The 56,817-nt window shown below is 70.7% G+C and carries 53 protein-coding genes (2 of these 53 cut by a window edge); 17 read left to right on the forward strand and 36 right to left on the reverse strand.

The annotated features are described in order from the left end of the window. The 3 genes from H9I49_RS09895 to H9I49_RS09905 form a co-directional block, all read left to right on the forward strand. Positions 1–1,137, forward strand: partial view of a S8 family serine peptidase gene (locus H9I49_RS09895; protein ID WP_255523806.1) — the 3' portion only. Its footprint begins 384 nt before the window's first position; the window shows 1,137 of its 1,521 coding nt (coding positions 385–1,521); its start codon lies off the left edge, out of view; the stop codon is at positions 1,135–1,137. 54 nt (positions 1,138–1,191) lie between these two features. Continuing rightward, positions 1,192–1,665 carry a hypothetical protein gene (locus tag H9I49_RS09900; RefSeq protein WP_188030170.1) on the forward strand — a complete coding sequence of 158 codons (474 nt, stop codon included), beginning with the start codon at positions 1,192–1,194 and terminating at the stop codon, positions 1,663–1,665. Positions 1,666–1,741: 76 nt separating this feature from the next. Beyond that, the gene (locus tag H9I49_RS09905; protein WP_188030171.1) at positions 1,742–2,779 is read left to right on the forward strand and encodes an alcohol dehydrogenase catalytic domain-containing protein; all 1,038 of its coding nucleotides are present in this window, start codon (positions 1,742–1,744) and stop codon (positions 2,777–2,779) included. 75 nt (positions 2,780–2,854) lie between these two features. Here H9I49_RS09905 and H9I49_RS09910 read toward each other — a convergent pair whose 3' ends face one another. From H9I49_RS09910 to H9I49_RS09930, 5 genes are all read right to left on the reverse strand, one after another. Continuing rightward, entirely contained in the window at positions 2,855–3,814 is a 960-nt protein-coding gene (locus tag H9I49_RS09910; RefSeq protein ID WP_188030172.1) for an electron transfer flavoprotein subunit alpha/FixB family protein, read from the reverse strand. Between the two features lie 38 nt (positions 3,815–3,852). Further along, complete coding sequence (locus H9I49_RS09915) at positions 3,853–4,653, reverse strand: electron transfer flavoprotein subunit beta/FixA family protein (RefSeq protein WP_188030173.1); 801 nt, start codon at positions 4,651–4,653, stop codon at positions 3,853–3,855. A gap of 225 nt (positions 4,654–4,878) precedes the next feature. Further along, the gene (locus H9I49_RS09920; RefSeq protein ID WP_188030174.1) at positions 4,879–5,211 is read right to left on the reverse strand and encodes a hypothetical protein; all 333 of its coding nucleotides are present in this window, start codon (positions 5,209–5,211) and stop codon (positions 4,879–4,881) included. After that, the gene (locus H9I49_RS09925; protein ID WP_188030175.1) at positions 5,208–5,987 is read right to left on the reverse strand and encodes an enoyl-CoA hydratase/isomerase family protein; all 780 of its coding nucleotides are present in this window, start codon (positions 5,985–5,987) and stop codon (positions 5,208–5,210) included. The genes H9I49_RS09920 and H9I49_RS09925 overlap by 4 nt, the downstream gene beginning before the upstream one ends. Then, entirely contained in the window at positions 5,987–6,499 is a 513-nt protein-coding gene (locus H9I49_RS09930) for a YbjN domain-containing protein (RefSeq protein WP_188030176.1), read from the reverse strand. Before H9I49_RS09930 ends, H9I49_RS09925 begins: the two co-directional genes overlap by 1 nt. Before the next feature lie 103 nt (positions 6,500–6,602). Between H9I49_RS09930 and glgX the strand changes: the two genes are divergently transcribed. Beyond that, positions 6,603–8,747, forward strand: a complete 2,145-nt coding sequence (glgX, locus tag H9I49_RS09935; RefSeq protein WP_188030177.1) for a glycogen debranching protein GlgX — start codon at positions 6,603–6,605, stop codon at positions 8,745–8,747. A gap of 95 nt (positions 8,748–8,842) precedes the next feature. Here the strand turns inward: glgX and glgP are convergent, their stop codons facing one another. Next, the gene (glgP, locus tag H9I49_RS09940) at positions 8,843–11,431 is read right to left on the reverse strand and encodes an alpha-glucan family phosphorylase (protein ID WP_188030178.1); all 2,589 of its coding nucleotides are present in this window, start codon (positions 11,429–11,431) and stop codon (positions 8,843–8,845) included. A 122-nt stretch (positions 11,432–11,553) separates the two neighbouring features. On the opposite strand from glgP, the gene H9I49_RS09945 reads away from it, so the two are divergent. The 6 genes from H9I49_RS09945 to H9I49_RS09970 are packed head-to-tail and all read left to right on the forward strand — an operon-like array spanning position 11,554 to position 21,315. After that, complete coding sequence (locus tag H9I49_RS09945) at positions 11,554–13,758, forward strand: alpha-1,4-glucan--maltose-1-phosphate maltosyltransferase (RefSeq protein ID WP_370587513.1); 2,205 nt, start codon at positions 11,554–11,556, stop codon at positions 13,756–13,758. Between the two features lie 4 nt (positions 13,759–13,762). Then, the gene (gene treS, locus H9I49_RS09950; protein ID WP_188030179.1) at positions 13,763–15,472 is read left to right on the forward strand and encodes a maltose alpha-D-glucosyltransferase; all 1,710 of its coding nucleotides are present in this window, start codon (positions 13,763–13,765) and stop codon (positions 15,470–15,472) included. Then, positions 15,472–16,899, forward strand: a complete 1,428-nt coding sequence (locus tag H9I49_RS09955) for an aminoglycoside phosphotransferase (protein WP_188030180.1) — start codon at positions 15,472–15,474, stop codon at positions 16,897–16,899. The genes treS and H9I49_RS09955 overlap by 1 nt, the downstream gene beginning before the upstream one ends. Continuing rightward, positions 16,896–19,175: a 1,4-alpha-glucan branching protein GlgB gene (glgB, locus tag H9I49_RS09960; RefSeq protein ID WP_188030181.1), complete on the forward strand. Its 2,280-nt coding sequence runs from the start codon at positions 16,896–16,898 to the stop codon at positions 19,173–19,175. Before H9I49_RS09955 ends, glgB begins: the two co-directional genes overlap by 4 nt. After that, on the forward strand, positions 19,172–20,818 hold the full coding sequence (gene pgm / locus H9I49_RS09965; protein WP_188030182.1) for a phosphoglucomutase (alpha-D-glucose-1,6-bisphosphate-dependent): 1,647 nt from the start codon (positions 19,172–19,174) through the stop codon (positions 20,816–20,818). The genes glgB and pgm overlap by 4 nt, the downstream gene beginning before the upstream one ends. Continuing rightward, on the forward strand, positions 20,815–21,315 hold the full coding sequence (locus H9I49_RS09970) for a hypothetical protein (protein ID WP_188030183.1): 501 nt from the start codon (positions 20,815–20,817) through the stop codon (positions 21,313–21,315). Before pgm ends, H9I49_RS09970 begins: the two co-directional genes overlap by 4 nt. A gap of 128 nt (positions 21,316–21,443) precedes the next feature. Here the strand turns inward: H9I49_RS09970 and H9I49_RS09975 are convergent, their stop codons facing one another. From H9I49_RS09975 to H9I49_RS10010, 8 genes are all read right to left on the reverse strand, one after another. Then, positions 21,444–21,884, reverse strand: coding sequence for a hypothetical protein (locus H9I49_RS09975; RefSeq protein WP_188030184.1), 441 nt, complete (start codon positions 21,882–21,884; stop codon positions 21,444–21,446). A 234-nt stretch (positions 21,885–22,118) separates the two neighbouring features. Further along, positions 22,119–23,063: a tetratricopeptide repeat protein gene (locus H9I49_RS09980; protein ID WP_188030185.1), complete on the reverse strand. Its 945-nt coding sequence runs from the start codon at positions 23,061–23,063 to the stop codon at positions 22,119–22,121. Between the two features lie 14 nt (positions 23,064–23,077). Then, positions 23,078–24,064, reverse strand: a complete 987-nt coding sequence (locus H9I49_RS09985) for a hypothetical protein (protein WP_255523807.1) — start codon at positions 24,062–24,064, stop codon at positions 23,078–23,080. Between the two features lie 251 nt (positions 24,065–24,315). Beyond that, on the reverse strand, positions 24,316–24,837 hold the full coding sequence (locus tag H9I49_RS09990; RefSeq protein ID WP_188030186.1) for a GNAT family N-acetyltransferase: 522 nt from the start codon (positions 24,835–24,837) through the stop codon (positions 24,316–24,318). Further along, positions 24,830–25,144: a thiamine-binding protein gene (locus H9I49_RS09995; protein WP_188030187.1), complete on the reverse strand. Its 315-nt coding sequence runs from the start codon at positions 25,142–25,144 to the stop codon at positions 24,830–24,832. The genes H9I49_RS09990 and H9I49_RS09995 overlap by 8 nt, the downstream gene beginning before the upstream one ends. 61 nt (positions 25,145–25,205) lie before the next feature. Then, the gene (locus H9I49_RS10000) at positions 25,206–26,213 is read right to left on the reverse strand and encodes a GNAT family N-acetyltransferase (RefSeq protein WP_188030188.1); all 1,008 of its coding nucleotides are present in this window, start codon (positions 26,211–26,213) and stop codon (positions 25,206–25,208) included. A 178-nt stretch (positions 26,214–26,391) separates the two neighbouring features. Continuing rightward, a complete protein-coding gene (gene meaB / locus H9I49_RS10005; RefSeq protein WP_188030189.1) occupies positions 26,392–27,357 on the reverse strand; it encodes a methylmalonyl Co-A mutase-associated GTPase MeaB in 966 nt (321 codons plus the stop codon). 21 nt (positions 27,358–27,378) lie between these two features. Beyond that, positions 27,379–28,584, reverse strand: a complete 1,206-nt coding sequence (locus H9I49_RS10010) for an acetyl-CoA C-acetyltransferase (RefSeq protein WP_188030190.1) — start codon at positions 28,582–28,584, stop codon at positions 27,379–27,381. Positions 28,585–28,721: 137 nt separating this feature from the next. Between H9I49_RS10010 and mce the strand changes: the two genes are divergently transcribed. Further along, positions 28,722–29,162 (forward strand): methylmalonyl-CoA epimerase, encoded by a 441-nt coding sequence (gene mce, locus H9I49_RS10015; protein ID WP_188030191.1) that lies wholly within the window; start codon positions 28,722–28,724, stop codon positions 29,160–29,162. A gap of 8 nt (positions 29,163–29,170) precedes the next feature. On the opposite strand, the gene H9I49_RS10020 is transcribed toward mce, so the two are convergent. Beyond that, positions 29,171–29,974 carry a polysaccharide deacetylase family protein gene (locus H9I49_RS10020; RefSeq protein ID WP_188030192.1) on the reverse strand — a complete coding sequence of 268 codons (804 nt, stop codon included), beginning with the start codon at positions 29,972–29,974 and terminating at the stop codon, positions 29,171–29,173. Positions 29,975–30,167: 193 nt separating this feature from the next. Between H9I49_RS10020 and ccrA the strand changes: the two genes are divergently transcribed. Further along, on the forward strand, positions 30,168–31,508 hold the full coding sequence (ccrA, locus tag H9I49_RS10025) for a crotonyl-CoA carboxylase/reductase (RefSeq protein ID WP_188030193.1): 1,341 nt from the start codon (positions 30,168–30,170) through the stop codon (positions 31,506–31,508). Between the two features lie 135 nt (positions 31,509–31,643). Beyond that, the gene (locus H9I49_RS10030) at positions 31,644–32,984 is read left to right on the forward strand and encodes an AI-2E family transporter (RefSeq protein WP_370587514.1); all 1,341 of its coding nucleotides are present in this window, start codon (positions 31,644–31,646) and stop codon (positions 32,982–32,984) included. On the opposite strand, the gene H9I49_RS10035 is transcribed toward H9I49_RS10030, so the two are convergent. Beyond that, positions 32,981–33,925 (reverse strand): NAD(P)-dependent oxidoreductase, encoded by a 945-nt coding sequence (locus H9I49_RS10035; protein WP_188030194.1) that lies wholly within the window; start codon positions 33,923–33,925, stop codon positions 32,981–32,983. The two genes, H9I49_RS10030 and H9I49_RS10035, sit on opposite strands and share 4 nt — an antisense overlap. A gap of 98 nt (positions 33,926–34,023) precedes the next feature. Between H9I49_RS10035 and H9I49_RS10040 the strand changes: the two genes are divergently transcribed. Beyond that, positions 34,024–34,602 (forward strand): TetR/AcrR family transcriptional regulator, encoded by a 579-nt coding sequence (locus H9I49_RS10040; RefSeq protein WP_188030195.1) that lies wholly within the window; start codon positions 34,024–34,026, stop codon positions 34,600–34,602. 24 nt (positions 34,603–34,626) lie between these two features. Here H9I49_RS10040 and H9I49_RS10045 read toward each other — a convergent pair whose 3' ends face one another. After that, entirely contained in the window at positions 34,627–34,935 is a 309-nt protein-coding gene (locus tag H9I49_RS10045) for a hypothetical protein (RefSeq protein WP_188030196.1), read from the reverse strand. Positions 34,936–34,951: 16 nt separating this feature from the next. Further along, positions 34,952–36,730 (reverse strand): 3-hydroxyacyl-CoA dehydrogenase family protein, encoded by a 1,779-nt coding sequence (locus tag H9I49_RS10050; protein ID WP_188030197.1) that lies wholly within the window; start codon positions 36,728–36,730, stop codon positions 34,952–34,954. 94 nt (positions 36,731–36,824) lie between these two features. Here H9I49_RS10050 and nucS point away from each other — a divergent pair, with 94 nt between their 5' ends. Continuing rightward, positions 36,825–37,520, forward strand: coding sequence for an endonuclease NucS (nucS, locus tag H9I49_RS10055; RefSeq protein WP_188030198.1), 696 nt, complete (start codon positions 36,825–36,827; stop codon positions 37,518–37,520). Positions 37,521–37,582: 62 nt separating this feature from the next. On the opposite strand, the gene H9I49_RS10060 is transcribed toward nucS, so the two are convergent. The 4 genes from H9I49_RS10060 to murA form a co-directional block, all read right to left on the reverse strand. Next, positions 37,583–37,930 carry a hypothetical protein gene (locus H9I49_RS10060; protein WP_188030199.1) on the reverse strand — a complete coding sequence of 116 codons (348 nt, stop codon included), beginning with the start codon at positions 37,928–37,930 and terminating at the stop codon, positions 37,583–37,585. An 18-nt stretch (positions 37,931–37,948) separates the two neighbouring features. After that, on the reverse strand, positions 37,949–39,967 hold the full coding sequence (locus tag H9I49_RS10065; protein ID WP_255523881.1) for a protein meaA: 2,019 nt from the start codon (positions 39,965–39,967) through the stop codon (positions 37,949–37,951). 103 nt (positions 39,968–40,070) lie between these two features. Continuing rightward, the gene (locus H9I49_RS10070; RefSeq protein ID WP_188030201.1) at positions 40,071–40,430 is read right to left on the reverse strand and encodes an STAS domain-containing protein; all 360 of its coding nucleotides are present in this window, start codon (positions 40,428–40,430) and stop codon (positions 40,071–40,073) included. A 188-nt stretch (positions 40,431–40,618) separates the two neighbouring features. Next, complete coding sequence (gene murA, locus H9I49_RS10075; protein ID WP_370587515.1) at positions 40,619–41,905, reverse strand: UDP-N-acetylglucosamine 1-carboxyvinyltransferase; 1,287 nt, start codon at positions 41,903–41,905, stop codon at positions 40,619–40,621. Positions 41,906–41,970: 65 nt separating this feature from the next. Here murA and H9I49_RS10080 point away from each other — a divergent pair, with 65 nt between their 5' ends. Further along, a complete protein-coding gene (locus tag H9I49_RS10080) occupies positions 41,971–42,609 on the forward strand; it encodes a cob(I)yrinic acid a,c-diamide adenosyltransferase (protein ID WP_188030203.1) in 639 nt (212 codons plus the stop codon). Positions 42,610–43,077: 468 nt separating this feature from the next. Here the strand turns inward: H9I49_RS10080 and H9I49_RS10085 are convergent, their stop codons facing one another. Next, complete coding sequence (locus H9I49_RS10085; RefSeq protein WP_188030204.1) at positions 43,078–43,515, reverse strand: DUF2550 domain-containing protein; 438 nt, start codon at positions 43,513–43,515, stop codon at positions 43,078–43,080. Positions 43,516–43,524: 9 nt separating this feature from the next. Further along, positions 43,525–43,803, reverse strand: coding sequence for a F0F1 ATP synthase subunit epsilon (locus H9I49_RS10090; protein WP_188030205.1), 279 nt, complete (start codon positions 43,801–43,803; stop codon positions 43,525–43,527). Between the two features lie 118 nt (positions 43,804–43,921). On the opposite strand from H9I49_RS10090, the gene H9I49_RS10095 reads away from it, so the two are divergent. Beyond that, positions 43,922–44,359 carry a hypothetical protein gene (locus H9I49_RS10095; RefSeq protein WP_188030206.1) on the forward strand — a complete coding sequence of 146 codons (438 nt, stop codon included), beginning with the start codon at positions 43,922–43,924 and terminating at the stop codon, positions 44,357–44,359. A 105-nt stretch (positions 44,360–44,464) separates the two neighbouring features. Here H9I49_RS10095 and H9I49_RS10100 read toward each other — a convergent pair whose 3' ends face one another. The 12 genes from H9I49_RS10100 to H9I49_RS10155 form a co-directional block, all read right to left on the reverse strand. Further along, positions 44,465–45,892 (reverse strand): NAD(P)/FAD-dependent oxidoreductase, encoded by a 1,428-nt coding sequence (locus H9I49_RS10100; RefSeq protein ID WP_188030207.1) that lies wholly within the window; start codon positions 45,890–45,892, stop codon positions 44,465–44,467. Between the two features lie 133 nt (positions 45,893–46,025). After that, complete coding sequence (locus H9I49_RS10105) at positions 46,026–47,735, reverse strand: hypothetical protein (protein WP_188030208.1); 1,710 nt, start codon at positions 47,733–47,735, stop codon at positions 46,026–46,028. 78 nt (positions 47,736–47,813) lie between these two features. Then, positions 47,814–49,274 carry a F0F1 ATP synthase subunit beta gene (gene atpD / locus H9I49_RS10110; protein WP_188030209.1) on the reverse strand — a complete coding sequence of 487 codons (1,461 nt, stop codon included), beginning with the start codon at positions 49,272–49,274 and terminating at the stop codon, positions 47,814–47,816. 30 nt (positions 49,275–49,304) lie between these two features. After that, complete coding sequence (locus H9I49_RS10115) at positions 49,305–50,240, reverse strand: F0F1 ATP synthase subunit gamma (RefSeq protein WP_188030210.1); 936 nt, start codon at positions 50,238–50,240, stop codon at positions 49,305–49,307. A gap of 88 nt (positions 50,241–50,328) precedes the next feature. Continuing rightward, positions 50,329–51,960 carry a F0F1 ATP synthase subunit alpha gene (gene atpA, locus H9I49_RS10120; protein WP_188030211.1) on the reverse strand — a complete coding sequence of 544 codons (1,632 nt, stop codon included), beginning with the start codon at positions 51,958–51,960 and terminating at the stop codon, positions 50,329–50,331. A 69-nt stretch (positions 51,961–52,029) separates the two neighbouring features. Then, positions 52,030–52,842 carry a F0F1 ATP synthase subunit delta gene (locus H9I49_RS10125; RefSeq protein ID WP_188030212.1) on the reverse strand — a complete coding sequence of 271 codons (813 nt, stop codon included), beginning with the start codon at positions 52,840–52,842 and terminating at the stop codon, positions 52,030–52,032. Beyond that, entirely contained in the window at positions 52,842–53,420 is a 579-nt protein-coding gene (locus H9I49_RS10130; protein WP_188030213.1) for a F0F1 ATP synthase subunit B, read from the reverse strand. Before H9I49_RS10130 ends, H9I49_RS10125 begins: the two co-directional genes overlap by 1 nt. A gap of 71 nt (positions 53,421–53,491) precedes the next feature. Continuing rightward, positions 53,492–53,701 (reverse strand): ATP synthase F0 subunit C, encoded by a 210-nt coding sequence (gene atpE, locus H9I49_RS10135; RefSeq protein WP_188030461.1) that lies wholly within the window; start codon positions 53,699–53,701, stop codon positions 53,492–53,494. A 98-nt stretch (positions 53,702–53,799) separates the two neighbouring features. Further along, the gene (atpB, locus tag H9I49_RS10140; protein WP_188030214.1) at positions 53,800–54,579 is read right to left on the reverse strand and encodes a F0F1 ATP synthase subunit A; all 780 of its coding nucleotides are present in this window, start codon (positions 54,577–54,579) and stop codon (positions 53,800–53,802) included. A gap of 148 nt (positions 54,580–54,727) precedes the next feature. After that, entirely contained in the window at positions 54,728–55,021 is a 294-nt protein-coding gene (locus H9I49_RS10145) for an AtpZ/AtpI family protein (protein ID WP_223128479.1), read from the reverse strand. A 14-nt stretch (positions 55,022–55,035) separates the two neighbouring features. After that, a complete protein-coding gene (locus H9I49_RS10150) occupies positions 55,036–55,602 on the reverse strand; it encodes a PT domain-containing protein (RefSeq protein WP_188030215.1) in 567 nt (188 codons plus the stop codon). 145 nt (positions 55,603–55,747) lie between these two features. Further along, a protein-coding gene (locus H9I49_RS10155) for an MraY family glycosyltransferase (protein ID WP_188030216.1) crosses the window boundary here: on the reverse strand, positions 55,748–56,817 show its 3' portion. Its footprint extends 28 nt past the window's final position; only the last 1,070 of its 1,098 coding nucleotides appear in the window; its start codon lies beyond the right edge, outside the window; the stop codon is at positions 55,748–55,750.

Consider the following 56,817-nt stretch of genomic DNA (forward strand, 5'->3'; position numbering starts at 1 on the left):
TACGTCGAGGGCAACGAGCCGATCGACCTGTTCCTCTCGACGTCCAACACGGCCACCCGCGGGTCGGAGGCGCGGGCGACGCTGACCGGGGCGAACGGCAAGGCGCTCGACGGCTCCGGTGTGAGCGTCGCGGTCATCGACTCCGGCGTCGACCCGACTCACCCGTTCCTGAAGAACGCCAACGGCACCTCGGCCGTGGTCAAGAACCTCAAGATGGTCTGCGACCCGCTCGAGGTGCTGCCGTGCCAGCCCGTCGACGCCGGCAGCCTCGACACCGACCTGCTCGCCGCGGGCGGCCACGGCATGCACGTGTCGGGCATCGTGGCCGGCCGTGACGTGACGCTGTCCGACGGCACGAAGATGCACGGCGCCGCCCCCGGCGCGAGCATCGTGAGCCTCGGCACCGGCGCGGTCCTGCTCATCGTCGGGGCCGACTCGGCCCTGAACTGGGTCCTGGAGAACCACGCGGCTCCCTGCGGCGCCGGCGTCCCGGTGAGCACCTGCCCGCCGATCAAGGTGACGAGCAACAGCTACGGCCCGTCCGGCGGCGGCGCGTTCGACCCGAACTCAGCCACGGTCAAGCTCCAGCGCGCCCTCGTCAAGGAGGGCGTGGTCACGGTCTGGGCCAACGGCAACGACGGCGGCGACGGCTCGGCCAACCTCTCCAACCCGCCCGGCCAGGACCCGACCGGCGGCATCATCTCGGTCGCGTCGTACTTCGACCAGAACACCGGCACGCGCAACGGGACCGTGAGCGACTTCAGCTCGCGCGGCAAGGCCGGCCAGTTCTCGACCTACCCCGACATCTCCGCTCCGGGTGAGGACATCACCTCGTCGTGCCGGGCGTACCTGCCGATCTGCTCGACGGGCGGCGACCCCAAGGAGGCCGGTGACTACAACACGATCAGCGGCACGTCGATGGCGACACCGCACATCTCAGGCATCGTCGCGCAGCTCTTCCAGGCGAACCCGAACGCCACCCCCGCCCAGGTCGAGGCCGCGATCAAGGCCACGGCGTACAAGTTCGCCAACGGCGCCGCCTACGTGACGGATCCGGCCGGCAACGGGACGACGTCGTTCGACAAGGGCCACGGCCTCGTCGACGTCGTGGCCGCCGCGGCCGCCATCCGACCCTGACGACGACACGCACCGTGCCCCACGCACGGGGCCGATCGACCTATGATCGGCCCCATGCGTGGCACGCACGAGGGCACCGGCCGTAGCCGCCTGCGTGCGCCCGCCGGCCACCGGGCCGTGTCGGCGCTCGCGTGCCCGGTCATCGGCTACTTCGTCGCACGCCTGCTCGTCCGCCTGGTGCCCGCCCTCCCGGCGGGCATCACCTATGCCGTGTGCCTGGCCCTCGCGCTCGCGCTGGGCTGGCGGGCGTGGTCGGCCCGCGTCGACCTGGGGACCTCGAGCCTGCGCGTGCACAACACCCTCGCGACGACGACGATCGAGCGGCGCGACGTCCGGCGCGTGTCGTCCTCGGGCCGCGTCGAGTGGCGCCGTGGCAACGGACGGCCGGTGCGCCTGCCGTCCGAGGCCCTCCGCGGGGGGTGGTGGACGCTCGGCACCGGTAAGGCCGCGTACGCCTTCAACCGCGAGCGGCTCGAGAGCTGGACGCGGCTCGCGCCACGGCACGACCTCGACTCCGAGGCCGCCTGACCGACGTCGGACGAGCCGCGGGCGCGGCTCGCCCCGAGGTGTCGACCCTCTCGAGGCGTCCTGACAAGATGCACCGATGCGCGCCGTGGTCCTTGATGCCGTTCGAGCCCAGCCCGAAGTTCGGGAGGTGCCCGAGCCGACGGCCCCCGAAGACGGGGTGGTCGTCCGAGTGATGGCCACCGGGATGTGCCGCAGCGACTGGCACGCCTGGGCCGGACATGACGACATCGCGTTCCCGCACGTTCCGGGTCACGAGCTTGCCGGTGTGGTGGTCGAGGTCGGCGAGGGGGTCGATCGGTGGGTGGCCGGTGACCGCGTGACTGTCCCGTTCGTCTGCGGCTGCGGTCGCTGCGAGTGGTGCCGCGCCGGTGAGGCGCAGGTCTGTCCTGACCAGCAGCAGCCAGGCTTCACGCATTGGGGGTCGTTCGCCGAGTACGTGGCGTTGCACGCGGCGGACAGCAATCTCGTGGCCATCCCCGAGAACGTGGACTTCGCGACCGCGGCAAGCCTCGGATGCCGGTTCGCCACCGCGTACCGCGCCCTCGTCGGCCGCGCACGGGTCACCGCAGGAGAGTGGGTGACGGTGGTGGGAGCCGGCGGCGTGGGGCTCAGCACGGTCATGATCGCTCGTGCCCTGGGTGGGCGGGTGGTTGCGGTGGACCGGAACCACGAGGCCCTCACGGTGGCCTCGAGCCTTGGCGCGGAACACACGCTGCTCGCCGACGGCAGGGACATCCCGGCCGCTGTCGCCGAGCTCACCGGCGGCGGGAGCCAGGTCTGCGTCGACGCGGTCGGCAGCGAGCAGACCTGTGCCGATGCGATCCTCAGCCTTCGCCGTCGGGGGCGCCACGTCCAGGTGGGGCTGCTGCCGCCGGTCGACGGTCACCCACGGGTGCCGATGGCGCGGGTGATCGGCTGGGAGCTCGATCTGCTGGGCAGTCACGGGATGGCAGCTGCGGACTACCCAGGCATGATGGCGCTCATCGAGCGCGGCTCCGTACGACCGCAGCGGTTGATCGAACGCACGATCGGGCTCGAGGAGGCGGCGGCGATGCTGCCCGGCTTCGACCGGGCCACCGTCGCCGGCATGACCATGGTCGACCCTGCCCGCTGACACCGACCACGGGGCGCGGCCCCCGACCACGTGCTCGGTGGTCGGGGGCCGCCGTCGTCGCCGGAAGGCGCGACGTCAGTCCTTGGCGGCCTTGATCGCCTCGGTCGCCTGGGGCAGCACCGTGAACAGGTCGCCCACGACCCCGAAGTCGACGAGCTCGAAGATCGGGGCCTCGTTGTCCTTGTTGACCGCCACGATGGTCTTGGAGGTCTGCATGCCCGCACGGTGCTGGATCGCGCCGGAGATGCCGCACGCGACGTACAGCTGCGGGCTGACCTGCTTGCCGGTCTGCCCGACCTGGCTGGTGTGCGGGTACCAGCCGGCGTCGACCGCCGCCCGGCTCGCGCCGACCGCCGCGCCGAGGCTGTCGGCGAAGTCCTCGACCTTCGAGAAGTCACCGCCGGTGCCACGGCCACCGGAGACGACGATCGCGGCCTCGGTCAGCTCCGGGCGCCCGGTGGCCGCCTTGGGCTTGGACTCGATGATCTGCGCGCCCTTGGCGGCCTCGGACGCGGTGAAGTCAAGAATCTCGTCGGCGGCCGCACCCGCAACCTCCTGCGGCGCGGCAGAGTTCGGCTTGACGGCGACGATGGGCGTGCCCTTCGTGACCGTGGCCGAGACGGTGTACGAGCCGGCGAAGACCGACTGCGTGGTGGCGACGCCACCGCCCTCACCGGCCTGGACGTCGACGGCATCGGTGATCAGGCCGGACTCGGTCTTGACGGCCAGGCGGGCGGCGATCTCCTTGCCCTCCGGCGAGGCCGGCACGAGCACCGCGGCCGGGGTGACCTTGGCGACGAGCTGGGCGAGCAGCTCGGCCTGCGGGACGACGAGGTGTTCGAGCACCTCGGGCGACTCGACGCGGTAGACCTTCTCGGCGCCGAAACGGGCGAGGGTCTCCTTCGCGGTCTCGAAGCCGGCGCCGACGAAGACGGCGGACGGCTCACCGAGGCGACGGGCGATCGTCAGCAGCTCGGACGTGGTCTTGCGAACCTTGCCCTCGACGTGGTCGACGAGCACGAGTACTTCAGCCATGGTGCGAATCTCCTTTGCTGGCTGGGCTGGTGACGAGGTCAGACGAACTTGCGCGCGGACAGGAACTCGGCCAGCCTGGTGCCGCCGTCGCCCTCGTCGGTGACGATCTCGCCCTGCGTGCGCGGCGGGCGGGCGTCGAACGACTCGACCTTCGTCCAGGCTGCTTCGAGGCCGACCTGCGAGGCCTCCAGGCCCAGGTCGGCCAGCGCCCACGACTCGACCGGCTTCTTCTTCGCGGCCATGATCCCCTTGAACGAGGGGTAGCGCGGCTCGTTGATCTGGTCGGTCACCGACACCAGCGCCGGCAGGCTAGCCGTGACCGTCTGGGTCGAGGCGTCGCCGTCGCGGCGAATGGTTGCCGTGCCGCCCGCGCCGCCCTCGACGCTCAGCTCGGACGCGAACGTCACCGCCGGCAGGCCCAGGCGCTCGGCGAGCATCGTCGGGACGACCCCCATCGTGCCGTCCGTGCTGGCCATGCCGGTCACGACGAGGTCGACAGGGCTCTCGGCCCCGAGCTTCTTGATCGCCTCGGCGAGCACGAGCGAGGTCGCGAGCGCGTCCGAGCCGTGGATCGCCGGGTCGCTGACGTGGACACCCTTGTCGGCACCCATCTGCAGGGCCTTCTTGATCGCGTCCGCGGCCTGGTCGGGCCCGACGGTCAGCACGGTCACCTCGCCCTCACCGGCCTCGACGATCTTCAGGGCCTCCTCGACCGCGTACTCGTCGAGCTCGGACAGCAGGCCGTCGACGTTCTCGCGGTCGGTCGTGTTGTCAGATGCGTTGAACGTGCGCTCGGCCTGGGCGTCCGGCACGTACTTGACACAGACGACGATGTTCATGGGTGAACGTCCTCTTCCGTTGGGGTGATGGAGCTGACGGGGCTGCCGGAGGTCGCTCCGGCACTGCCCGTCATCCTCTCACTAAGCGCCCGCTCAGTCCGCACGCCAGTGGCGTGACGCTCACCACGAGCCCGGTGGGGCGCACGTGCGGTTGCCCACCGGCATGACCGCGCGCCGGCGGGTTCCGCATCGCCCGACCGTGCGACGCAGTCAGACCCGGGGACGTCAGGCGGGGTCGATCCCCGCCGTCTCGATCACGTGGAAGGCCGGCTCCTCGTAGGGGTGGGCCGCGCGCAGGGCCGCGACGACGTGGCCCCGCCTCCCACGCGGGAAGGTCAGCTCGACCCGGTGCTCCGGCAGCCGCTCGAGCGATCCCACCGCACCGATGGCGGGATCCGCGCCGGGACCGGGCCGGAACTGCCCGGTGCCCTCGACGAGCCAGGCGCACTCCGTGTAGTCACCGATCGCCCCGGCGCCAGCCGCGAACACGGCCGCTAGGACGTCCTCGGTCGACTCGACGGGCGAGTAGAACACGAGGACGTCCAGCGGCTGGGTCACCGTCCCTCGAACTGCGCCTTGCCCGGCCCCTGTTCCACGAACGAGGCCATGCCGATCTCACGGTCCCTCGTCGCGAAGAGCGAGGCGAAGAGCAGGCGCTCGATCTCGAGCCCCGTCTCGAGGTCGACCTCGAGCCCGCGGTCGATGGCCTCCTTGGCGGCGCGGACGGCATACGTCGGCCCGCCCACGAACGTCGCCGCCCACGTGCGCGCGGTGTCGTACACGTCGGCCGCCGGGACGACCTTGTCAGCGAGCCCGATGGCCTGCGCCTCCTGGGCGTCGACGAAGCGGCCGCTGAAGATGATCTCCTTGGCGCGCGAGGCGCCGACGAGCCGCGAGAGGCGCTGCGTGCCTCCGGCGCCCGGGATGATGCCGAGGAGGATCTCCGGCTGCCCGAGCTTCGCGTCGTCGGCCACGACCCGGAAGTCGCAGGCGAGCGCGAGCTCGCACCCGCCGCCGAGCGCGTAGCCGGTGATCGCGGCGATGACCGGCTTGGGGATGCGGGCAACCGACGTGATCGAGCTCATGAGCGGCACGGAGCGCTCGACCATGTCGGTGTAGGACATGGTCTGCATCTGCTTGATGTCCGCGCCGGCGGCGAACACCCGGTCACCGCCCCAGACGATGACCGCCTTGACGTCCGTGCGGGCGCCCGCCTCGGCGGCCGCCTCACGGATCTCCTCCTGGACCTGGATGTTGAGGGCGTTCATCTTCGGCCGGTCGAGGCGGATCGTGCCGATGCCGTCCTCGACCTCCAGCCGGACGAACTCGCCCATCAGGCGTCGCCTGGCGTGCCAGGCGCCGCTTCGTCGATCGGCAGCCAGGACTGGAAGAAGAAACCGACGCTCTGGAGGATGTGGTTGACCGAGAGCGGCACGAGGATGTCGAGGTCGGCGTTGGGCGTGATGACGTGCTCGGCCGAGACTACGAGGCTCTCCTGGACGAGTGAGAGCTTGACGATGTTGAGCTGCATCGTGAGGTCGTTGCAGCGGGCGAGGCGCTCGTTCCGGTCGGCGGAGACGGGCTCGGCGAGCTGCCACTGCCCGAAGAAGCGGACGAGCGCCAGGTCGCCCTCGGCCACGCGCGCGAAGAGGGTCGTGCTCGTGCCCTCGTTGTCGACGATGGCGAACTCGAGGTCGCCGTCGCCGTCGATGGTGGCGTCGATCCCGAGCCCCTTGAGCACCTGCAGGATGCGGTCGCGGACGGGGGCGTCACTGGCGGGGGCGCCGTTCGGTCCGGCGTCGGGGGCGCTCGGCATGAAGTTGGGCAGCGAAGTCGGATCGGTCATGCGTCCACCGTAACGAGCCCGCGCGACGAGGTCGATCCGGCCCGGGCGTCCGCCAGCGAGCAGCGCGCGGCGGCGGTGGACCCGCGAGCCCTACGCTCTGCACATGCCCCCGCCGCCTCCCGCGACGCCTGACCTCCCTCCCCCGCTCGGCGTGCGCCTCACCGACGAGGGCGCGCAGTTCAGCGTCTACGCCGGCCACGCCCGGTCGGTCGAGGTGTGCCTCTTCGGCACTGGTCCCGACGACGTGACGACCGAGCGGCGGGTGCCGTTGCGGCACCGCGCGCACGGCACGTGGTTCGACACGGTGCCCGGAGTCGTCGCCGGGCAGCGGTACGCATTCCGCGTCGACGGGGAGTGGGACCCCGAGCGCTCGTTGCTGCACAACCACACCAAGCTCCTCCTCGACCCGTACGCCCGGGCGGTCGAGGGCGAGGTCCGCCTCGACCCCGCCCTCTACGGGCACCGCGTCGGGTCCGACCTGCGCGGAGACCTCTGGGCGCGCGACGACCGCGACTCGGCCCCGTACGTGCCTCGATGCGTCATCGTCGAAGACGAATTCGACTGGGGCGCAGACGAGTCCCCGCGACGCTCGCTCACCGAGTCACTCATCTACGAGGTCCACGTCAAGAACGCCACGAAGCTCCATCCCGGGGTCCCTGAGGAGCTCAGGGGCACGTATGCCGGGTTGGCCCACCCTGCATTCGTGCAGCACCTGCTCGAGCTCGGCGTCACGGCCGTCGAGCTGCTGCCCGTCCACACGTTCACGCACGAGCCCGACCTCGTGCTGCGAGGCCTGACGAACCACTGGGGCTACAACACGCTCGGCTTCTTCGCGCCGCACGCGGCGTATGCCGCCACGTCCGAGCCGCAGGGCGTCCTCGACGAGTTCAAGGCGATGGTCAAGGCCCTGCACGCGGCGGGCATCGAGGTGCTCCTCGACGTCGTCTACAACCACACGGCCGAGAACTCCCGCGAGGGCATGACGCTCTCGTGGCGCGGGCTCGACCAGCGGGCGTACTACCGGGTCGACAGCCGGGGCCGCGACATCGACATGACGGGCTGCGGCAACACCCTCGACCTGACCCACCCGATCGTGGCGCGCATGGTTCTCGACTCGCTGCGGTACTGGGTCCAGGAGTGCCACGTCGACGGGTTCCGCTTCGACCTCGCCGTGGCGCTCGGCCGCGGCAAGGACGACGGCTACGACCGGGACCACCCCTTCCTCGTCGCGCTGCGCACCGACCCGGTGCTCTCGCGCTCCAAGCTGATCGCCGAGCCGTGGGACCTCGGAATCCACGGGTGGCGCACCGGCCAGTTCCCGCCGCCCTTCTCGGAGTGGAACGACCGCTACCGCGACGCCACCCGCACCTTCTGGCTGCGCGACCTCGCGGCCTCCACGACGGGCGGCATCGGCCACGGCGTGCGAGACCTCGCGACGCGCCTCGCGGGTTCGCAGGACCTCTTCGACAGCCACGACCGGGGCACCATCGCGTCGATCAACTTCGTGACCGCCCACGACGGGTTCACGCTCGCCGACCTCACCGCGTACGACTCGAAGCACAACGGGATGAACGGGCACGGCGGCACCGACGGATCCGACGACAACCGCTCGTGGAACCACGGCGTCGAGGGCCGCACCGACGACGTCGATGTCCTCGTCGCGCGGCGACGCTCGATCCGCAACCTGCTCGGCACCCTGCTGCTCTCGACCGGCGTCCCGATGATCAACGCCGGTGACGAGCTCGGCCGCAGCCAGCGCGGCAACAACAACCCGTACTCGCAGGACAACGAGATCAGCTGGATGTCGTGGGACCTCGAGCCGTGGCAGGAGGACCTGCTCGCCACGACGCGCCACCTCGTCCGGCTGCGACGTGACCACCCGGTGCTGCGCCAGCGGGCGTTCTTCTCGGGCAGGCAGATCCACGCGGACGGATCCATGGACCTCGCGTGGTTCGGCGCCGACGGCGAGCCGATGGGCCACCGGTGGGACGGTCCGACGGTCGACGTGCTCCAGGCCCTCTACAACGGGGCCTGGCTCTCCCACCAGTCCGTCCTCGTGACCCTCAACGGCTCGGCTCGTCCCGCGGACGTCACCCTGCCCACCGCCCCCGGCACGACGGCGTACGAGCTCGTCTGGGACAGCACGGACGACCGCCCGGCTCCTCCGGGCGCACCCGTCGACGCCGGATCGGTGGTCGCGACGGGTGCCGCGTCGATGCGCGTCTGGTGCGCCGTCGAGGGCGCCTGACACCCGTACACCGTGCAGGCCGACCCACACGGCCCACGCGAAGAGCCCGGACCCCACGAGGGGTCCGGGCTCTCGACGTCAAGCCGGCGGAAGCGTCAGGCGTTGCGCGCGAGCCCCAGCTCGGCGGCGTTCGCGAGCGCCGGGTGCCTGGGCACGATGCGCACGCTGTAGCCGAACGACCCCGTGCGGCGCAGCGGCTGTGACCCGGCGAACTGGTGACGGCCGTCGTCGTACGACTCGACGAGCTCGAGCGGCGCGACCTCCGTGCCCGACAGCTCGTCGACGTCGTTGACGTGGCCGTGGACGAGCTGCACCTCGACATCCTCAGGCGTCAGGCCGTCGAGCGCGACGTAGGCGCGCAGGTCGAGGACGTCGCCGATCTGCGGCGAGTCCGACAGCCCCGACGGCTCGACGTGCTCCACCTTGACCTTCGACCAGGACGCGCGGACCTTGGCCTTGTAGGCCGCGAGGTCCTTCGCGCCCGCGAAGTCGTCGCCACCCACCGACCGGCCGGCACCGGCAGCAGGGCTGTAGAGCTGCGCGGTGTAGTCCTCCACCATGCGGCTCGCGAGCACCTTGGGACCGAGCGTCTTGAGCGTGTGCGTCATCATCGCGATCCAGCCCTGCGGCAGGCCGGCGGCGTCGCGGTCGTAGAACTTCGCGGCCACGTCGTTCTCGATGAGGTCGTAGAGGGCCGAGGCCTCGATGTCGTCACGGCGCTCGGAGTCCTCGACGCCGTCGGCGGTCGGGATGGCCCAGCCGTTGCGGCCGTCGAACCACTCGTCCCACCAGCCGTCGAGGATCGAGAGGTTGAGCCCGCCGTTGAGGGCGGCCTTCATGCCCGACGTGCCGCAGGCCTCGAACGGGCGCAGCGGGTTGTTGAGCCAGACGTCACACCCGGGGTAGAGGTGCTGGGCCATGGCGATGTCGTAGTTCGGCAGGAAGACGATGCGGTGGCGCACCTCGGGGTCGTCGGCGAAGCGGACCATCTCCTGGATGAGACGCTTGCCCGTCTCGTCGGCCGGGTGCGACTTGCCGGCGATGACGAGCTGGACGGGTCGCTCGGGGTGCAGCAGGAGCGACTTGAGCCGGGCCGGATCGCGCAGCATCAGGGTGAGGCGCTTGTACGTGGGCACGCGCCGCGCGAAGCCGATCGTCAGCACGTCGGGGTCGAGCACGTCGTCCACCCAGCCCAGCTCGGCCTCGGTCGCGCCGCGCTTGAGCCACGACGAGCGGACGCGGCGACGAGCGTCGGCGACGAGCTTCTCGCGCATCTCGCGCTTCGTGCTCCACACGGCGTCGGCGGGCACCTCGTCGATGCGGTCCCAGGCGTTGTTGCCGGCGATATCGGCCGTGCCGAGGTGCTTGCTGGCGACCTCGTAGACCGAGCGGTCGACCCACGTGGGGGCGTGAACACCGTTGGTGATGCTCGTGATCGGCACCTCGACGTCGTCGAAGCCCGGCCAGAGGCCGTCGAACATGCCGCGGCTGACGACGCCGTGCAGCTGGGACACGCCGTTGGCGCGCTGTGCGAGACGCAGACCCATCACGGCCATGTTGAACATGCCGGGCTGGCCGCCCTCGTAGTCCTCGGCGCCCAGGGCGAGAAGCCGTTCGACGGGGACGCCCGGGACGGCGTTGGCGCCGCCGAAGAAGAGGTTGATCTTCGCGGCGTCGAAGCGGTCGATGCCGGCCGGCACCGGCGTGTGCGTGGTGAACACGGTCGCCGCACGCACGGCCTCGAGCGCCTCGTCGAAGGTCAGGCCGTGGTCGCGGACGAGCTCGGCGATGCGCTCGACACCGAGGAAGCCGGCGTGGCCCTCGTTGGTGTGGTAGACCTCCGGCGTCGGCGCGCCGGAGAGGCGCGACCAGAGGCGCAGAGCGCGCACGCCGCCGACGCCGAGCAGCAGCTCCTGCTCGAGACGCGTGTCGCCGCCACCGCCGTACAGCGACTCGGTGACCATGCGGGTCTGCTCGTCGTTGCCGGGCACGTCGGAGTCGAGGAGCAGGAGGGGCACGCGCCCGACCTGGGCCTTCCACACGTGGGCGCGCAGCAGGCGGCCGGCGGGCAGGCTGACGGACACGACGGCGGGCGTGCCGTCCTCCTCGCGCAGCAGCGACAGCGGCAGGCCGTCGGGGTCGAGGACGGGGTAGGTCTCGACCTGCCACCCGTCGCGGTTGAGAGACTGCTTGAAGTAGCCGGTCTTGTAGAAGAGGCCGACGCCGACGATGGGCACGCCGAGGTCGGAGGCGGACTTGAGGTGGTCGCCGGCGAGGATGCCGAGGCCGCCGGAGTACTGCGGCAGCACCGAGGTGATGCCGAACTCGGGGCTGAAGTACGCGATCGCAGCAGGCGCGGTCTTGCCGGCGCCCTCCTGCTCGCGGCTCCACCACTGGTACCAGCGCTCGTCGGTGAGGTAGTGGTGCAGGTCCTCGTTGGCGGCGACGACGCTGCCGACGAAGTCGTCGTCGGCGGCGAGCGCGGCGAGCTCGTCGGCCGACAGGCGCGACAGGAGCTTGACGGGGTCCTCACCCGCCTGCGCCCACTTGCGGGGACTGATGCTCTCGAAGAGGTCTCGCGTCGGCGGGTGCCAGGACCAGCGGAGGTTGCTGGCGAGGACGCCCAGCCCCTCGATGCGGCTGGGCAGGACGGTGCGGACGCTGAAGCGACGGATGGCCTTCACAAAGGGACAGCATAGGGGTCGCCATGACGTGTTCTTGCAAGCCTTTGCAGCGCGGATTTCACCCACTGGACGCTGTCGTCCCCTCATGGGCCAATTGCCACAACTTCGATACGGTCGATCACGTGACCGGCTCAGCGAAGAAGTCCCGTCCCAGCAAGCCCACACCCGTGCGCACGGCCGCACCCGCCCCCCGCCCCGCGGCCGATGCCACCCCGACAGCAGATGCCGCGTTCGTCGACGACACCGAGGCGGGCGCGGTCCACCTGGCCCCCGAGCACCCGGTCAGCACCCCGCCGACCGTCGAGGGCATGCCGGGTCGCGCGCTCCAGGTCGGCCGCATCCCGGTGAGCGACGTCCGCCCGCTCGTCGACGGAGGCACCCGGCCGGCGAAGTCAGTGGTGGGCGAGGAGTTCCCGGTGCGGGCCAAGGTCTTCCGCGAGGGGCACGACGCGGTCAACGCGACGGCCGTGCTCACCGACCCCGACGGCACCGACCACTACTTCGCGATGCACAGCGACAACCCCGGCCTGTCCGAGTGGTCCGCCACGGTCGTCGCGGACCGTGAGGGCTGGTGGACCTACCGCGTCGAGGGATGGTCCGACCCGTACGCGACGTGGGTGCACGACGCGGGCATCAAGATCGCTGCCGGCGTCGACGAGGACCTCATGTGCGCGGAGGGCGTCACCGTGCTGCAGCGCTTCGCCGCGGCGGTGCGCGGCCAGGGCGTCGACGCGTCCGAGATCGACAAGGGGATCACCGCACTCGGCGACACCCGGGCACCGGCCGCGCACCGCTTCGGCGCGGCGACGTCGCCCGAGATCCGCGGCCTCGCCGCGATGATCCCGTTGCGCGAGTTCGTCTCGGCGTCCCCGTCGTACTCGCTGCTCGTCGAGCGCGAACGAGCCCTCTACGGCGCGTGGTACGAGATCTTCCCCCGGTCCGAGGGGGCGCGCCGCGACGAGAAGACCGGCGAGTGGGTGTCGGGCACGTTCCGGTCGGCCGCGAAACGCCTGCCCGCGATCGCCGACATGGGCTTCGACGTCGTCTACCTGACGCCGATCCACCCGATCGGCACCACGGCGCGCAAGGGCCGCAACAACAGCCTGCGCGCCGAGCCCGGCGACCCCGGATCCCCTTACGCCATCGGCTCGCCCGACGGTGGGCACGATGCCATCCATCCCGACCTCGGCACGTTCGAGGACTTCGACGCGTTCGTCACCGAGGCTGGGCGGGTCGGTCTGGAGGTCGCGCTCGACATCGCCCTGCAGGCCTCTCCCGACCACCCGTGGGTGCAGACGCACCCCGATCTGTTCACGACCCGTGCCGACGGCACCATCGCCTACGCCGAGAACCCGCCGAAGAAGTACCAGGACATCTACCCCCTGAACTTCGACAACGACCCCGCCCGCGCCTACGCCGAGGTGCGCCGGGTCATCCAGGTCTGGCTCGACCACGGCGTCCGGATCTTCCGCGTCGACAACCCGCACACGAAGCCGGTCGCCTTCTGGCAGTGGATCATCGCGGACGTCGCGAAGGACCACCCCGAGACCATCTGGCTCTCCGAGGCCTTCACGAAGCCTGCGATGATGCACATGCTCGCCAAGGCCGGCTTCCAGCAGAGCTACACCTACTACGCGTGGCGCAACGCGAGGTGGGAGCTCGAGGAGTACGGACGCGAGCTCGCCGGCGAGACGACGGGGGCGGCATACATGCGCCCGTCCTTCTGGCCGACGACGCACGACATCCTCACGCCGTACATGCAGTACGGCGGGCCGACCGCCTGGAAGCTGCGGGCTGCCATCGCCGCGACGATGGCGCCGACGTACGGCATCTACGCCGGCTACGAGCTGATGGAGCACGTCGCTCGCCCGGGGGCCGAGGAGCAGATCGACAACGAGAAGTACGAGTACAAGGACCGCCAGTGGTACCTCTACGAGCCGGGCGGCCCGCTCGAGAGCCGCTCGCTCGCGTGGTACCTCAAGCGACTCAACGACATTCGCGGTTGGCACCCGGCTCTGCGCTGGCTGCGCAACCTGCGCTTCCACTCCGCCGACGACGACAACGTCCTCGTCTTCAGCAAGTCGCGCCTCGTCGACGCCGCGACCGGCGAGCGCGACACCGTCCTCGTCATCGCCAACCTCGACCCGCACGCGACCCGTGAGACGTGGGTGCACCTCGACATGGAGGAGCTGGGTATGGCGACCTGGTCGACGTTCGACGCGCACGACCACATCACCGGCCAGACATGGCAGTGGCGCCAGGACAACTACGTGCGCCTCGGCCCCGACTCGGAGCCCGTCCACATCATCCACGTGAGGAGCCATTGACCACATGCAGGGACTCAACCTCTCCCAGCCGGGGCTGAAGCACGACCCGCAGTGGTTCAAGAAGGCGGTCTTCTACGAGGTGCTCGTCCGCGCCTTCGCCGACAGCAAGGGCGTCGGGGCGGGCGACTTCACCGGGCTCATCCAGCGCCTCGACTACCTCCAGTGGCTCGGTGTCGACTGCCTCTGGCTGCCGCCGTTCTACGCCTCTCCCCTGCGCGACGGCGGCTACGACATCGCCGACTACAAGGCCGTCCTGCCGGAGTTCGGCACGCTGCCCGAGTTCACCGAGCTCGTCTCGCAGGCCCACGCCCGGGGCATCCGCATCGTCACCGACCTCGTCATGAACCACACGAGTGACCAGCACCCGTGGTTCCAGGCGAGCCGGGCCGAGCCGGACGGCCCCTACGGCAACTTCTACGTGTGGTCCGACACCGACGACGGCTACGACGACGCGCGCATCATCTTCGTCGACACCGAGGTCTCCAACTGGACGTTCGACCCGGTGCGGCGGCAGTTCTTCTGGCACCGCTTCTTCAGCCACCAGCCCGACCTCAACTTCGAGAACGAGGCCGTGCAGGACGCGATGTTCGACGTCGTGCGGTTCTGGATGGACCTCGGCATCGACGGCTTCCGCCTCGACGCCGTCCCCTACCTCTACGAGGAGGAGGGCACGAACTGCGAGAACCTGCCGAAGACGCACGAGTTCCTCGCAAAGCTGCGCGGGATGGTCGACAAGGAGTACCCCGGCCGCATCCTGCTCGCCGAGGCCAACCAGCCTCCCGCCGAGGTCGTCGACTACTTCGGCACCGACGACTCGCCCGAGTGCCAGATGTGCTTCCACTTCCCCGTCATGCCGCGGCTCTACTACTCGCTGCGCGAGGAGAAGGCGCAGCCGATCATCGACGTGCTCGCCGACACCCCGGCCATCCCGAAGGGCACCCAGTGGGGCACCTTCCTGCGCAACCACGACGAGCTGACGCTCGAGATGGTGACGCCGGAGGAGCGGGCCGCGATGTACGGGTGGTACGCCCCCGACCCGCGCATGCGCGCCAACGTCGGCATCCGCCGCCGCCTGGCTCCCCTGCTCGACAACTCGCGGCCGGAGATCGAGCTGATCCACGCGCTCGTGCTCTCGCTGCCGGGCTCGCCGTGCCTCTACTACGGCGACGAGATCGGCATGGGCGACAACATCTGGCTCAACGACCGCGACGCGGTGCGCACGCCGATGCAGTGGACGCCCGACCGCAACGCCGGCTTCTCCAGCGTCGACCCGGGCAAGCTCTACCTGCCGGTGATCAGCAGCCTCGTCTACCACTACAACAACGTGAACGTGGAGGCGCAGATGGCGTCGTCGGCCTCGCTGCTCCACTGGATACGCGGCATGCTGCAGGTGCGGGGGCGCCACCCCGTCTTCGGGCTCGGCGAGTTCGAGGTCGTGAATGCCGACAACGAGGCGATCCTCGCGTTCACGCGCGTGCTGACGGGCGACCACGACCACCACCCCGACGAGGCGGTTCTCTGCGTCAACAACCTGTCGAGCCGTCCGCAGGCCGCGACGATCGAGCTGCCCGAGCACCTGTCGGGACGCCAGCTCATCGACCTCTTCGGCGGCCAGGGCTTCCCGTGGGTCGCTGACGACGGGCGGGTCACCCTCACCCTGGGCTCGCGCGACTTCTTCTGGCTGCAGCTGCGCGGCGGAGAGGACTACCGCTGATGGCCATCGTGCACAAGGGCGCCTCGCTCGTCCCGACCAAGACCGAGCTCGTCACGGAGTGGATGCCGCAGCAGCGGTGGTACCACGGCAAGGGCCACGTCCCCCGGCTGCGCCGTGTCGGCGGCTTCCGGTTCGAGGACCCCGAGGGTGAGGTCGGCTGCGAGACGCTGCTGCTCGCCGACGAGGCGGTCGAGCCCGCGGTCGTCTACCAGGTGCCGCTCACCTACCGGCCCGCACCGCTGGAGGGTGCCGAGCACGCGTTGCTGGGCACGATGGAGCACAGTGTCCTCGGCACGCGCTGGGTCTACGACGGACCACACGACCCCGTGTACGTCTCGCAGCTGATGGCGACGATCCTCGGCGCCGGTGTCTCCGACGAGGCGCAGGCGTCCGTAGGCAGCAACGCCCTCGCGACCGGCTCGTCGACGGGCCACGCCGACGGTTCGGTGTCGTCCTCGACCGTGCTCAGCGGAGAGCAGTCCAACACCTCGGTCATCTGCCGCATGGCCGCCCGCGACGGAGGGCCGGCCGAGCCCGTCATCGTCAAGGTCTTCCGCACCGTGCAGGACGGTGACAACCCCGACGTCGTCGTGCAGTCCGCGCTGACGCGCGAGGGCTCGGACCGCGTCCCCATGGCGATCGGGCACCTCGCCGGCGCCTGGGACGCCCCGGCGGGCGGCCCGGGCCTGCACGGCCACCTCGCGTTCGCGCAGGAGTTCATCCCCGGCGTCGAGGACGCCTGGCGGGTGGCGCTCGTCGCGGCCGCCTCGGCGACCGACTTCACGACGCGGGCGCGCGAGCTCGGCGTCGTGACGGCGCAGATCCACACCGCTCTCGCGCACGCCTTCGGCACGAGCGAGGTCACGCCGGAGGCGCGCGACGCGCTCGCCGCCTCGATGCGCCAGAGGTATGCCGCCGCCGTGGCCCTCGTGCCCGACCTCGCGTCCCACGGAGCCGCAGTCGACCGCGTCGTCGCCTCGGTGCGCGACGTGCACTGGCCACCACTCCAGCGCATCCACGGCGACTACCACCTCGGCCAGGTGCTCGACGTCCCGGAGCGGGGGTGGGTGGCGCTCGACTTCGAGGGTGAGCCGCTGCGTCCCCTGTCCGAGCGGACTCAGCCGGACCTGACGGCGCGCGACGTCGCCGGCATGCTCCGCTCCTTCGACTACGCCGCCGGCTCGGTCGCGCTCGCGGCCTCGCCGGTCGACGCCACCGCGTGGGCAGCGGCCTGCCGTGAGGCGTTCCTCGACGGCTACTCCTCCGTCGTCGGCCGCCCGGACGCCGACGCGGTCGTCCTCACCCGGGCACTCGAGCTCGACAAGGCCCTCTACGAGGTCGTCTACGAGGCGCGCAACCGGCCCTCGTGGCTGCCGATCCCGCTCGGCGCCGTCGAGCGGCTCATCTCCGCGGAAGGCACGCCATGACCACAGAGACCGCGCCCGGACCCTCCCTCGACGACGGAGCCATCACGACGTTCCTCCAGGGGCGCAACGGCCAGCCGCACGACCTGCTCGGCCACCACGTCGGCCCCGGCGGGCTCACGATCACGGCATACCGGCCCTTCGCGACACGCGTCTCGGCACGGCTCGACTCGGGCGACCGCGTCGAGCTGCAGCACGTGCGCGACGGCATCTGGTCGATGACCTCGCCCGACTTCACGTCGACCCACGACTACCGGCTCCTCGTCGAGTACGGCGACGGCGTCGAGCACGAGCAGGACGACCCGTACCGCTTCGCCCCCACCCTGGGCGAGATCGACCGGCACCTCATCAACGAGGGCCGCCACGAGCAGCTGTGGACCGTCCTCGGGGCACACGTGCGCCACTACCCCGGTCCGCTCGGTGACGTGTGGGGAGTCTCGTTCGCGCTGTGGGCCCCTCGCGCCATGGCCGTGCACGTCATCGGTGACTTCAACGACTGGGACCGGCGCAGCCACCCGATGCGCGCCCTCGGCGAGAGCGGCATCTGGGAGCTGTTCCTGCCCGGCGCGCGGGAGGGGATGAACTACCAGTTCGCGGTGCGCGGACCCGACGAGCTCGTACGGCTCAAGAGCGACCCCATGGCGCGGATGACGGAGGTGGCGCCCAAGCAGGCCGCCATCGTCACCGACACGCACTACGCGTGGGGCGATGACGACTGGATGGAGAAGCGCCGCAGCAGCAACGCCCACGAGGGCCCGATGAGCATCTACGAGGTGCACCTCGGCTCGTGGCGCCAGGAGCTCGGCTACCGCGGCCTGGCCGAGCACCTCGTCAACTACGTGCGCGACCTCGGCTTCACGCACGTCGAGTTCCTGCCCGTCATGGAGCACCCGTACGTGCCGTCCTGGGGCTACCACGTCACGGGCTACTACGCGCCGAGCTCGCGGTGGGGGCACCCCGACGACTTCCGCCATCTCGTCAACGAGCTGCACCGGGCCGGCATCGGCGTCCTGCTCGACTGGGTACCCGGCCACTTCGCGACCGACGAGTGGGCGCTCGCGCGCTTCGACGGCCTGCCGCTCTACGAGCACCCCGACCCGCGCCTCGGCTGGCACCCCGAGTGGGGCTCGAACATCTTCGACTACGGCCGCCCGGAGGTGCGCAACTTCCTGGTCGCCAATGCCCTCTACTGGATGGAGGAGTACCACATCGACGGCCTGAGGGTCGACGGCGTCGCGTCGATGCTCTATCTCGACTACGCCCGGGGCCCGGGCCAGTGGGTGCCCAACAGGGATGGCGGGCGCGAGAACCTCGAGGCCGTCGAGCTGCTCAAGGAGACCAACGGAACCGCCTACAAGCGTGTCGGCGGCATCGTCATGATCGCCGAGGAGTCGACGACCTGGCCCGGCGTCACGAAGCCGACCAACCACGGCGGCCTCGGTTTCGGCTTCAAGTGGAACATGGGCTGGATGAACGACTCGCTCAAGTACCTCGGCGAGGAGCCCATCTACCGCAGCTACCACCACGGCAAGCTGACGTTCTCGCTCATGTACGCGTTCGACGAGAACTTCGTGCTCCCGATCAGCCACGACGAGGTCGTCCACGGCAAGGGCTCGCTGCTACGCAAGTCCACCGGCCCCCGCGAGCAGCAGGTCGCCACGCTGCGGGCGTTCCTCGCCTATCTGTGGTGCCATCCCGGCAAGCAGCTGCTCTTCATGGGCTGCGAGTTCGGGCAGGAGTCCGAGTGGTCCGAGGGACGCAGCCTCGACTGGTGGCTGCTCGACCAGCCGCTGCACTACCGCGTGCACAACCTCGTCAAGGACCTCAACGCGCTCTACCGGGGCAACCGCGCCCTGTGGGAGCTCGACGCCGACCGCTCGGGCTTCGAGTGGCTCGAGGCCGACGACGCGGCGCACAACACGTTCTCGTGGCTCCGGTTCGGCAGGGGGGACCGCGCGACCGACGCGCCGGTCGTCGCCTGCGTCATGAACTTCAGCGGCGAGACGCAGCAGTCCTACCGCATCGGCCTGCCACGCGGCGGCCGCTGGACGGTCGTCCTCGACACGGCCGGGTACCACCCCGACGCACCGAGCAGCACCGGGGTCGTCGTCGAGGCCCGCCAGGAGGACTGGCACCACCAGCCGTACGCCGCCGACGTGACGGTCCCCCGCCTGTCGACCGTCTGGCTCGCCCCACTCGACGAGCCCACCGTCCCGGCGACGGAAGCCGGGGCCACGCCGGAGCACGCCGACACGACCACGAACGGAGACCCCTCATGACCCACCCCCGCGCCGGTCAGCCGGCCCTGCCCGAGGACCTCGTCGACGTCGACGCCCTCATCGGCGCGTACTACGACCGGCACCCCGACGTCGACGACCCCGACCAGCAGGTCGCGTTCGGCACGTCCGGCCACCGCGGGTCCAGCCTGCGCACGGCGTTCAACGAGGACCACATCCTCGCGACGACGCAGGCGATCGTCGACTACCGGGTCTCGCAGGGCTTCGACGGGCCGCTCTTCATCGGTCGTGACACCCACGGCCTGTCCGAGCCGGCGTGGAGGTCGGCCCTCGAGGTCCTCGTCGCCAACGGCGTCCAGGTGCTCGTCGACGACCGCGACGGCTTCACGCCCACACCTGCCGTGTCCCACGCCATCCTCCGGGCGAACCGCGGCAAGGCCTCCGACGCGAGCGGGCTCGCCGACGGCATCGTCGTCACGCCCTCGCACAACCCGCCGGCCGACGGCGGCTTCAAGTACAACCCGCCGCACGGGGGGCCGGCCGACACCGACGCGACGTCGGTGATCGCCAAACGCGCCAACGAGCTCATCCGCGCCGGGCTCTCGGGTGTCAAGCGGGTCGCGTTCGAGCAGGCGCGCGGCGAAGCCGGTTCCTACGACTTCATGGGCACCTACGTCGACGACCTTCCGGGCGTCGTCGACCTCGCCCGCATCCGCCAGGCCGGGGTCCGCATCGGCGCCGACCCCCTCGGCGGCGCGGCGGTCGCCTACTGGGGAGAGATCGCAGAGCGCCACGGCCTCGACCTGACCGTCGTCAACCCGCGCGTCGACCCGCAGTGGGCGTTCATGACGCTCGATTGGGACGGCAAGATCCGCATGGACTGCTCGTCCCCGTCGGCGATGGCCTCGCTCATCGGCAACAAGGACGCCTACGACCTCTCGACCGGAAACGACGCCGACGCCGACCGGCACGGCATCGTCACGCCCGACGCGGGGCTCATGAACCCGAACCACTACCTCGCCGTCGCGATCCAGTACCTCTACGGCGGCGCGCGCCCGGGATGGGGCGCCGGCACGGCCATCGGCAAGACGCTCGTGTCGTCGTCGATGATCGACTACGTCGCCGCCGACCTCGGCCGCCCCCTGCTCGAGGTCCCGGTCGGCTTCAAGTGGTTCGTCCCCGGCCTGCTCGACGGCTCGGTCGGCTTCGGCGGTGAGGAGTCCGCGGGCGCGAGCTTCCTGCGCACCGACGGCAGCGTGTGGTCCACCGACAAGGATGGCATCCTGCTCGCCCTGCTCGCCTCGGAGATCCTCGCCGTGACGGGCAGGACGCCCAGCCAGCACTACGCCGAGCTGACCGCCCGCCACGGCGAACCGGCATATGCCCGGATCGACGCGGCGGCCTCCCGCGAGGAGAAGGCCAAGCTCGGTGCGCTCTCCCCCGACGACGTCGCCGCGGAGTCCCTTGCCGGAGAAGCGATCACGGGCAAGCTCACCGCGGCGCCCGGCAACGGTGCGAAGATCGGCGGCCTCAAGGTGACGACGCAGAGCGCTTGGTTCGCGGCTCGCCCGTCGGGCACCGAGGACGTCTACAAGATCTACGCCGAGTCGTTCAAGGGCGCCGACCACCTCGCCCAGGTGCAGTCCGAGGCGAAGGACGTCGTGTCGGCCGCCCTCGGCGGATGACGGTTCCCGATGACGCCGCCCCCCGCGGGCGGCTCCTGCTCGTGACGGCGGGCCGGGGTCGGGCCCGGGCCGGCCTCGCGGCCGCGCTGGCCGCCCGCCTCGAGCGTGCGGTGGTCGTCGACGGCGAGGCGCTCGAGCGCGCCGTCCTGCCGGAGACGGCACGGCGGGGGTGGGCCGAACCGCCGACGCCCGAGCAGCTGCGGCTGCGCCTCCTGCGTTGGTCGGCGGCGCTCGCGGTCGCCGAGACGTACCAGCTCGAGGGCTTCGACGCCGTGCTCTCCGACGACGCCCACGGCGAGCACCTCGAGGACTTCCTCGACCTCGCGGCGCCTGAGCCGGTGCACGTCGTCGTCCTCGGCGACCCGGCGGACCGGGTGACGCCGCGCTGGGGACTGTGGGTCGGCGGCACGACCTCCGACGAGGCCACCGCCGACGAGGTCCTGGCTCGCCTCGACGAGGCACTCGTCCCAACGTCAGAGGGCGACGGGCCGGGCTGACCGCACACCGGAGGGCGCGGCGGGCGCATCCCGACCGACGAAACGGCCCCCCGTCCGAACGGACGGAGGGCCGCTGGTGCCTGCGGGGGTCCCGGAGGACCGACCGGGTGGCGCCGCGGCGCCGAGAGTCACTCTCCCCCGAACTCCGCCCCACAGCTGATGAAGCTGCCGATGATGTCCTCGCCGTAGATCCCGAAGAGGCTCTCGACGCCGTGGTGGTTCAGCATCAGCTCGTCGTTGGGGTTGTTGGCCGACAGGACGCCGTCGTTGCCGTTGGCGCCCTTGGCGTGGACGGTGAAGGACAACGGCGACCCCGTGGCGGAGTACGCGTCGAGGATGCAGTCGGCCTGGTCCGCAGTGATGAGCCCGGACTCGACGTCGCCGGCGAGGGCCTCCTCGACGTCCAGCGTGAACCAGGCCTGTGAGTTGGACCCCGCCGACGTGTTTCCCTGCGCCGACCGGCTGGAGATGATGCAGTCGTGGGCGAAGGCGCCGGCACCGCTGCCGACGACGAGAGCGCCCGCGAGAGCGAAGCCCGCCCCCCAGCGGGTCGTGGTGCGTATGGACATGCGTCCCCCTGCTTCTCGGTGGTGGTGTGCGGGCGCACACCACCACCCATGGTGGCGCGGCGCACACTACCTCACCGTGCGTATCCGAAAGAAGCGGAATGACCGATTCACTCGGATCGCGTTGCATCGCAACGCTTTTCGAGCTTCGCCCCGGACCATGCCGGTCTGCCGGATTTGGTCAGTCGCGCCACGGCCCAAGCCGCTCGAGCTCGTGCAGGAGCCGGCCCAGCGGGCTCAGAACAGGGCGCTCATGAGCGACTTGCGAGCCTTCGCGACCCGCTCGTCACCCGTACCGACCACGTCGAACAGCTCCACCAGGTGCTCGCGGGCCTTGTTGCGATCGGCGTCGGCCGTGACTCGGACCGTGTCGACGAGTCGCACGAAGGCGTCCTCGACGTGCCCGCCGAGCAGGTCGAGGTCGGCGACGAGGATCTGCGCCTCGACGTCGGCCGGGTCGTCCGCTGCGGCGGCACGGGCCGCCTGGAGGTCGGCGCCCTGGGTCCGCTGCATGAGCCCCACCTGGGCGAGGCCCAGCTTCGCGTCGGCGTCGACCGGGTTCTGCGCGAGCGCCTCGCGGTACGCGTCTGCCGCACCGTCGAGGTCACCGGCCTCGATCGCGTCGAAAGCCTTCTGGTGCAGCGGCGGCAGCGGCTGCTCCTGCTCGGCCTCATCCTCGACCGGGGCCTCGCCGTCGACGGCGACGGTGCCGGTGACGCCGTGCTGGGCCGCCAGGGTCAGCACCTGGTCGATGACGCCCGTGATCTGCGCCTCGGGCTGCACGCCCTCGAAGAGCGGCACCGGCTGGCCCTGTACGAACGCGAAGCTGACGGGCACCGCCTGCACCTGGAACGCCTGCAGGATGGTCGGGTTGGCGTCGACGTCGACCGTCACGAGCTGGAAGCGGCCGGCATAGCGACGTGCCACCGTGCCGAAGGTCGTGACGAAGTCTGCGGACTCCTGCAGCCGCGGCGACCACAGCACCATGACGACAGGGTGGTTCGCCGAGGCGGCGAGGATGTCGCGGATCGAGCCGTCAGTGCCCTCGACGACGAGGCCAGCACCGTCCGTGGAGGTGGAGGCCGCGCCGGAGGCGGGGCCAGCCGGCGGGGCCGGACGCTTGAGCGACGACAGGTCTACGGCACCGCGCAGTGCTGCTGCGGTGAATGGCTGGTGACTCATAGATCAATCCTGCCTCACCGGCCCGAGCCGGCGACGAGCTGGTCCGAGGCGGCGACGATGCGCGCCTGCCCGGACGCAGGGATGACGAACGCGACGATCTCGTTGGAGGTCAGGTTGGCCTCGGTCGTGATCTGCTTGATGCCGGTCAGGAGGGTGAGGTCCTTGGCCGGCGTCAGCTTGAGCGGGGTGCGCATCGCGATGGCGTCGCTGCGCACGAGGTGGGCGAAGACGATGGCCCCGCTGCCGTCCTTGAGCCGCAGCCCGCCGATGACACCCTTCGGCTCGTGCTCCTGGGTGAACGCACCCTGGTTGTTCAGCGCCTGCGACTGCGCGAGGGCCGACTGGCGCAGCTGCTCCGAGAGCGGGTCGGCGGCGAGAACCTTCGTCGCGGTCGGCTTGGGGTACTTCACCGAGGCGGCGAACGCGGCGACCACGTCCTCGGGCTTGGCGACAAGACCCTTCGCGTCGGCGATCGCGGCGGAGCCGTCGGTCGTCGCGTCGAGGGCGTCGAGCTTGGCGTCCGGCAGCATGGGGGTCACGGCGGCGGCCTTGAAGGTGCCGCCCTCCTGGACGAGAAGGACGAGCACCGCGGCGCCCGTCTTCTTCAACGTGGTCTGGGCGAGGATCTGCTGGGGGCTGTCACCGCCGCGCGAGATCGCGAGCACCTTGACCCCGGTCGACGCGAGCTGCGCGTCGGCCTTCTCCGCGGCCGTGCGCCCGGACAGCGTCTTGGCGTAGGCGTTGGCGGACTCGAGAGCCGCGCCGGTGAAGGCCTTCTCACGGGCTGCCCTGCCGGTCGCCGCCCCGTCGAGCGAGGACGTCGCGGCCGCTGCCACCGCCGAGGCGGCGGTCGTCGCAGCGACATCGGGTGCGACCGCCGGGGTGGCCGAGACGCCGGTGCCGTCGGTGCCGTCGTCGGAGTTGCCGGTGCAGGCAGAGAGCATCGCAGCACAGGCGAGCGCGGCGGCGAGGGCACGCCGTCGGGTCGCGGGGCGGGGCATGGAGAAGCCTTTCGGTGATGCCGGGGGGGACGTGTCGAAGGGCTCGACCGCCACCACGATACGCAGGGACCACGCCGCATCCCCAATCCGCGTGATGGGCTCCCCGGGACATTTGGGATACTCCCGGCGCGAAGCGTGCAGCGGCGGCCCCGCGTGTCAGGTCGGTCACGTCTGCGAGCACGTCCGGCTTGCGCCGGTTTGTCGTCGTCGCTGTGCGGCTCTCCCGGGCGCCGGCGACGGCACCGAAGGCGTCAGTCGGCGGTGTGCCGCGCGGCTCGCCGCACCATCCGCATCTCGGACACGCCCGTCGGCTCGTGCGTGCTCCGCCCGCCCTCGTCGGTGAACCCACGGCGCAGATAGAAGGACCTCGCCCTCGCGTTGTCCTCGACGACCCACAGCGTCGCGTCGCGGTCGCCTACGAGCTCGTCGACGAGCCGGTCGGCCACGCCCGTGCCACGCGCCTCCGGCATGAGGTTGACGGCATACAGCTCCCACTCGGTGGGGGCGTCCGCGTCACGGCTGGGCCCGGCGCTCGCGAAGCCCGCGACCCGACCCTCGGGGTCGATGACGACGATGGTGCGCTCGGGGCCGCTCTCGTGGTGCGCGGCGCGCTCGCGCCAGTTCGCGGCACAGTGCTCGTCGCTGAGCCCCGCGAGGTACTCGGCAGGCATGACTCCTGCGTAGGCGTCGCGCCACACCGCCATGTGCACGCGGCCGAGCTCGTCGCAGTCCTCGAGCGTGAGCGGCCTCAGCCGCCAGTCCGACTCACTCATCTCGCTGACGTCCGAGCGCATCCTCGAGCCGTTCGAGCTTGGCGTCCAGCTCGCCCGTGAACCCGGGCCGGATGTCCGCCTTGAGCACGAGCCCGACACGCGGCGAGCTCTGCGCCAGCACGTCGCAGCACTGCTTGACGACAGCCATGCACTCGTCCCACTCCCCTTCGATCGTCGTGAACATCGCGTCGGTGCGGTGCGGCAGACCCGAGTCGCGCACGATGCGGATGGCGCGGGCGACGGCGTCGGACACCGATCCGGTGTCGTCGGCGGCGACGGTCGGGGCGACGGAGAAGGCGATCAGCATGACCTCACCGTATGCCGCCGCCGACCGCCGTCGACGCACGGCCCGGCGCCGTTGGTGCCGGTCAGAACGCCTTCTTCATCGACAGCGCCTCTTCGATGATCTCGAAGCCGAGGTCCTTGTTGATCTGGACCATCCAGGGGTTCTGCTCGTCGTTCATCGTCTGCACGGAGCGGCGCTCGGGCGCGACCCGGGCCAGCTCCTGGAGGTTGGCGACCTTGACCGCCATCCCGAGCCGGTGTCCCCGGTGCTCAGGCAGCACGAGCGTGCCCCACTGGAAGACGATGTCCGGGTCGCCCGACGGGTAGGCGAGGTCGGTGTAGGCCGCGACGACGCCGGTGCCGCTGTGCTGCGCCACCGCCGTGATCATCGTGCGGCCCGTCTCGCGGTGATGGTCGAGCATCGTCTGGTAGTCCTCGACCGTCATCGACTCCGGCTCGAAGTCGACGTCGCCGGTGGGCGCGTCGAGGATGAGGCGGTTCGACGCGTCGCAGACGCCCTGGCGCAGCCGCTCGGGCACGCCGTCGACGTGCACCGTGACCTCGTACTCGTCGCCCATCGCCTCCGCCGCCCGCTGACGCTGCGCGGCCAGCAGGCCGGCGTCGACGGGCAGCGGGAGCGAGCGGACGATCTCGATGCTCGCGACGGTGTAGCCGCGCTTGAGCGCGAACTCGCGGTCGGCATGCGTCTCGCGGTCGCCGATGGGCACGAACACCTCGCCGAGCAGCATCGCCCTGCCCCCGGCACGGGCACGCTCCTCCGCCCACTCGAGCAGCGCGGAGCCCACCCCCTGGCGGCGGTGCTGCGGGTCGACCTCGAGGTGGAACCAGCTCTTGTCGAGGTTGTCGCGCTCGGGGAAGAAGAGCTGCGACCAGCCGACGGGCGTGCCGTCCACGAGGGCGACCGCGCCTTCGGCGCGCTCCCCGGGAAAGTCGAAGCGAACCCGTTTGATGAACTCGTCGAGGCCACGCCGGACCGGCTGGACGCGCGAGACCGCCTCCGACCGGCAGGCAGCGGCGAAGACGCCCTTGAGCACGACGTCGTCGTCGCGGTCGAGCGGGATGATCTCCATCCGTCGACGGTGACACCGGCGCGCCCCCCGCGCCAACGATTTACGGATGCCGTCCGCTCCCACCCCGCGGCCCTCGCGAAACGTGAAACCTGGGTCGGCGCGCGAATCCCCGCAGGCCACCTCGCGCGCGGCCGGTCATCATGTGTGCGGCGGGCCTGTGGATCGCTCGCACGGGGGTTCAGGTGCCGAGCTGCTCCAGGAGACGATCAGCGGCGGCATACGGGTCGAGGGTGCCGTCGGTCACCTCACGGGCCAGCGCACTGAGCCCCTCGCGCCCACCCAGCGTGCCGAACCGCGAGCGCAGGGTAGCGAGGGCGATCGCCTCGATCTCGTCGGCAGCACGTCGCTCGCGGCGCCGGGCGAGCTCGCCGTTGTCGGAGGCGTTGGCCCGGTGCTTGTCCAGTGCCTCCATGACCTCGTCGACGCCGATCTTCTGCGCGGCAACGGTTTTCACGACCGGTGGGCGCCAGAGACCGGGCTCGGTGCGGTCGCCGAGCGAGATCATGTGCCTCAGGTCGCGCACCGTGGCGTCGGCCCCGTCACGGTCGGCCTTGTTGACGACGAAGACGTCGCCGATCTCGAGGATGCCGGCCTTCGCCGCCTGGATGCCGTCGCCCATCCCCGGCGCGAGCAGGACGACCGAGGTGTCGGCGAGCCCGGCGATCTCCACCTCGGACTGACCGACGCCGACCGTCTCGACGAGGACGACGTCGCAGCCGGCGGCGTCGAGCACGCGGATCGCCTGGGGCGTGGTCCAGGACAGGCCTCCGAGGTGCCCGCGCGAGGCCATCGAGCGGATGTACACCTCGGGGTCGAGGGCGTGGTCCTGCATCCGGATGCGGTCACCGAGCAGCGCCCCACCGGAGAAGGGCGACGACGGGTCCACCGCGAGCACGCCCACGCGCAGGCCGCGCTGTCGGAACGCGCCGACGAGGGCGGTCGTCGTCGTCGACTTGCCCACGCCGGGTGAGCCGGTCAGGCCGATGACCCAGGCCGAGCCCGCATGGGGAGCCAGCGCGGCCATGACCTCACGCAGCGTCTCGTGGCCGTCCTCGACGAGCGAGATCAGGCGTGCGACGGCACGCGGCGCACCCGCCCTGGCCGACTCGACCAGGGCGGGGACGTCGACGGATCGGCGCGCCACGTGCTGCGGTGCTCGCTGTGATCAGGCAGAGGCGGGCACGCGGACGATGAGGGCGTCGCCCTGACCGCCACCACCGCAGAGGGCAGCCGCGCCGATGCCGCCCCCGCGGCGCTTCAGCTCGAGTGCCAGGTGCAGGGCGATGCGGGCGCCGGACATGCCGATCGGGTGGCCGAGGGCGATGGCGCCACCGTTGACGTTGATCTTCTCGACCTCGATGCCGAGCTCCTTGGCCGAGGCCAGGCCGACCGCGGCGAAGGCCTCGTTGATCTCGACGAGGTCGAGGTCGGCGGGCGTGATGCCCTCCTTCTCGCAGGCGCGGGCGATGGCGCGGGCCGGCTGCTGCTGCAGGGTCGAGTCGGGGCCGGCGACGACGCCGTGGGCGCCGATCTCGGCGATCCACGACAGACCGAGCTCCTCGGCCTTCGCCTTGCTCATGACGACGACGGCGGCGGCGCCGTCGGAGATCTGCGAGGCCGAGCCGGCGGTGATCGTGCCGTCCTTGCTGAAGGCCGGGCGCAGGCCTGCGAGCGAGGCGGCCGTCGTGTCGGCGCGGATGCCCTCGTCGGACTTGAACTCGATGGGGTCGCCCTTGCGCTGCGGGATCGAGACGCCGACGACCTCGTCGTCGAAGAGGCCGTCCTTCCAGGCCTTCGCGGCGAGCTGGTGGCTGCGCGCCGAGAACTCGTCCTGCTCCTCGCGCGTGAAGGCCTGGTCGCCCGTGTTGGCCTGCTCCGTGAGCAGCCCCATGGCCTGGTCGGTGAAGGCGTCCCACAGCCCGTCGAAGGCCATGTGGTCGCGCACGGTCACGTCGCCGTACTTGTAGCCCTCGCGCGACTTCGTCATGAGGTGCGGGGCGTTCGTCATCGATTCCTGCCCTCCGGCCACGATCACGTCGAACTCGCCCGCTCGGATGAGCTGGTCGGCCATGGCGATGGCGTTGATGCCGGAGAGGCAGACCTTGTTGATCGTCAGGGCCGGGACGGTCATCGGCACACCGGCGGCGTGGGCGGCCTGACGGGCCGGGATCTGCCCGGCGCCGGCCTGGAGGACCTGGCCCATGATGACGTACTCGACCTGCTCGGGGGCCACGCCCGCCTTCTCGAGAGCGCCCTTGATGGCCAGGCCACCGAGGTCCGATCCGGAGAAGTCCTTGAGCGAGCCGAGCAGCCGACCCATGGGGGTCCGGGCACCGGCGACGATCACGGAGGTGGGACGGTCAGCAGTCATGGGTGAAGCCTCTTCCGACGTCATTGGGGATGTCATTCTCACTGTAGCCGCGGGCCCCGAAGGGCCCTGGCCGGCATGACCAAGCGCACACGGCATACGGCGTCCGTATGCCGTGTGGTCGCTCTACGTTGGAACCCATGAGCGCGAGTTCCGACCCCCTCTTCACCCACATCGACCACGTCGGCATCGCGGTGCCCGACCTCGACGCGGCCATCGCGTTCTACAGCGAGACGTACGGCATGGCGATGCTCCACGAGGAGACGAACGAGGAGCAGGGCGTGCGCGAGGCGATGATGGGCGTCGGAGACTCCGGGTCCTGCATCCAGCTCCTCGCGCCCCTCTCGCCGGACTCGACGATCGCGAAGTTCCTCGACCGCAGCGGCCCCGGCATGCAGCAGCTCGCCTACCGCGTCACCGACATCGACGCCGTGTGCGCGACGCTGCGCGAGCGCGGCCTGCGGCTGCTCTACGACACCCCGAAGAGGGGCACGAGCAACAGCCGCGTCAACTTCATCCACCCTAAGGACGCCGGCGGCGTCCTCGTCGAGCTCGTCGAGCCCGCGGCCGACGGGCACTGACCGGCAGCTCAGTGCGGCGTGCCCGACGCCACGAGGTCCTGGACCGGCACACCGACGAGCCCACGGCGACGCAGGCGCTCGAGCAGCACCGGCAGCGCCTCGACGGTGCGTGACCGGTCGAGGTCCTGCGGGTTCGGCCCGACCACGCGTCCGCCATCGTGGGCCAGCAGCACGTCGCCCGGCCCGAGGACGGCGCCGACGGCACCGCCCGCCACAGCGGGGCCGTCGTGCAGGGCGGACTCGAGGCAGGTGCTCCAGTAGACGGAGCGCATGCCGAGCTCGCTCGTGCTGCGGGCCACGGAGCGCGACGTCCAGCCCCGCGGGGGCCGCACGAGCCGCCCGCCGGTGGGGTCGAACGCGGCCACGGCGTCACGACCCCGGATCAGCTGGTCCGCAACGGTGTCGGTGTCGACCCGGTCCAGCCACACGTGGTCGTGGGTGTGGTTGGAGAGCCGGTGCCCCTCGGCGACGATGCGGCGGGCAAGGTCAGGGTGCGCCTCCACGTTGCTGCCCACGGCGAAGAACGTCGCTCGGCACCCGTACGTGCGGAGCACGTCGAGCACGTCCGGCGTGAAGCGGGGGTCGGGGCCGTCGTCGAAGGTCAGCGCGACCCATCGGCGCGACGTGCGCACGCGCGTCACGCCCTGCGGGTCGACGTCGTGACGCAGGGCCGGGCTGTCGGTCTCCCGACCGGGGCCGCCGGGGTGCAGGGCCTCGTCGACCCGGGGCCAGGCCACGAGGACGCACAGGCTCGCGGCCCCGAGCACGACCGAGCGACGCGACACCGCCTCGAACACGTCCCCCTGGGCCACGGCGCCAGTGTGACCGAGGGACGACCGCGCCGGGCGGGAATCGGTGGATCCGCAGCGCCCTGGCCTCTCGTGACCCAGGTCACCTGTGGTGGCCGTCTCAGAGGCGGCTACCCACGGGTCGCGTCTCGCTACGTTCGGGTAGATACCGCAATGCCTGGAACCACCAATGACGCTGCGACGTAAGGACCTTCCAATGCAGGCCATCCGCGACGCCATCCTCTCCGGCGACCGCGCCCAGGAGACCTACGCGAACATCGAGATCCCCGAGACCTACCGCGGGGCGACCGTCCACAAGGACGAGGTCGGCATGTTCGAAGGAATCGCCACGCGCGACAAGGACCCCCGCAAGTCCCTGCACATCGACGAGGTACCGGTGCCCGAGCTCGCCCCCGGCGAGGCGCTGGTCGCGGTCATGGCCAGCGCGATCAACTACAACACCGTGTGGACCTCCATCTTCGAGCCGGTCCCGACGTTCGGCTTCCTCGAGCGCTACGGTCGCATGTCGGAGTTCGCCAAGCGCCACGACCTGCCGTACCACGTCGTCGGCTCGGACCTCGCGGGCGTCATCCTGCGCACCGGCCCGGGCGTCACGAAGTGGAAGCCGGGCACCGAGGTCGTGGCGCACTGTCTCTCCGTCGAGCTCGAGGACGCCGAGGGTCACGACGACACGATGCTCGACCCGCAGCAGCGCATCTGGGGCTTCGAGACGAACTTCGGCGGCCTGGCCGAGCTCGCGATCGTCAAGGCCAACCAGCTCATGCCCAAGCCCGGCCACCTGACGTGGGAGGAGGCCGCCTCCCCCGGTCTGGTCAACTCGACCGCCTACCGGCAGCTGATCTCCAAGAACGGCGCCGCGATGAAGCTCGGCGACCGGGTCCTCGTCTGGGGCGCCTCGGGCGGCCTCGGCTCGTACGCCACGCAGATGGCGCTCGCCGGTGGCGCGACGCCGATCTGCGTCGTCTCCTCCCCCGAGAAGGCCGCCATCTGCCGCGCCATGGGCGCCGAGCTGATCATCGACCGCAATGCCGAGGACTACCGCTTCTGGAACGAGGACGGCACGGAGCAGAACCCCAAGGAGTGGCAGCGGCTCGGCAAGAAGATCCGCGAGCTGACCGGCGGCTACGACGTCGACATCGTCTTCGAGCACCCGGGCCGCGAGACCTTCGGGGCCAGCGTCTACGTCGCGCGCAAGGGCGGCACGATCGTCACGTGCGCCTCGACCTCGGGCTACATGCACGAGTACGACAACCGCTACCTCTGGATGAACCTCAAGCGCATCGTCAGCTCGCACTTCGCCAACTACCGCGAGGCGTGGGAGGCCAACGAGCTCATCAACCGCGGCCTCATCCACCCCACCCTGAGCAAGACGTACGCGCTCGACGAGGTCGGCCAGGCCGCCCTCGACGTCCACCAGAACGCCCATCAGGGCAAGGTCGGCGTGCTCACCCTCGCCCCCGAGGCGGGCCTCGGCGTCACCAACCCCGACAAGCGAGCCGGCTTCGAGGCCGCGATCAACCGCTTCGCCGACCAGTAGCCCACGTATGCCGTGTGGCGGGATCCGCCGCACGGCAATCGTGGGGCGGTTGACCCGCGACACGGCGTTCGTCGGGCACTGACACGCACCGCAGTGCACCCGTCCGCGGCAGCGGCCTGACGTAGGCTCCCGAGGGTGAGCATCTGGGGTCGGTGGACCCGCTACCGCCGCGTCCAGCGCGCCCGCATGGACGAGTTCCGGGCGCGCGACCTCGGCTTCGACGACCAGTCCTCGCGGGCGGCGTACGGCACGTCGTCGGAGCCGCCCGACGAACAGCTCGAGCACGACCTCATCGCGAGCACGCTGCCCGGGTTCGACCCCGGAGGAGGCCGCGGGAGCACGCCGGCCGACGACGACCCCGCGGCCTCCGGAACGGGGGCTGAGGGCCCCAAGCGCGCCAAGGGCGCCCGCCGCGACTTCGGTCCGAGCGGCACGCCGTTCAACCGCCAGTCACCGTTCTACGTCGGCTTCGTCGGGGCGGTCGGCGTGCTCACGGCATACGCCGTCGTCCAGGCCGTCGGGCGGCTCGGCACCGTCATCACGCTGCTCGTCATCTCCTTCTTCCTCACGCTGGCCCTCAATCCCCTCGTCGAGGCGCTGACGACGAGGAACCTGCGTCGGGGGTGGGCCGTCACGGGCGTCTTCCTCGGGGTGCTCGCCGTCTTCACGCTCGTGGGCTGGGTCGTCATCCCACCCGTCGCGCAGCAGGGCACCGAGCTGGCGACGAACGCCCCGCGCATGTTCGACGACCTGCTCGCCAACCCCTGGGTGCAGGACGTCGACCACCGCTACCAGCTCGTCCAGCGCATCCAGGAGGAGGTGGGCAGGCGCGTCGCCGACGGCAACCTCTGGGCCGGCGTCTTTGGCGGGGTCCTCGACGCCGGCAAGGTCATCGCCTCCGGCGTCTTCAGCGTGCTGACCGTCCTCGTGCTGACGCTCTACTTCCTCGCATCACTGCCGGCCGTCAAGCAGGCCGCCTACGCCCTCGTCCCGGCGAGCCGCCGCCCCCGCACCGTCTCGCTCTCCGAGGAGGTCATGCGTCGGGTCGGCTCGTACGCGATCGGCCAGGTCGCGGTGGCCGCGATCAACGCCTTCTTCGCGTGGATCATGATGAGCCTCATCGGCCTGAGGTTCGCAGCCGTGCTGGCTGTCGCGGTCGGGTTCCTGGGACTCGTCCCCATGGTCGGCGCGACTCTCGGTGCGTCGGTCGTGGCTGTCGTGGCCTTCTTCGACGAGCCCCAGAAGGCCCTCATCGTCATCATCTACTTCATCGTCTACCAGCAGCTCGAGAACTATGCCGTCATGCCGCGGATCATGCAGCGCACCGTTGCCGTGCCGGGCGCGGTGACCGTCGTGGCCGCGCTCGCGGGCGGCACCCTGCTCGGCATCCTCGGTGCCCTCCTCGCGATCCCCTTCGCGGCCGGAGCGCTGCTGCTCTACGAGGAGGTGCTGGTCCCCCGCCAGCGCCGCCACTAGCGCGCGCTCGCCTCGTGCCCGCCGGCGGCCTCGTGCGCCTGCTGCGGCGCGGCACGTCGGTCGGGGGTGACCCCGTCGCGTCGCTCGAGGGCGGTCACGACCGCGGCCATGTCGAGCGCCCCGGAGCCCGCCGCCTCGGTCTCGCGGAACAGCTGCCGACTGGCCTCGATGACGGGTGCCGAGGCCCCGACCGCACGGGCCGCCTCCGCGATGAGGCGGGTGTTCAGGTGGACGTCGCGGATCGCGGCCTGCGGCGCGAAGTCCCGCGCGACGAGCTTGGTGAGCTTCACCGTCGACACGGCGCTCGCCATCGGGCCCGAGTCGAGGGCGCGCTGGAAGGCCTCGAGGTCGAGGCCCAGGGCCACAGCGAGGTGGTACGCCTCGGCGAGCGCGGCTACCGTCGCGCACAGGTAGAGGTTGACCGCGAGCTTGGTGCCGATGCCCGCCGGGACCTCGCCGCAGCGCACCACCTCGCGGCACATCGGCGCGAGAAGCGGCACGACCCGCTCGACCGCCTCGCGATCACCGGCGACGAGGCCGACCAGCTCCCCGCGTTCAGCGGGGACACGTGACCCGGAGACCGGCGCCTCGACGTAGCTGCCGCCGGCCGCCTCGACCTCGTGCGCGAGACCCACCGAGTAGCCGGGTGAGGTCGTGCCGAGAGGCACGAGCGTACGACCCGACACCATGCCCGCGAACGCGGGACGTCCCCGTTGGAGCACGTCGTCGACGACGTCCGCGGTCGCGAGCATGAGGAAGACGACGTCACTCGCGGCGAACACCGCGGCAGGCGACTGCGCCACTCGCGCGCCCGCCACCCCGAGCTCCCGCGCCGCCTCGGGCGACCGGTTCCACACGGTGAGTGGGAGGCCCGCACGCAGCAGGTTGGCGGCCATGGGTCGTCCCATGATCCCGAGCCCGATGAACCCGACACGGGTCATGGCATCCTCCATCCCGCCGGACTATGACAGATGTCATACTAGCGGTAGAACCATGACACCCGTCATAGTCAGCCGAGTCCGACCGCACTGGAGGCGACATGTCGAGCAGCCGACGGGGTCACCGAGAGCGCCTGGTCTACGAGACCGCCCAGCAGCTGCGACGCGCCGGGGTCACCGGCACGGGCCTGCGCCGGGTCGTCTCTGACGCCGGTGCCCCCCGTGGGTCGCTCCAGCACTACTTCCCGGGCGGCAAGGACCAGCTCGTCGGCGAGGCGCTCCAGTGGTCGGGCACGTGGGCCGCCGCACGCGTCATGCACCACGTCGACCGGATGCGCCGGCCGACACCGAGCCGGCTGTTCGCGGCCATCGTCGACGAGTGGGCAGCAGACCTCGACGCCCGGGACTTCTCGCGCGGCTGTCCCGTCGCGGCGTCCGTCATCGACTGCGCCGACACGAACGACACCGTGCGCCGCGCCGCCGATGCTGCGCTCGAGACGTGGCGCCGACCCATCACCGAGGCCCTCGTCGAGATGGGCAGGCCCCGTCGCCGCGCGGAGAGGCTGTCGACCCTCATGTTGTGCGCGCTCGAAGGGGCCCTCGTGGTCGCACGGGCCCGGCGCGACACCACCCCCCTGGGACTCGTCGCCCGCGAGCTCGCACCCGTCCTCGACGCCTGACCCCGAGCGGGCAGCTGGGACCGGTCAGCGGTAGGCGTTGCCCGGAGGTCTCGCATCGCGCCGCTGCCAGCACCCCGTGTGCCAGTGGCGCCGGTCGCCGAGACCGCCCACGCCCTCGGCCGGCCACACGACGACGTGTGGCACGCCGGGAGGCACGTCCTGCTGACAGCCCGGGCAGAGGTAGGGCCGGGTGGCGGACGCGCCGCTCACGGAGCGCACGGTCCACCGCGTGCCGGCATACGTCTCCTCGCGCGTCGTGCCGCCCTGGATGCGCGTCACGTCGAGCGGGACGTGCCCCCGCGCGTGTTTGCTGGGACGTCGACGCGAGGGCATGCGTCCAGCGTAGGCGTCAGGCGTACGTGCGGAACCCACGCCCCGTCTTGCGCCCGAGGTAGCCGGCGGTGACGAGGTGCTCGAGGAGGGGCGCCGGCGCGTAGCCACGCTCGCGGAACTCGAGGTAGAGCTCGCGCTCGATCGCGAGCGACACGTCGAGGCCGACGACGTCGAGCAGCTCGAAGGGGCCCATCGGCAGACCGCAGCCGGTCTTCATCGCGGTGTCGATGTCATCGGCCGTCGAGTAGTTGGCCTCGAGCATCTTCACGGCGTCGTTGAGGTACGGGAAGAGCAGCGCGTTGACGATGAATCCCGCACGGTCACCACACGTCACGGGGTGCTTGCCGATGCTCGCGCAGAGCTGCTGCACCGTCGCGACGACGTCGTCGCCGGTCGAGACCGTGTGGACGACCTCGACGAGCTTCATGACCTGGGCCGGGTTGAAGAAGTGCATGCCGATGACGTCCTGCGGACGCTTCGTCGCGGCCGCGCACTCGACGACGGGCAGCGAGCTCGTCGTCGTCGCGAGGATCGCGCCGGGGCGGCAGATCTCGTCGAGGTTCTCGAAGAGAGCGCGTTTGACGGTGAGGTCCTCGACGACGGCCTCGACGACGAGGTCGACCTGGGCGAGGTCGTCGAGACGCGTCGTGCCACGCACACGGGCGAGGGCGGCGTCGCGCTCGTCCTCTGTGGCCTTGCCGCGCTGGACGGCCTTCTCGAGGCTCTTGGCGATGGCGGCCATGACGGCGTCGACCTTCGCCTGCGAGCGAGCCACCACCGTGACGTCGAGACCGGCCTTGGCGAAGACCTCGACCATGCCGGTCGCCATCGTGCCGGACCCGACGACACCGACGGTGCGGATCGGACGGGCGGACGCCGCGGCCTCGGCGGTGGCTTTCGGCGTCAGCGCGTCGTCGACGACCTCAGAGCTGCCCGGGGCGGCATACGTGTAGAAGCCGCGGCCGCTCTTGCGGCCCTTGAGCCCGGCGCTGACCATCTGCTTGATGATGGGGCTCGGCGCGTGGAGGCGGTCACGCCCCTGCTTGTACATCGTGTCGAGGATCTCGTAGGCGGTGTCGAGGCCGATGAGATCCATGAGCGCGAGGGGGCCCATCGGGTAGCCACAGCCGAGGCGCATCGCGGCGTCGATGTCCTCGCGCGTCGCGTAGCGGCTCTCGTACATCGACACCGCGTGGTTGAGGTAGCCGAAGAGCAGCGCGTTGGCGATGAAACCGGCCTTGTCGCCCACGATGACCGGCTTCTTGCCGATGCGCTCGGCGAGAGCCTTGACGTCCTCGAAGATCTCGTCGCTCGTGATGACGGTCTTGATGACCTCGACGAACTGGAGCACCGGCGCGGGGTTGAAGAAGTGCATGCCGACGACACGCTTGGGGTTGAGGGTCGCCACGGCGATCTCGGTGACCGGGAGGCTCGAGGTGTTCGTCGCGAGGATCGCGTCGTCGGCGACGATCGTGTCGAGCCGCGCGAAGATCTCCTTCTTGAGGTCGAGGTGCTCGGGCACCGCCTCGACGACGAGCTGGCACTCCTTGAGGTCGGCCATGTCGCTCGTGAACTGGACGCGCGAGTGCAGCGTCGCCTGCTCCTCCTCCGTCAGCTTGCCGCGCGAGACGGCGCGGTCGGTCGAGTGCTGCAGGACGCCCTTGCCCTTCTCCACCGCCTCGTCGGTGACCTCGACCGCGACGACGTCGATGCCGTTGCGTGCGAAGACCTCGACGATGCCGGCACCCATGGTGCCGAGTCCGATGACGCCAACCTTGGTGAACTCACGAGCCATGGGTGGAGTCTCCCAGAGCCCGGATGCCGCCCACACCCGCCGGCGGCGTGACGCTGCCCACGCAGCCGGAGCGGGCCTGATCTAGGGTGGTCCGGTGCGTCTCGTCATTGCCCGGTGCAGCGTCGACTATGACGGTCGGCTGACCGCCCACCTCCCGCTCGCGACCCGGTTGCTCGTCGTCAAGGCCGACGGGTCGGTGCTCGTGCACAGCGATGGCGGTTCCTACAAGCCGCTCAACTGGATGTCGCCCCCGTGCACCATGGCCGAGGTCGAGCCCGACGAGGCGCAGGCCTCCGACGGCGTCGTCGCCGTCTGGCGCGTCCAGCACGCCAAGAGCGAGGACCGCCTGACGGTCCTGCTCCACGAGGTCCTCCACGACTCCGCCCACGAGCTGGGTGTCGACCCGGGACTCGTCAAGGACGGCGTCGAGTCCCACCTGCAGAGGCTTCTCGCCGAGCACATCCACACACTCGGCCACGGCTGGTCGCTCGTGCGGCGCGAGTACATGACCGCCATCGGCCCGGTCGACATCCTCGCGAAGGACTCTGCGGGCACGAGCGTCGCGGTCGAGATCAAGCGTCGGGGGGAGATCGACGGAGTCGAGCAGCTGACCCGCTACCTCGAGCTGATGAACCGCGACCCGCACCTGGCGCCGGTCACCGGGGTCTTCGCCGCTCAGCAGATCAAGCCGCAGGCCCGCACGCTGGCCGAGGACCGCGGCATCCGCTGCGTCGTGCTCGACTACGACGCCCTGAAGGGCATCGACGACGCGGAGTCGCGCCTCTTCTGACCGTCCGGATCGGTTTCCGCCCAGCGCTCCCCCGGAGCTCGGAGCCGACGACCCCGTGGCCGTCAGTCCAGTCCGTCGATCGGCTGCTCGGTGCTGCCGTCGGCGTCGACGAGGAGCAGGAGGGGTTGCGGCGCCGAGCCGCCGCGCACGACGACGACCGTCTCCCCACGGTGACGGTCGACGAGCTCGTCGAAGCCTGCCGACCCGTCCCGGAGGTCACCGTGGCTGAGGTGTGAGGGCACGCCGAGGTCGTCGGCCAGCGACTCGACCGGACCGCTGTCAGGGACGTCGGCGGCGGCATACACCGCCTGGATCTTCTCGAGGTGGATCGCAGAGGCGAGCCACGCGACATCGGCCAGGCCCGGCGGGTTGACGACGATGATCCGCGCGGCGCACTGGAGGTCGCTCATGCCTCGACGCTACGCCAGTCAGGCGGGCGCGGTCTCGAGGGGCGCGAGGCCGCGGGCCGAGCGGATGACGCCCACCATCTCGCCCATGATGTCGTTGAGACCGAAGTCCTTGGGGGTGAAGACCATCGCGACACCGGCCGCACGCAGGGCCGCGGCGTCGGACTCGGGGATGATGCCGCCGACGATGACGGGGACGTCGCCCGCGCCGGCCTCCTCGAGCCCGCGCAGCACCTCGGGCACGAGCTCCATGTGCGAGCCGCTCAGGATGGAGAGTCCGACGAGGTGCACGTCCTCGGCGACGGCCGCTGCCACGATCTGCTCCGGCGTCAGACGGATGCCCTGGTAGACGACCTCGAATCCCGCGTCGCGGGCCCGCACCGCCACCTGCTCGGCACCGTTGCTGTGGCCGTCGAGACCAGGCTTGCCGACGAGGACGCGCAGCTTCTCGCCGAGCTCCTCTCCGGTGCGCGCCACGAGCCGGCGCACGAGCGACAGGGCGTCCCCCGGCTCGCTCGACCCGACGCCGACGGAGCCCGAAACGCCTGTCGGAGCGCGGTACTCGCCGAACTCCTCGCGCAGCGCGGCCGCCCACTCCCCCGTGGTCACCTCGGCCCGGGCGCACTCGAGGGAGGCGGCCATGAGGTTTGCCCCGGATGCCGCGTCAGCTCGCAGGCGCTCCAGCGAGGCGACCGCTCGGGCTCGCCGCTTCGGGTCCGCGTCACGCGCCTCCCGCCACGCGCGTACGGCGTCGGCGGCCGTCCGCTCGACGTCCGCGTCGACCGTCTGGATTGCGGTGTCGAGGTCTGACGTCAGCGGGTTGGGCTCCGTCGTCTCGAAGCGGTTGAGGCCCACGACGACCGACTCACCCGCCTCGATGCGGCGGCGGCGCTCGGCGTGGGAGGCGACGAGGGCCGACTTCATGTACCCGGACTCGACGGCCGCGACGGCGCCACCCATCTGCTCGATGCGTGCCATCTCGGCCCTCGCCCCCTCGACGAGCTCGGCGACCTTGCCCTCGACGACGACCGAGCCGGTGAAGAGGTCGTCGTACTCGAGCAGGTCGGACTCGTAGGCGAGGACCTGCTGCATGCGCAGGCTCCACTGCTGGTCCCACGGGCGCGGCAGTCCCAGCGCCTCGTTCCACGCCGGGAGCTGGATCGCCCGGGCCCGGGCGTCCTTCGAGAGCGTCACGGCGAGCATCTCGAGGACGATGCGCTGGACGTTGTTCTCCGGCTGGGCCTCGGTCAGGCCGAGACTGTTGACCTGGACTCCGTAGCGGAAGCGCCGAGCCTTCGCGTCGGTGACGCCGTAGCGCTCACGGGTCAGCTCGTCCCAGAGCTGGACGAAGGCGCGCATCTTGCACATCTCCTCGACGAAGCGCACGCCGGCGTTGACGAAGAAGGAGATGCGGGCGACGACACTCGCGAACTCGTCCGCCGGCAGCTGGCCCGAGTCGCGCACCGCGTCGAGCACCGCGACGGCCGTCGACATGGCGTACGCGATCTCCTGGACGGGAGTCGCCCCGGCCTCCTGCAGGTGGTAGCTGCAGATGTTGATCGGGTTCCACCTCGGGATGTCACGCACGGTGTAGGCCACCATGTCGGTGATGAGCCGCAGCGACGGACCGGGCGGGAAGACGTAGGTCCCGCGCGAGAGGTACTCCTTGATGATGTCGTTCTGCGTCGTGCCGGCGAGCGCGTGCACCCACGCGGTCGGGTCCTCGCCCGCGGCCTCGGCCTGGCGCTCGGCCGCGACCTGGTAGAGCGAGAGCAGCCACATGGCCGTCGCGTTGATCGTCATCGACGTGTTCATCTCGCGCAGCGGGATCGCGTCGAAGAGGGCGGCCATGTCGCCGATGTGGCTGATCGGCACGCCCACCTTGCCGACCTCGCCCCGGGACAGCACGTGGTCGGGGTCGTAGCCGGTCTGCGTCGGCAGGTCGAAGGCGACGGAGAGGCCGGTCTGGCCCTTGGCGAGGTTGCGGCGGTAGAGCTCGTTGCTCGCGGCGGCGCTCGAGTGGCCGGCATACGTCCGCATGACCCATGGGCGGTCGGGCGTCACCCGGGCGGCCGGGGCAGGCGTGCTCTCCGTCGAAGACATGGCTCGACGGTAGCGGCGGGTTCGGGCGGCCGGGAGTCGCTCAGGCGGTGAGAGGCGCCACAGTGACGGCGGGGTGGCGCGGGGCGAGGATGCGTTCGAGGCGGCAGCCCCGGAGCAGGCGGGTCGTCCGGTCGCTCGCGTCGACGAGGAGCAGCCGCCGCTCGGCCCGCGTCGCTCGTCGGTGGAGGTGGACGATGACGCCGAGGCCCGTGGCGTCACCGATTTCGGCGCTGCCGAGGTGCAGGCGCAGCTCGCCCGGACCCTGGATGATGACCGCGTGGATCGCGTCGCGGATGTCGGGCACCGTGTGGACGTCAAGACGGCCCTCGATGATGACATCGTGGCCGTCGGGCGCGTCGAGCACTTGGACCGGACCCCTGCGGTGGGTGTTCAGCGTCATGTAGACCCCTCTCAACGCTGTGCCGTCACCATGATGACGCCCCAGCCCTCGAAAACGTTGCCCCTAGGAGTCAAGAAGTGGTCAAGAAAATACGAACATGGAGCGAAGAACGTCGCTGAGTTCCGTGCCACGTCCGGCAAGCCCGGACAAAGCGGACGACCCCGCGGGTCCCCGGGGAGGGGCGCTGGTCAGTCGGCGAAAGGGGCGTCGTCAGGCTCACGCGTGACGTCCGCACCGAGCGTCCACAGGGCCTGTTCGAAACGCGGGTAGCCGCGGTCGATGTGGTGGACGCCGCTGACGAGCGTGTCGCCCTCGGCGACCAGCCCGGCGATGACCAGGGCGGCCCCCGAGCGGATGTCGCTGCTCTCGACGGGGGCCCCCGACAGGATGGGAACGCCGTGGGTCATGACGTGGTGACCGTCGATCTGGGCGTCCGCCCCGAGCCGGGCGAGCTCCTGGACGGTGCGGAAACGGGCCTCGAAGAGGTTCTCCGTGACCATGGCCGACCCGTCGGCAACGGCGTTGTAGGTCAGGGCGAACGGCTGCAGGTCTGTCGGGAAGCCTGGGTAGGGCAGCGTCGCCACGTCGAACGCCCGCGGTCGTCGATCGAGGGCCGAGACCCGGAAGCCGCGGTCGGTGACCTCGACGTGGCAGCCCGCCTCCTCGAGGGCGCCAAGCGGCGCGCGCAGGTGCGCGGCCACGCCGCCGACGACCTCGATGTCGCCTCGCGTCGTCGCGGCCGCGAAGGCCCACGTCCCGGCGGCGATCCGGTCGGGCACGACCGCGTGTTCGCACGGCGACAGGGCGTCGACGCCGTGGACCGTGATGCGCGACGTCCCCGCCCCCTCGATGCGGGCGCCCATGGACCCGAGCATCTCGGCGATGTCGACGATCTCGGGCTCCTTGGCGACGTTGTCGATCGTCGTCGTGCCGCTGGCCAGGACGGATGCCGTGAGGATGTTCTCGGTGGCGCCGACGCTCGGGAAGTCGAGCCTGATGTCGGCACCGTGCAGCCCGTCGCGCGCGGTGGCCACGAGGTAGCCGTGCGTCACGTGCACCTGCGCGCCGAGCGCCTCGAGACCTGCCGCGTGCAGGTCGAGGCCACGCGACCCGATCGCGTCTCCGCCCGGGACGGCGACGTCGGCCTCCCCCATCCGCGCGACGAGAGGGCCGAGGACGGAGATCGAGGCGCGCAGTGCCCGGACGAGCTCGTAGTCGGCGCGATGACCGATGCGCTCCGGGACGTCGAGCACGACCGTGCCCGCCTCGGCGTCGTAGTGGACGTCGACCCCGAGCCGCCGCAGCAGCTCCGCCATGATCGTGACGTCGGCGATCGCCGGGACGTTCGTGAGCGTCGTGCGGCCGACACCGAGCAGCGCGACAGCCATGAGCTTGAGGGCGCTGTTCTTCGCGCCGACGACGGGCACCTCGCCCACGAGGTGGGCGCCGCCGACGACCCGGAATCGCTCTCTCACCCACCGCACCCTATCGGGGCCGTGCCCGGGCATCGACGGCCCGTGACGGGTGAGAGAGTGGCCCCATGGTCAACCTGACGCGGATCTACACGCGCACCGGCGACGACGGCTCGACGAGCCTCGGCGACTTCTCGAGGGTGAGCAAGAACGACCCCCGGCTGCACGCGTACGCCGACACCAACGAGGCCAACGCCGCCATCGGCATCGCGGTCGCGGCGGGTGACCTGCCCCAGGAGGTGCGCGCCACGCTCCAACGCGTCCAGAACGAGCTCTTCGACGTGGGCGCGGACCTCTCGACCCCCCTGCGCGCGAGCTACGACTACCCGCCGCTGCGGGTCGAGCAGCCGTGGATCGACGACCTCGAGGCCGACTGCGACCACTACCTCGACCAGGTCGAGAAGCTCCGCTCGTTCATCCTGCCCGGCGGCACCGCGGGCTCGGCCTACCTGCACCTCGCCACGACGGTCGTGCGCCGCGCGGAGCGGTCCGCGTGGGCCGCAGCCGAGCAGCACGGCACGGAACCCGGCCCTGAGGGCAGCAAGGGCGTCGGCGGCGTCAACGTGCTGACGGCGAAGTACCTCAACCGCCTGTCGGACCTTCTCTTCATCCTCGCCCGTATCGCCAACAAGCCCATCGGTGGCGACGTGCTCTGGCAGCCGGGCGGCGGCCGCGTCGAGAAGCCGGAGCGAAAGCGCCGGGCCTGATCGTGCGAGAGATCGCGCAGATCGTGTCGCTCAGGCGGAGCAGATGCGCCATCTCGCGCACGATCTGACCCTCGTCCACATCCCGGTCGGGCCGTCCGGATGCCGTCCACAGCCGCGGCGCCTGCGATGAGCAGAGGCCGGATGCCGTCGAGGGTGGCTCCCATGGACCTTCCGCGGCCGCTGTCCGACCTCACAGACCACCAGTACGGTGTCCTGACTCGCACCCAGCTGCTCGAGGCGGCATCACTGCCGCCCAGCTGCGCACCCCACTGGGCCGCGAGTGGCTGTTGGTGCTACTCGCAGTCGTGCTGCTCTGCAACGCGCTCCCATCCGACGCCCAACGGCTGGTGGCCGCCCAGCTCTTCGCGGGACCCGCAGCTGGCTCGAAGGGCCGACCCCCGCCGTCACGCTTGGTCGGGCGACTGATCGGGCGCGCGTCGCGATCACACGATCGCGCGCGGTCGGCGGTCAGGCGACGTTGACGTTGTAGCCCGGGGGCGCGGCCTCCTGCCAGGACCGCAACGCGGTGTAGGCAGGGCCCTGCAGTGCGAGCTCGAAGTCGCTGTCGCCGTCGGTGCACGGCACGCGGCTCGCATCGGGGAGCAGCGGGATGGACTCGTCGCCGCGGAGCCGGTCCGGCGCCTGGAGGAGCATCCGCTGGCGCAGCCACCGGTGCTTCGCGCGCACCGAGACGCCCCCGAGGGAGTACCACTCGAGGGCGTTGTCACCGAACCGGATGAGGCCGAGGCGCCAGCGGTCGCCGTCCGACTGGCGCAGACCACACAGCGTCAAGGGCAGGCCCTTGGCGATGTAGCGGCGTCGCAGGTAGGTCGTCGCGAGGACGACCACCGCGAGGACCAGGAGCGTGCCGATCACGATCTCGGTGGAGACGAGAACGGATGGCACGCGGCGGCCTCAGTTGCTCGTCTGGAGCGAGGACGCGTCGACGTGCTCGGCCACGATCGTGACGACGTCGGAGTCGATGGAGAGGAAGCCACCGTCGACCATCACGGTGCGCCGGTCGCCATCGAGAGACTCGATGGCCACCTCGCCCTCGACCAGGACACCCAGAAGGGGGGTGTGGCCGGGCAGGATGCCCAGCTCGCCCGAGATGGACCGGGCGCGTACGAACTTGGCCTCGCCCTCCCAGACCTTCCGGTCGGCGGCAACCATCTCAACCTTGAGCGAACTCACGTTTCCTCCGGATCGTGGGGGTGTGCTGTGCAGTTTAGTGCCTCTGCGAGGATGCTCCGTACGCGAGGTGGCGCTCGCCTCTCGCGCCGATTCCCCATCCTCCACAGGAGTCCGATCCATGAGCACTGCAGTGTCCGACGCCCTCCTCGAGCCCGCCCGCCGCCCGGTGGCGGTCGAGACCCTGACCGATGTCATCGACGCCGAGGTGGCCGACAAGTCCGGCTTCGGGGGCGCCGCAGTCAAGGCCGGGTACGCCGCCGCGAAGAAGCTCGGCGGCAGCTTCGTGTCGAGCGCCACCGACCGCCTGCTCCCCCAGTTCGCCAGCGCCCTCGACCCGTTCTGGGCCACGAAGGGCGACCAGCCGTTCGGCGCGCACCTCGCAGCCCAGCCGGACGCCGCCGCGGACGCTCTGCTCGCCGTCACCGACGCGAAGGCCGCGAACACCTCGCACGGCTCCGCCGCCAAGGTCTACGGCACGCTGCGCGGGAAGGCCAAGGAGCACGTCGTGGCCGCCCTCCCGCGCCTCGGCGCGGCAGTGGAGCGCCTCGTCCCCTGACCCGGCTCCCGCGTGGCGGGACCCCCTAGGACGTATGCCGCTGGGCCGGCTCCCACGTGCGGAGCCGGCCCAGCGGTGGTTCGCAGACCCCGCGCCGCGAGCGGGTCAGTCGACGCGCGACCGGAACGTCGCGCCGTCGGTGGGCTCGACGGTGGGCGGCTGCTCGTCGGGACGGTCCTTGGCGAGGCGCGGCAGCTCGGGGTTGTACCCGTCGCCGAGGTCAGCTATGGCCTGCCGTGCGAAGACCTGCTGCTGGGTCACGACGCGCTCCGAGCGCCCGCGCCCGATGAACGTCACGACCCAGTGGAGCAACGTCGTGATGCGGTGCTTGAACCCGATGATGTAGACGAGGTGGACGGCGAGCCAGAGGATCCACGCGAAGAACCCGCTGAACTGCGCCTTGCCGACCGACGCGACGGCTGAGAAGCGCGAGATGGTCGCCATCGAGCCCTTGTCGAAGTACTCGAACGGGCCCTTGGGCTCCTCGCCCTCGAGACGCCGCTGGATCTGCTCGGCGGCGTAGCGCCCTCCCTGGATCGCGACCTGCGCGACCCCCGGAAGACCCTTGAGCGACATCATGTCGCCGACGACGAAGACCTCGGGGTGGCCCGGGAGCGTCAGGTCGTCGCGCACCTCGACGCGGCCGGCCCGGTCGAGCTTCGCGCCTGACTGCTCGGCGAGCTGACGACCGAGCGGTGAGGCGCTGACGCCGGCGGCCCACACCTTGCACACCGACTCGATGCGCTCGCGAGTGCCGTCGCCGTGCTCGACCTCGATACCGGTCGAGTCGACGTCGACGACCTTCGCACCGAGGCGAACCTCGACGCCCATCTCGGTGAGCCGGCGCACCGCGCGGTCACCGAGCTTGTCGCCGAACGAGCCGAGCACCGCGGGAGCCGCGTCGAGCAGGATGACGCGTGCGGTCGTCGGGTCGATGCGGCGGAAGTCCCGCTTGAGGGTGCGTCGGGCGAGCTCGGAGATCTGCCCGGCCATCTCGACACCGGTCGGGCCGGCGCCGACGACGACGAACGTCATGAGCCGCTCGATCTCGGCAGGCGTCGACGCGAGCTCGGCGAGCTCGAACGAGCCGAAGATGCGGCCGCGCAGCTCGAGGGCGTCGTCGATGGACTTCATGCCCGGCGCGTGCCGGGCGAACGCGTCATTGCCGAAGTAGGACTGCCCCGCCCCGGCCGCGACGATGAGCGAGTCGTACGGCGTCACGGTCGTGCGGCCGACGGCGCTGTGGGTCACCGTGCGCGCCTCGAGGTCGATCTCCGTGACGTCGCCGAGCAGCACCTTCGCGTTGGCCTGGCGGTGCAGCACCTCACGCGTCGAGGGCGCGATCTCGCCCTCGGAGAGGATGCCGGTCGCCACCTGGTAGAGCAGCGGCTGGAAGAGGTGGTGCGTCGTGCGCGCGATGAGGGTCACGTCGACGTCGGCGCGTTTCAGCTTCTGCGTGCTGAACAGTCCGCCGAACCCCGATCCGATGACGACGACCCGATGGCGGGGGGCCTGCTGGGTGGACGTGCTCACGGTTCTCCTTGTCGTTGCGTGAAGGGTCTCGTCGACGCTGACGTCTGTCCATCTGTTCCAACACCGGTGCTCCTACCCACATGCCCCTCGGGCGGTGCAGCACCGGTGGCCTGCATCACATGCTCGGCACTGCTCATCCGGTGTGTCTCAGGACCACGACCTGCGAGGTCTGGGATACGACGCGGTAGTGAGCGACGACCCAGTCGCGCAGCGGGTCGGGGGCTCGGATGTAGCGGTTGCGGCCGAGACCGGGCCAGTAGTCGCGGGCGGCGACGACGCACTCCGGCACGCGGCCGGTGCGCTCGATCCAGTCCAGCACGTATCGGCTCGTCGAGCCGAAGTAGTCCATCCACACGATGGGGGTGTCGAAACGGACGTCGGCGTAGAGGAACGCGGCTGGGTGGATGTAGTCGAGGACTCCGTCTCCCGCAGCCGCGCAGGCCCGCAACGCCTGCTGGCCGGCCAGGACCTCGTCGCTGCGCTCCTGCGTCGTGAGAAGCCCCGCGAACGCGCCGTCGGGTGCGGCGACGACGAGCGTACCGGGCGGCCCGTCGCGGTAGCTGTTGAGCACGTGGACCGTGCCGAGCCAGAGCAGCAGCATCACCGCGACCATGACCTTGCCGGCGCGCGAGCGCACCCAGACGAGCGCGCCCAGCGACGCCGCGAGCAGTCCCGGCGCGAGGGTCGCCCCGGTCGCGCCCCAGACCGGTGCCGACGACGTGAACGCCGCGACGAGGGGCGTCCCGACGAGCGTCGGGGCGAAGCCCAGGACCGCGAGGCGTCCCACCGGGCGGTGGTCCCGCACCGAGGCCACGACCAGGACCGGCAACAGCACGACCGCCACGACGCTGCCGGCGAGCGGGCTGAGCCACGACAGGACGGTGTAGGTGCTCGCTTCCGCACCGCCCTGCACCGCCTGCACACCGACGGCGAGGACGGCGACGACGAGCAGCGGTGCGCGCAGGCGGCGCATGGCCGGAAACGCCGCGAGCACGCCCAACCACATCGCGGTCAGCACCCACGGACCGGTGAGTGCCTCGCCGAGCTGGGTCGCCCAGCGGCCGAGCCGGTCGGCTCGGCTGGGACGCGTGACCTGGTAGGCGTCGGTGAAGGCCAGCGTCTCCGACACGTTGGCCGGACCCCAGACGCCCACCCAGAGCACCACGACGACGAGCACCACGGCCACCACCCCGACCACCACGGCCGTGACCCCCGGCCGGCGTGCGAGCCTGCTCCGTATGCCGGGAGGTGCCTGCCGAAGACCTTCCGCGGCGTCGCGGCGCCACAGCATCGTCCCGAGCAGGATGAGCAGCACGGCCGCCGCAGGTGCGGTGACCGGGTGGCTCACCGCCCCGAGCGTGGCCGCCGCTCCCGCCAGGACGGCATACGGCCGCCGACAACGCACACACCGGGTCACCGCCCCGACGCCGGCGCTCGCGGCGAGCAGGTACATGAGCGCAGGCGTCGTGTTGTACGACAACACCTGCTGGTTGTACGCGGCGGGCACGAGCGCGACCGCCAGCGCGCAGGCGCTCGCGCCCCAGCCGAACGTCCGGCGCAGCGCGAGCCAGGCCGCCGTACCGACGGCCGCCGACACGACCACGAACCACACGCGCGACGCGAGCACGATCCCGTGCAGACCCACGACGTGCAGCCACACCCACGTGAACGGCACCCCCGGCCACGCCCCGAGGACCTGCAGGTTCATCTCGTCGCGGAACGGCACGTCACCCTGAGCGAGCCGCATCGCCAGCTCCACGGCGTGCGAGCTGTCGCTGAGGTCGACCCCGTAGCGTGCCCGCGAGACCACCGCGGCCACGACGGCGGCGGCGAACACCGCCACCCACCGACGACGAGCGGGGAGGGCCCAGAGGGCACCTCCCCGCCATCGGGTCGCACGGACCATCCAGTCAGGTCCGGGTCAGAGGTTCTTCTGGATCTCCGCCCACTGGCGCTCGACGTCGTCGAGGCCACCGCACATGAAGAAGGCCTGCTCGGCGACGTGGTCGTACTCACCGTCGGCGATCTTGGTGAAGGCCTCGATCGTGTCGGCGAGCGGCACGGTCGAGCCCTCGATGCCGGTGAACTGCTTGGCGACGTAGGTGTTCTGCGACAGGAAGCGCTGGATACGACGAGCGCGGTTGACGAGGATCTTGTCCTCTTCGGAGAGCTCGTCGACACCGAGGATCGCGATGATGTCCTGCAGCTCCTTGTTGCGCTGGAGGATCGAACGGATCCGCACAGCGGTGCTGTAGTGGTCCGCCGCGACGTAGCGCGGGTCGAGGATGCGCGAGGTCGACGTCAGCGGGTCGACGGCAGGGTAGATACCCATCGACGCGATGTCACGCGAGAGCTCGGTCGTCGCGTCGAGGTGCGCGAACGTCGTGGCCGGGGCCGGGTCGGTGTAGTCGTCGGCCGGCACGTAGATCGCCTGCATCGAGGTGATCGAGTGACCACGCGTCGAGGTGATGCGCTCCTGGAGCGTGCCCATCTCGTCGGCGAGGGTGGGCTGGTAACCGACGGCCGACGGCATGCGGCCGAGGAGGGTCGAGACCTCCGAGCCGGCCTGCGTGAAGCGGAAGATGTTGTCGATGAAGAGGAGCACGTCCTGCTTCTGGACGTCGCGGAAGTACTCCGCCATCGTCAGCGCCGAGAGGGCCACGCGCAGACGCGTGCCCGGCGGCTCGTCCATCTGGCCGAAGACGAGCGAGGTCTGGCCGAGGACGCCGGCCTCCTCCATCTCGACCATGAGGTCGTTGCCCTCACGGGTGCGCTCGCCGACACCGGCGAACACCGACACACCACCGTGGTCGCGGGCAACACGGGCGATCATCTCCTGGATGAGCACCGTCTTGCCGACACCGGCACCACCGAAGAGGCCGATCTTGCCACCCTGGACGTACGGGGTCAGCAGGTCGATGACCTTGATGCCGGTCTCGAACATCTGGGTCTTGCTCTCGAGCTGGTCGAACGCGGGCGCCTTGCGGTGGATGCCCCAGCGCTCCTTGACCTCGAGGGTCTCGCCCTCGGCGAGGTTCATGCAGTCACCGGTGGTGTTGAAGACCTTGCCGAGCGTCACGTCGCCGACGGGCACCGTGATGGGGCCACCGGTGTCCTGGACCTCGGAGCCACGCACGAGGCCGTCGGTCGGCTGGAGCGAGATGGCCCGCACCATGTTGTCGCCGATGTGCTGGGCGACCTCGAGGTTGATGTTCTTCGTCTCGCCGGCCAGGGCGACCTGGGTGGTGAGCAGGTTGTACTGCTCCGGCATCGCGTCGGAGGGAAACTCCACGTCGACGACCGGGCCGATGATGCGCGAGATGCGGCCGACGCCGCCCGCGGCCTCGGCAGCCACAGCGTTGTCACTGACGGTTGCAGTCATTTTGTTGACTTCCTTACCTAATGGGCGGGGTTACTTCTTGGCGTCCGCGAGGGCGTTCGCGCCGCCCACGATTTCGCTGATCTCTTGGGTGATGCCGGCCTGGCGTGCCTGGTTGGCGAGGCGCTGGTACTTCTTGATGAGCTCGGTGGCGTTGTCGGTCGCCGACTTCATCGCCCGCTGGCGGGCCGCGAGCTCGGAGGCCGCCGAGCTGAGCAGCGCGGTGAAGATGCGGTTGCGCACGTACTTGGGCAGCAGCAGGTCGAGGACCTCGGCCGCGCTCGGCTCGAAGGAGTACTCGGGCGGGATCTGGCCCTGCTCGTAGGTGTTGACCGAGAGGTCGAGACCCTCCTCGCCCTCCGCGTCGTGCTCGACGACCTCGAGGGGCAGCAGCCGCAGCACGTGGGGCTCCTGGCGGACCATCGAGCGGAAGCGCGTGAAGACGACGTGGATCTCGTCGTGGCCGCCCTCTGCCGTCTCCTTGAGGAAGTCGGCGGTGATGCGGTCGGCGATGTCCTTGGCTGCCTCGAACGTCGGCGCGTCTGAGAAACCGGTCCACTCGGCGGCGTACTCGCGATGGCGGAACTTGTAGTAGCTGACCGCCTTGCGCCCGACGAGGTAGGAGGAGACCTCCTTGCCCTCGGCCTGGAGGCGGGCGATGAGCTCGGCGCTGCGCTTGATCGCCGCGACGGAGTAGGCACCGGCCAGCCCGCGGTCCGCCGTGATGATGACGACGCCGGCGCGCTTCGCGTCGGGGTTCGCCGTCGTCAGCGGGTGGTCCTCGTTGGTGTTGGTGGCCACGGCGGACACGGCGCGCGTCAGGGCGGTCGTGTACGGCATCGCCTCGGAGGCCTTCTGGCGGGCCTTGATGACGCGTGCGGCCGCGATCAGTTCCATCGCGTTGGTGATCTTCTTGATGGACTGGACGGACTTGATGCGCTGGCGGTAGATCCGCATCTGCGCTCCCATGTGCTCCGCCTCTCTTGGTCTAGAAGTGTGGGGTGCGGGCCCGCTCCGGGTGCCGCTCAGCGAAGCCGAGCGGCACCCGGGCGGCGACTCACTTGGTCTTGACGATCCTCGCCTGGGCGATCGCGTCGTCCTCGAGCTCCTCGGCCTCCTCGTGGCCGGCCTCGAGGCCGTCACGACCGGTGCCGCGGAAGGTGAACTTCACGTCGTCGATGACCTTCGTCAGGGCCGCCTCGGTGTCGTCGTCGAGCTTGGCCGTCTCTCGGATCGTCTGGAGGATCTTGCCGTCGCGGCGGAGCGTGTCGAGCAGCTCGGCCTCGAAGGTGCGGACGTCCTCGACCGCGACGTCGTCGAGCTTGCCGGTCGTACCGGCCCACACCGACACGACCTGCTCCTCGACGGGGTACGGGTTGCTCTGTGGCTGCTTGAGCAGCTCGACGAGGCGCGCACCACGGGCGAGCTGGGCTCGCGAGGCGGGGTCGAGGTCGGAGGCGAACATCGCGAACGCCTCCATGGCCCGGAACTGCGCGAGGTCGAGCTTGAGTCGGCCCGCGACCGACTTCATCGCCTTGATCTGCGCGGCACCACCGACTCGGGACACCGAGACACCCACGTCGATGGCCGGACGCACGTTGGCGTTGAACAGGTCGGCCTGGAGGTAGATCTGGCCGTCGGTGATCGAGATGACGTTGGTCGGGATGTACGCGGAGACGTCACCGGCCTTGGTCTCGATGATCGGCAGGCCGGTCATCGAGCCGTGGCCGAGGTCGTCCGAGAGCTTCGCGCAACGCTCGAGCAGCCGCGAGTGCAGGTAGAAGACGTCACCCGGGTAGGCCTCGCGGCCCGGCGGGCGGCGCAGCAGCAGCGACACGGCGCGGTAGGCCTCGGCCTGCTTGCTCAGGTCGTCGAAGACGATGAGGACGTGCTTGCCCTGGTACATCCAGTGCTGGCCGATGGCCGAGCCGGTGTAGGGGGCGAGGTACTTGAAGCCGGCCGAGTCGGACGCGGGGGCCGCGACGATCGTGGTGTACTCGAGCGCGCCGGCCTCCTCGAGGGTGCCGCGGACCGACGCGATGGTCGAGCCCTTCTGGCCGATGCCGACGTAGATGCAGCGGACCTGCGCGTCGGGGTCGCCTGACTCCCAGTTGCGCTTCTGGTTGATGATCGTGTCGATCGCGACCGTGGTCTTGCCGGTCTGGCGGTCACCGATGATGAGCTGGCGCTGGCCGCGGCCGATCGGCGTCATGGCGTCGATCGACTTGATGCCGGTCTGAAGCGGCTCGTGCACCGACTTGCGCTGCACGACGGTCGGGGCCTGCAGCTCGAGGGCGCGGCGCTCCTCCGACTTGATCTCGCCGAGACCGTCGATCGGGTTGCCGAGCGGGTCGATGACGCGACCGAGGAAGTCGTCACCGACCGGGACCGAGAGGACCTCGCCCGTGCGCTTGACGGTCTGGCCCTCCTCGATGCCGGCGAAGTCACCGAGGACGACGACGCCGATCTCGTGGACGTCGAGGTTGAGCGCGAGGCCCAGCGTGCCGTCCTCGAACTGGAGCAGCTCGTTGGTCATGGCCGAGGGCAGACCCTCGACGTGAGCGATGCCGTCACCGGCGTCGGTGACGCGGCCGACCTCTTCGCGGGAGGCCGCGCCGGGCTCGTAGGACTGGACGAACGCGTCCAGTGCGTCCCGGATCTCCTCCGGACGGATCGAAAGCTCCGTCATGTCAGATCTTCTCCTCGGTTTCGACCCGTGCGGGCCGGTGGTTGTTCACAGCTGGTGGTGGGCGGTGCCTCAGGCACCCATGGCGCGGCGTGCCGCGTCGAGCTTGCGGATGACGGTGCCGTCGATGACCTCGTCACCGATCTCGATCTTGACCCCGCCCATGACCCGGGGGTCGACGACGGTGTTGACGTGGACCGTGCCGCCGTAGATCGCGGCCAGGCCGGCTGCGAGGCGGGCGCGGTCGTCCTCGGTGAGCGGAACGGCCGACGTCACGATCGCCGTCTGCTGCTCGCGACGGCTCGCCACGGTGTCGAGGTAGGCCTCGATCGTGCGGTCGAAACGGCGACCACGCGGAGCGACGACGGCCTGGCGGGCCAGGGTCAGCGTCTCCGGGGCGGCCTTGCCCTCGAGCAGCGAGGCGACGAGCGCACCACGCTTGTCGGCAGGCGCCGTCTGGTCGGTCAGGGCGTCGCGCAGGGCCGAGTCGGCCGCCACGATCCGCTCGAAGCGGAAGAGCTCGTCCTCGATGCGGCCGGCGCGGTCGGCCGACTCGGCCTCGGCGACGACCGCCTCGACGGCATACGCCTCGATCGTGTCGGTGAGGTCACGCTCCGAGCTCCAGCGCTGCCCGATGACGCCCTTGAGGACCACGAGGGCCTCGGCGCTCACCTTGCCGTTGAACAGACGCTCGGCGAGCGCCGCCTTGTCCGAACCCTCGCGGGAGGGGTCGGACACGGCCCGGCGGAGGGTGGCGTTGCCGTCGAGCACGCCGACGACCGCGAAGAGCTCCTCGGCCAACCGCGAGCGGTCGGCACCGGCGGCGAGTGCGCCGGTGAACGCGTCGCGGCTCGTGGCCGCTGCTGCGCGTGAGGATCCCTGCATCAGCGCTCCCCGACCTTCTCACGGACGACGTCGCCCGACTCGAGCTCGGCGAGGAAGCGCTCGACGATGTCCTTCTGGCGGGTCTCCTCCCGGAGCGACTCGCCGACGATCCGGCCCGCGAGGTCCGTGGAGATGCGACCGACGTCGTTGCGCAGCGCGACCACGGCCTGCTGGCGCTCGGCCTCGATCTGCTTGTGAGCCGTCTCGGTGATCCGAGCCGCCTCGGCCGCCGCGTGCTCACGCATCTCGGCGATGATCTGCGCACCCTGGGCCTTGGCGTCCTCGCGGATCCGCGAGGCCTCCGCCCGGGCCTCGACGAGCTGCGCCTGGTACTGCTCGAGCGCGGCCTGGGCCTGCGCCTGGGCCTCCTCGGCCTTGTTCATGCCGCCCTCGATCGCAGCGGTGCGCTCGGCGTAGATCTGCTCCAGCCTCGGGACGACCTTCTTGGCCACCACGAAGTAGAGGATCGCGAAGCACGCCAGGCCGAAGAAGAACTCGAGCGGGTGCGGGATGATCGGTGCCGCGGTGGCCCAGAAGCCGCCCTCGCCGCCCTCGGCGGTCACGGTCACTGCTTGCATGAGGGTCTCCTAGAGAGAAACGAACGGTGCTTCGATGAGCTCGGTGTGCGTTCGGTTGGCTGGTGCGGTGATCAGCCGCGGAAGACGAACGCGAGGGCGATACCGAAGATGGCGAGCGCCTCGGTGATGGCCATGCCGAGGAAGGCGATCGGCTGGAGCATGCCACGGGCCTCAGGCTGACGAGCCACACCGTTGATGTAGGCAGCGAAGATCAGACCGACACCGATACCGGGGCCGATGGCGGAGAGGCCGTAACCGAGGATCGCGATGTTGCCGTCCATGTTGTGTTCCATTTCCTTCTTGTCGGTCCCGGCAAGCTTTTTGCCGCCGGGGCTGGGTGAAGCATTGGGTGGTGCTGGTGGTGCAGTGCGGGGGCCGCTCAGTGCTCGTCGGCGACCGCGCCGGCGATGTAGAGGGCGGCGAGCAGGGTGAAGACGTAGGCCTGCAGGAACTCGACCAGCAGCTCGAACAGCGTCATGACGAAGGCGAAGACCCAGGTGACACCGCCCGCCACGATGAGGACGCCGCCGGAGGTGAGCATGTACCAGCCGCCCGAGATGAACAGGGCCATCAGGATGTGACCGGCGAACATGTTGCCGAAGAGTCGCAGCGCCAGGGTGACGGGCCGCGTGAACAGGTCGGTGATGAGCTCGAGGATGAAGATCGGGACGATCATGCCCTTGGGGAGTCCGGCGGGCACGAGCGACTTCCAGTAGCCGACGAAGCCGTGCTTCTTCATGCCGACGACGTGGAAGACGATCCACACGATGAGCGCGAGCGCGATGGGGAAGCCGATGCGGCTCATCGTCGGGTAGCTCATCGGTGGGATCACGCCGAACAGGTTGTTGACGAGGATCAGCACGAACATCGAGAAGAGCAGCGGCACGAACTTCATGAACTCGTGGCTGCCGATGAGGTCCTTGGCCACGCCGTTGCGGACCAGGCCGTAGACGGCCTCGGTGCCCATCTGGCCGCGGCTCGGGACGAGAGCCCGCTTCTTCGTGGTCGCCGTGAGCCACCAGATGATGAGGCCCGTGGAGAGCAGCATGAGGAAGATCGGGCGCGTGATCGCCCAGGCGCCGTCACCGATGAGGGGCTGCCAGAACTCCTCGACGCCGGGGGCGGTGTAGTCCGTCGGCGCGGCGGCCACGATGCTCACGGGTTACTCCTTCGTAGGTTCAGGGCAGTGCGGGTGACGCTCGGCGTCAGCGGTGCGGGGTCGAGGACCGGGCGTCTGCTCCCAGCCCGCTCCCAGGCCGGCGTGCCTCCGGGCGACGCGCTGGCCGGCGGCGCGGTGGCCGCAGGGCTCAATGGGTACCGTATCGGAACCAGATCAGGTAGAGCGACAGGGCCATCCCACCGACGATCCCCGCTCCGACGAGCCACGACGTGCCCAGCCAGTGGTCCGCGAGGGCACCGAGCCCGCCGTAGACGAGGGGTCCGGTCAGCAGGTACGCGACGGCACGCCACGCGGAGTCCTGCTCGCGCGTGTTGAACGCCCGCAGCTGCTCGTCGGCATCCACCTCGGGCGGCGTCGTCGCTTCGCGCGTCTCGCGCGACTCGTCGGGCTCGGGCGCCGACGGGGTCTGTGGTGTGGTCATGGTGACCTCCGGCCTCACGGCTCATCACGCGGCTCCCGACGGGTCGGGGCATCGGTCGGCGCATCGGTCGGCGCATCGGTCGGGGCATCGGTCGGGGCGCCGGTCGCCGCGTCGGTCGCCGCGTCGGTCGACGAGTCCGTCGAGGCGAGCGAGGCCTCCCCGTCGGGGTCGTACGCGAAGATCCGCAGCCGCTTGTAGGAACGCATCTCGAAGAAGAGCCAGACGACCGCGCACACGGTGACGCTGAGACCGATGGCAAACCCCGACGCCCAGCTGACGTCGCGCAGCGCGAACATCGCGACGGCCAGCACGAGCACCTTGAAGGTGTACGTGACCATCACGACGATCATCGTCGTCGTGGGCGGCAGGTCGGCCGTGCGCTTCATGACGAGCAGCGTCAGGCTGAAGAAGAAGACGACGATCGCGGCGCCGAGGGCGGCGGACCAAGCGGCCTTGGGGCTCGAGAAGAGCCCGACGAGGACGCAGACGAGGCCGGCGACGGCGGTCGGCAGGAGCGAGCCGCGGAGAAGCTGCGCGAACGCATCGGACTGTGATGCGCTGCGGGCCGTTGTGGCGCTCAAGGAAACCTGCCTGGGTGCGTCGTCGAGGCGTGGTGCGGGCGGGACTCGGGCTGATCCGCTGCGTGCTCGGATCGGTTGCGCGGAAAGCGATTCCGGCGACCCGGGAGACTCTTCCCAGACTCTCCTCAGGTGCTTGTGAATGCTATCACAAGCGTTCGGACGGCCTCCACCGCGGCAGCCAGACGGTGAGCACGACGCCCATCGCCGCCGCCGCGCCCACGACCGCCAGCGGCCGCGGACCGTCCCAGATGACGAAGGACACCGAACCCAGGGCGACGATCGCGGCCCAGAGGTAGAGGATGAGCACCGCCCGGCGGTGGCCGTGGCCGATGCGCAGCATGCGGTGGTGCAGGTGCATCGCGTCGGGGTGCCAGGGGCGCTGGCCGGCGCGCGTGCGCCGCACGACTGCGAGCAGCATGTCGAGGAGCGGCAGGAGCAGCACGGCGAGCGGCACGAGGATCGGCAGGAACGCCGCCGACACCTCGTTGGCGCTGACCTGCCCGGGGTCGACGTTGCCGGTCAGGGTGATCGTCGCCGCCGAGAGCAGCAGGCCCAGGGTCAGCGCGCCGGAGTCGCCCATGAAGAGGCGCGCCGGGTGGAAGTTGTGGGGCAGGAATCCCGCACAGCAGCCGACGAGCGCGGCGCAGATGAAGGTCGCGGTGGAGAAGACGTTCGCCGGCACGAACGAGCGCGACACGATGTAGCTGTAGATGAAGAAGGCGAGCGCCGCGATGCCCACGACGCCTGCCGCGAGCCCGTCGAGACCGTCGATGAAGTTCACGGCGTTCGTCGACGCGATGACTACGAGCATCGTGAACATGACGAGCACCGGCGTCGGCAGGATCGTCGTGCCGAAGATCGGCAGCGACAACAGCTGCACGCCGGTATAGGCCATGAGCCCTGCCGCGAGCATCTGCCCGGCCAGCTTCGTCAGCCAGTCGAGCTCGCGGATGTCGTCGAACGCACCGAGAAGGCACACGATGCCCCCCGCGACGATGACGCCGAGGATGCGCCGGTCCGAGAAGAGGGTGCCGAGGTACGGCAGGGCCCGCGCCACGAGCGCCGCAGCGACGAAGCCGACGTAGATGCCCACCCCCCCGAGGCGCGGGATCGGCGTCTTGTGGACGTCGCGCTCGCGGACCGCCGTGAAGGCACCGGTGGCGACGGCGAGGCTGCGCACGAAGGGTGTGGCGAGGTACGTGACCGCGGCGGCCA

The organism is Terrabacter sp. MAHUQ-38 (assembly GCF_014518425.1).
Taxonomy (GTDB): domain Bacteria; phylum Actinomycetota; class Actinomycetes; order Actinomycetales; family Dermatophilaceae; genus Terrabacter.

Excerpts from the sequence above, each read along its gene's own strand:
- H9I49_RS09955 (WP_188030180.1), top strand. The coding sequence starts at position 15,472 with ATGGCCATCGTGCACAAGGGCGCCTCGCTCGTCCCGACCAAGACCGAG.
- H9I49_RS10060 (WP_188030199.1), bottom strand. The coding sequence starts at position 37,930 with ATGAGCGACCTCCAGTGCGCCGCGCGGATCATCGTCGTCAACCCGCCG.
- mce (WP_188030191.1), top strand. The coding sequence starts at position 28,722 with ATGAGCGCGAGTTCCGACCCCCTCTTCACCCACATCGACCACGTCGGC.
- H9I49_RS10040 (WP_188030195.1), top strand. The coding sequence starts at position 34,024 with ATGTCGAGCAGCCGACGGGGTCACCGAGAGCGCCTGGTCTACGAGACC.
- H9I49_RS10000 (WP_188030188.1), bottom strand. The coding sequence starts at position 26,213 with ATGGAGATCATCCCGCTCGACCGCGACGACGACGTCGTGCTCAAGGGC.
- H9I49_RS10095 (WP_188030206.1), top strand. The coding sequence starts at position 43,922 with ATGAGCACTGCAGTGTCCGACGCCCTCCTCGAGCCCGCCCGCCGCCCG.
- H9I49_RS09900 (WP_188030170.1), top strand. The coding sequence starts at position 1,192 with ATGCGTGGCACGCACGAGGGCACCGGCCGTAGCCGCCTGCGTGCGCCC.
- atpA (WP_188030211.1), bottom strand. The coding sequence starts at position 51,960 with ATGACGGAGCTTTCGATCCGTCCGGAGGAGATCCGGGACGCACTGGAC.
- atpE (WP_188030461.1), bottom strand. The coding sequence starts at position 53,701 with ATGGACGGCAACATCGCGATCCTCGGTTACGGCCTCTCCGCCATCGGC.
- H9I49_RS09975 (WP_188030184.1), bottom strand. The coding sequence starts at position 21,884 with ATGTCCATACGCACCACGACCCGCTGGGGGGCGGGCTTCGCTCTCGCG.
- H9I49_RS10080 (WP_188030203.1), top strand. The coding sequence starts at position 41,971 with ATGGTCAACCTGACGCGGATCTACACGCGCACCGGCGACGACGGCTCG.
- ccrA (WP_188030193.1), top strand. The coding sequence starts at position 30,168 with ATGCAGGCCATCCGCGACGCCATCCTCTCCGGCGACCGCGCCCAGGAG.
- H9I49_RS10035 (WP_188030194.1), bottom strand. The coding sequence starts at position 33,925 with ATGACCCGTGTCGGGTTCATCGGGCTCGGGATCATGGGACGACCCATG.
- glgX (WP_188030177.1), top strand. The coding sequence starts at position 6,603 with ATGCCCCCGCCGCCTCCCGCGACGCCTGACCTCCCTCCCCCGCTCGGC.
- H9I49_RS10065 (WP_255523881.1), bottom strand. The coding sequence starts at position 39,967 with ATGCGGACGTATGCCGGCCACTCGAGCGCCGCCGCGAGCAACGAGCTC.
- H9I49_RS09910 (WP_188030172.1), bottom strand. The coding sequence starts at position 3,814 with ATGGCTGAAGTACTCGTGCTCGTCGACCACGTCGAGGGCAAGGTTCGC.
- H9I49_RS09925 (WP_188030175.1), bottom strand. The coding sequence starts at position 5,987 with ATGGGCGAGTTCGTCCGGCTGGAGGTCGAGGACGGCATCGGCACGATC.
- H9I49_RS10010 (WP_188030190.1), bottom strand. The coding sequence starts at position 28,584 with ATGACTGCTGACCGTCCCACCTCCGTGATCGTCGCCGGTGCCCGGACC.
- H9I49_RS10115 (WP_188030210.1), bottom strand. The coding sequence starts at position 50,240 with ATGGGAGCGCAGATGCGGATCTACCGCCAGCGCATCAAGTCCGTCCAG.
- H9I49_RS09970 (WP_188030183.1), top strand. The coding sequence starts at position 20,815 with ATGACGGTTCCCGATGACGCCGCCCCCCGCGGGCGGCTCCTGCTCGTG.
- H9I49_RS09985 (WP_255523807.1), bottom strand. The coding sequence starts at position 24,064 with ATGCCCCGCCCCGCGACCCGACGGCGTGCCCTCGCCGCCGCGCTCGCC.
- pgm (WP_188030182.1), top strand. The coding sequence starts at position 19,172 with ATGACCCACCCCCGCGCCGGTCAGCCGGCCCTGCCCGAGGACCTCGTC.
- H9I49_RS10070 (WP_188030201.1), bottom strand. The coding sequence starts at position 40,430 with ATGACGCTGAACACCCACCGCAGGGGTCCGGTCCAAGTGCTCGACGCG.
- H9I49_RS09990 (WP_188030186.1), bottom strand. The coding sequence starts at position 24,837 with ATGAGTGAGTCGGACTGGCGGCTGAGGCCGCTCACGCTCGAGGACTGC.
- atpD (WP_188030209.1), bottom strand. The coding sequence starts at position 49,274 with ATGACTGCAACCGTCAGTGACAACGCTGTGGCTGCCGAGGCCGCGGGC.
- H9I49_RS09905 (WP_188030171.1), top strand. The coding sequence starts at position 1,742 with ATGCGCGCCGTGGTCCTTGATGCCGTTCGAGCCCAGCCCGAAGTTCGG.
- H9I49_RS10050 (WP_188030197.1), bottom strand. The coding sequence starts at position 36,730 with ATGGCTCGTGAGTTCACCAAGGTTGGCGTCATCGGACTCGGCACCATG.
- H9I49_RS09915 (WP_188030173.1), bottom strand. The coding sequence starts at position 4,653 with ATGAACATCGTCGTCTGTGTCAAGTACGTGCCGGACGCCCAGGCCGAG.
- H9I49_RS09995 (WP_188030187.1), bottom strand. The coding sequence starts at position 25,144 with ATGCTGATCGCCTTCTCCGTCGCCCCGACCGTCGCCGCCGACGACACC.
- H9I49_RS10045 (WP_188030196.1), bottom strand. The coding sequence starts at position 34,935 with ATGCCCTCGCGTCGACGTCCCAGCAAACACGCGCGGGGGCACGTCCCG.
- treS (WP_188030179.1), top strand. The coding sequence starts at position 13,763 with ATGCAGGGACTCAACCTCTCCCAGCCGGGGCTGAAGCACGACCCGCAG.
- H9I49_RS10125 (WP_188030212.1), bottom strand. The coding sequence starts at position 52,842 with ATGCAGGGATCCTCACGCGCAGCAGCGGCCACGAGCCGCGACGCGTTC.
- glgB (WP_188030181.1), top strand. The coding sequence starts at position 16,896 with ATGACCACAGAGACCGCGCCCGGACCCTCCCTCGACGACGGAGCCATC.
- H9I49_RS10130 (WP_188030213.1), bottom strand. The coding sequence starts at position 53,420 with ATGCAAGCAGTGACCGTGACCGCCGAGGGCGGCGAGGGCGGCTTCTGG.
- H9I49_RS09980 (WP_188030185.1), bottom strand. The coding sequence starts at position 23,063 with ATGAGTCACCAGCCATTCACCGCAGCAGCACTGCGCGGTGCCGTAGAC.
- H9I49_RS09930 (WP_188030176.1), bottom strand. The coding sequence starts at position 6,499 with ATGACCGATCCGACTTCGCTGCCCAACTTCATGCCGAGCGCCCCCGAC.
- H9I49_RS10145 (WP_223128479.1), bottom strand. The coding sequence starts at position 55,021 with ATGACCACACCACAGACCCCGTCGGCGCCCGAGCCCGACGAGTCGCGC.